This window comes from Aeromonas sp. (assembly GCF_050252055.1).
Classification (GTDB): Bacteria; Pseudomonadota; Gammaproteobacteria; order Enterobacterales; family Aeromonadaceae; genus Aeromonas; species Aeromonas caviae.
This window is the reverse complement of sequence record NZ_JBFWLQ010000001.1, coordinates 57,263-114,257: the sequence shown is the minus strand read 5'-3', so window position 1 is coordinate 114,257 and position 56,995 is coordinate 57,263. Positions and strand designations below refer to the sequence as shown.

The 56,995-nt window shown below is 62.4% G+C and carries 51 protein-coding genes and 1 riboswitch (2 of these 52 cut by a window edge); of the genes, 22 read left to right on the top strand and 29 right to left on the bottom strand.

Translation table 11 applies throughout. The features are described from left to right. Both AB7E19_RS00500 and AB7E19_RS00495 read right to left on the bottom strand, forming a co-directional pair. Positions 1-90: the beginning of a hypothetical protein gene (locus AB7E19_RS00500; RefSeq protein ID WP_010673239.1), read on the bottom strand. It extends 210 nt beyond the left edge of the window; the window shows 90 of its 300 coding nt (coding positions 1-90); its start codon is at positions 88-90; the stop codon falls past the left edge of the window. A 48-nt stretch (positions 91-138) separates the two neighbouring features. Continuing rightward, complete coding sequence (locus AB7E19_RS00495) at positions 139-543, bottom strand: OsmC family protein (RefSeq protein ID WP_010673238.1); 405 nt, start codon at positions 541-543, stop codon at positions 139-141. 374 nt (positions 544-917) lie between these two features. Here AB7E19_RS00495 and crp point away from each other — a divergent pair, with 374 nt between their 5' ends. Both crp and AB7E19_RS00485 read left to right on the top strand, forming a co-directional pair. Beyond that, positions 918-1,556: a cAMP-activated global transcriptional regulator CRP gene (gene crp / locus AB7E19_RS00490; RefSeq protein WP_010673237.1), complete on the top strand. Its 639-nt coding sequence runs from the start codon at positions 918-920 to the stop codon at positions 1,554-1,556. A 127-nt stretch (positions 1,557-1,683) separates the two neighbouring features. Beyond that, positions 1,684-2,484, top strand: a complete 801-nt coding sequence (locus tag AB7E19_RS00485; RefSeq protein ID WP_069651817.1) for a putative RNA methyltransferase — start codon at positions 1,684-1,686, stop codon at positions 2,482-2,484. Between the two features lie 141 nt (positions 2,485-2,625). On the opposite strand, the gene AB7E19_RS00480 is transcribed toward AB7E19_RS00485, so the two are convergent. The 4 genes from AB7E19_RS00480 to AB7E19_RS00465 form a co-directional block, all read right to left on the bottom strand. Beyond that, positions 2,626-5,223, bottom strand: coding sequence for a glycosyl hydrolase family 18 protein (locus AB7E19_RS00480; protein ID WP_322131512.1), 2,598 nt, complete (start codon positions 5,221-5,223; stop codon positions 2,626-2,628). A gap of 111 nt (positions 5,224-5,334) precedes the next feature. After that, a riboswitch (cyclic di-GMP riboswitch) is annotated at positions 5,335-5,421 on the bottom strand. Between the two features lie 201 nt (positions 5,422-5,622). Further along, positions 5,623-9,084: a hybrid sensor histidine kinase/response regulator gene (locus tag AB7E19_RS00475; protein ID WP_427934432.1), complete on the bottom strand. Its 3,462-nt coding sequence runs from the start codon at positions 9,082-9,084 to the stop codon at positions 5,623-5,625. A 63-nt stretch (positions 9,085-9,147) separates the two neighbouring features. After that, positions 9,148-10,290 (bottom strand): 3-phenylpropionate MFS transporter, encoded by a 1,143-nt coding sequence (locus AB7E19_RS00470; RefSeq protein ID WP_010673233.1) that lies wholly within the window; start codon positions 10,288-10,290, stop codon positions 9,148-9,150. A gap of 261 nt (positions 10,291-10,551) precedes the next feature. Next, positions 10,552-12,645, bottom strand: a complete 2,094-nt coding sequence (locus AB7E19_RS00465; RefSeq protein WP_427934429.1) for a TonB-dependent hemoglobin/transferrin/lactoferrin family receptor — start codon at positions 12,643-12,645, stop codon at positions 10,552-10,554. A gap of 195 nt (positions 12,646-12,840) precedes the next feature. On the opposite strand from AB7E19_RS00465, the gene AB7E19_RS00460 reads away from it, so the two are divergent. The 3 genes from AB7E19_RS00460 to AB7E19_RS00450 are packed head-to-tail and all read left to right on the top strand — an operon-like array spanning position 12,841 to position 14,822. Beyond that, complete coding sequence (locus tag AB7E19_RS00460) at positions 12,841-13,809, top strand: ChaN family lipoprotein (RefSeq protein ID WP_322131509.1); 969 nt, start codon at positions 12,841-12,843, stop codon at positions 13,807-13,809. 14 nt (positions 13,810-13,823) lie between these two features. Further along, positions 13,824-14,357 carry a cysteine hydrolase family protein gene (locus AB7E19_RS00455; protein ID WP_322131508.1) on the top strand — a complete coding sequence of 178 codons (534 nt, stop codon included), beginning with the start codon at positions 13,824-13,826 and terminating at the stop codon, positions 14,355-14,357. 57 nt (positions 14,358-14,414) lie between these two features. Next, entirely contained in the window at positions 14,415-14,822 is a 408-nt protein-coding gene (locus AB7E19_RS00450; RefSeq protein WP_316286719.1) for a hypothetical protein, read from the top strand. Between the two features lie 64 nt (positions 14,823-14,886). On the opposite strand, the gene hutZ is transcribed toward AB7E19_RS00450, so the two are convergent. After that, a complete protein-coding gene (gene hutZ, locus AB7E19_RS00445) occupies positions 14,887-15,444 on the bottom strand; it encodes a heme utilization protein HutZ (protein WP_010673228.1) in 558 nt (185 codons plus the stop codon). Next, positions 15,441-15,953, bottom strand: a complete 513-nt coding sequence (gene hutX, locus AB7E19_RS00440; protein ID WP_322131507.1) for a heme utilization cystosolic carrier protein HutX — start codon at positions 15,951-15,953, stop codon at positions 15,441-15,443. The genes hutZ and hutX overlap by 4 nt, the downstream gene beginning before the upstream one ends. A gap of 167 nt (positions 15,954-16,120) precedes the next feature. Between hutX and AB7E19_RS00435 the strand changes: the two genes are divergently transcribed. Genes AB7E19_RS00435 through AB7E19_RS00425 form a run of 3 tightly spaced genes read left to right on the top strand, consistent with a single transcriptional unit; the run spans position 16,121 to position 18,801 of the window. Beyond that, complete coding sequence (locus tag AB7E19_RS00435; protein ID WP_322131506.1) at positions 16,121-16,966, top strand: heme/hemin ABC transporter substrate-binding protein; 846 nt, start codon at positions 16,121-16,123, stop codon at positions 16,964-16,966. Continuing rightward, on the top strand, positions 16,963-17,994 hold the full coding sequence (locus AB7E19_RS00430) for a FecCD family ABC transporter permease (protein ID WP_039040072.1): 1,032 nt from the start codon (positions 16,963-16,965) through the stop codon (positions 17,992-17,994). The genes AB7E19_RS00435 and AB7E19_RS00430 overlap by 4 nt, the downstream gene beginning before the upstream one ends. A gap of 15 nt (positions 17,995-18,009) precedes the next feature. After that, entirely contained in the window at positions 18,010-18,801 is a 792-nt protein-coding gene (locus AB7E19_RS00425) for a heme ABC transporter ATP-binding protein (protein ID WP_427934425.1), read from the top strand. A 97-nt stretch (positions 18,802-18,898) separates the two neighbouring features. Here AB7E19_RS00425 and AB7E19_RS00420 read toward each other — a convergent pair whose 3' ends face one another. Beyond that, complete coding sequence (locus AB7E19_RS00420; protein WP_039040037.1) at positions 18,899-19,507, bottom strand: YitT family protein; 609 nt, start codon at positions 19,505-19,507, stop codon at positions 18,899-18,901. A gap of 292 nt (positions 19,508-19,799) precedes the next feature. On the opposite strand from AB7E19_RS00420, the gene AB7E19_RS00415 reads away from it, so the two are divergent. Beyond that, positions 19,800-21,149: a UDP-glucose/GDP-mannose dehydrogenase family protein gene (locus AB7E19_RS00415; RefSeq protein ID WP_322131505.1), complete on the top strand. Its 1,350-nt coding sequence runs from the start codon at positions 19,800-19,802 to the stop codon at positions 21,147-21,149. Then, positions 21,146-22,144, top strand: coding sequence for an NAD-dependent epimerase (locus AB7E19_RS00410; protein WP_322131504.1), 999 nt, complete (start codon positions 21,146-21,148; stop codon positions 22,142-22,144). The genes AB7E19_RS00415 and AB7E19_RS00410 overlap by 4 nt, the downstream gene beginning before the upstream one ends. Positions 22,145-22,185: 41 nt before the next feature. On the opposite strand, the gene AB7E19_RS00405 is transcribed toward AB7E19_RS00410, so the two are convergent. The 3 genes from AB7E19_RS00405 to AB7E19_RS00395 are packed head-to-tail and all read right to left on the bottom strand — an operon-like array spanning position 22,186 to position 24,963. Continuing rightward, positions 22,186-23,874 carry an ArnT family glycosyltransferase gene (locus tag AB7E19_RS00405; protein WP_322130974.1) on the bottom strand — a complete coding sequence of 563 codons (1,689 nt, stop codon included), beginning with the start codon at positions 23,872-23,874 and terminating at the stop codon, positions 22,186-22,188. Then, complete coding sequence (locus AB7E19_RS00400; protein ID WP_322131028.1) at positions 23,864-24,223, bottom strand: lipid-A-disaccharide synthase N-terminal domain-containing protein; 360 nt, start codon at positions 24,221-24,223, stop codon at positions 23,864-23,866. Before AB7E19_RS00400 ends, AB7E19_RS00405 begins: the two co-directional genes overlap by 11 nt. Next, a complete protein-coding gene (locus AB7E19_RS00395) occupies positions 24,223-24,963 on the bottom strand; it encodes a glycosyltransferase family 2 protein (protein WP_045523762.1) in 741 nt (246 codons plus the stop codon). The genes AB7E19_RS00400 and AB7E19_RS00395 overlap by 1 nt, the downstream gene beginning before the upstream one ends. 311 nt (positions 24,964-25,274) lie before the next feature. Between AB7E19_RS00395 and AB7E19_RS00390 the strand changes: the two genes are divergently transcribed. The 4 genes from AB7E19_RS00390 (at position 25,275) to AB7E19_RS00375 (ending at position 30,035) form a co-directional block, all read left to right on the top strand. Further along, positions 25,275-26,117 (top strand): lytic transglycosylase domain-containing protein, encoded by an 843-nt coding sequence (locus AB7E19_RS00390; RefSeq protein ID WP_322130975.1) that lies wholly within the window; start codon positions 25,275-25,277, stop codon positions 26,115-26,117. A 198-nt stretch (positions 26,118-26,315) separates the two neighbouring features. Next, complete coding sequence (gene ettA / locus AB7E19_RS00385) at positions 26,316-27,983, top strand: energy-dependent translational throttle protein EttA (RefSeq protein WP_010673216.1); 1,668 nt, start codon at positions 26,316-26,318, stop codon at positions 27,981-27,983. A gap of 111 nt (positions 27,984-28,094) precedes the next feature. Next, entirely contained in the window at positions 28,095-28,424 is a 330-nt protein-coding gene (locus AB7E19_RS00380; RefSeq protein WP_045523765.1) for a hypothetical protein, read from the top strand. Between the two features lie 255 nt (positions 28,425-28,679). Continuing rightward, positions 28,680-30,035, top strand: a complete 1,356-nt coding sequence (locus tag AB7E19_RS00375) for an NCS2 family permease (protein ID WP_045523766.1) — start codon at positions 28,680-28,682, stop codon at positions 30,033-30,035. A gap of 84 nt (positions 30,036-30,119) precedes the next feature. Here the strand turns inward: AB7E19_RS00375 and djlA are convergent, their stop codons facing one another. From djlA to AB7E19_RS00360, 3 genes are read right to left on the bottom strand one after another with little or no spacing between them, the layout of a single operon-like run. Then, complete coding sequence (gene djlA / locus AB7E19_RS00370; protein WP_102948878.1) at positions 30,120-30,944, bottom strand: co-chaperone DjlA; 825 nt, start codon at positions 30,942-30,944, stop codon at positions 30,120-30,122. Positions 30,945-30,963: 19 nt separating this feature from the next. Continuing rightward, positions 30,964-31,632 (bottom strand): N-acetylmuramate alpha-1-phosphate uridylyltransferase MurU, encoded by a 669-nt coding sequence (gene murU / locus AB7E19_RS00365; protein ID WP_052816414.1) that lies wholly within the window; start codon positions 31,630-31,632, stop codon positions 30,964-30,966. Beyond that, on the bottom strand, positions 31,629-32,639 hold the full coding sequence (locus AB7E19_RS00360) for an aminoglycoside phosphotransferase family protein (RefSeq protein ID WP_322131014.1): 1,011 nt from the start codon (positions 32,637-32,639) through the stop codon (positions 31,629-31,631). The genes murU and AB7E19_RS00360 overlap by 4 nt, the downstream gene beginning before the upstream one ends. A gap of 174 nt (positions 32,640-32,813) precedes the next feature. Here AB7E19_RS00360 and lptD point away from each other — a divergent pair, with 174 nt between their 5' ends. Genes lptD through AB7E19_RS00330 form a run of 6 tightly spaced genes read left to right on the top strand, consistent with a single transcriptional unit; the run spans position 32,814 to position 39,612 of the window. After that, positions 32,814-35,246, top strand: coding sequence for an LPS assembly protein LptD (gene lptD, locus AB7E19_RS00355; protein WP_045523771.1), 2,433 nt, complete (start codon positions 32,814-32,816; stop codon positions 35,244-35,246). 30 nt (positions 35,247-35,276) lie between these two features. Continuing rightward, positions 35,277-36,569: a peptidylprolyl isomerase SurA gene (surA, locus tag AB7E19_RS00350; RefSeq protein ID WP_134997931.1), complete on the top strand. Its 1,293-nt coding sequence runs from the start codon at positions 35,277-35,279 to the stop codon at positions 36,567-36,569. Between the two features lie 50 nt (positions 36,570-36,619). Continuing rightward, positions 36,620-37,615, top strand: coding sequence for a 4-hydroxythreonine-4-phosphate dehydrogenase PdxA (gene pdxA, locus AB7E19_RS00345; protein WP_322131030.1), 996 nt, complete (start codon positions 36,620-36,622; stop codon positions 37,613-37,615). Next, positions 37,605-38,417, top strand: coding sequence for a 16S rRNA (adenine(1518)-N(6)/adenine(1519)-N(6))-dimethyltransferase RsmA (gene rsmA, locus AB7E19_RS00340; RefSeq protein WP_322131015.1), 813 nt, complete (start codon positions 37,605-37,607; stop codon positions 38,415-38,417). Before pdxA ends, rsmA begins: the two co-directional genes overlap by 11 nt. Positions 38,418-38,421: 4 nt before the next feature. Then, positions 38,422-38,784 carry a Co2+/Mg2+ efflux protein ApaG gene (apaG, locus tag AB7E19_RS00335; protein ID WP_010673206.1) on the top strand — a complete coding sequence of 121 codons (363 nt, stop codon included), beginning with the start codon at positions 38,422-38,424 and terminating at the stop codon, positions 38,782-38,784. A gap of 6 nt (positions 38,785-38,790) precedes the next feature. Then, the gene (locus AB7E19_RS00330; RefSeq protein WP_039040022.1) at positions 38,791-39,612 is read left to right on the top strand and encodes a symmetrical bis(5'-nucleosyl)-tetraphosphatase; all 822 of its coding nucleotides are present in this window, start codon (positions 38,791-38,793) and stop codon (positions 39,610-39,612) included. A 126-nt stretch (positions 39,613-39,738) separates the two neighbouring features. Here the strand turns inward: AB7E19_RS00330 and AB7E19_RS00325 are convergent, their stop codons facing one another. Both AB7E19_RS00325 and AB7E19_RS00320 read right to left on the bottom strand, forming a co-directional pair. Beyond that, positions 39,739-40,224 carry a 2TM domain-containing protein gene (locus tag AB7E19_RS00325; protein ID WP_045523772.1) on the bottom strand — a complete coding sequence of 162 codons (486 nt, stop codon included), beginning with the start codon at positions 40,222-40,224 and terminating at the stop codon, positions 39,739-39,741. 182 nt (positions 40,225-40,406) lie between these two features. Further along, entirely contained in the window at positions 40,407-41,396 is a 990-nt protein-coding gene (locus AB7E19_RS00320; RefSeq protein ID WP_010673203.1) for a luciferase-like monooxygenase, read from the bottom strand. A gap of 217 nt (positions 41,397-41,613) precedes the next feature. Here AB7E19_RS00320 and AB7E19_RS00315 point away from each other — a divergent pair, with 217 nt between their 5' ends. Continuing rightward, positions 41,614-44,499 carry an HD domain-containing phosphohydrolase gene (locus AB7E19_RS00315; protein WP_427934415.1) on the top strand — a complete coding sequence of 962 codons (2,886 nt, stop codon included), beginning with the start codon at positions 41,614-41,616 and terminating at the stop codon, positions 44,497-44,499. 70 nt (positions 44,500-44,569) lie between these two features. Here the strand turns inward: AB7E19_RS00315 and AB7E19_RS00310 are convergent, their stop codons facing one another. The 4 genes from AB7E19_RS00310 to rplU form a co-directional block, all read right to left on the bottom strand. Continuing rightward, positions 44,570-45,940, bottom strand: coding sequence for a YjiH family protein (locus AB7E19_RS00310; RefSeq protein WP_010673201.1), 1,371 nt, complete (start codon positions 45,938-45,940; stop codon positions 44,570-44,572). Positions 45,941-46,306: 366 nt separating this feature from the next. Further along, positions 46,307-47,509 (bottom strand): Obg family GTPase CgtA, encoded by a 1,203-nt coding sequence (gene cgtA / locus AB7E19_RS00305; protein WP_010673200.1) that lies wholly within the window; start codon positions 47,507-47,509, stop codon positions 46,307-46,309. A 189-nt stretch (positions 47,510-47,698) separates the two neighbouring features. After that, positions 47,699-47,956, bottom strand: a complete 258-nt coding sequence (gene rpmA, locus AB7E19_RS00300; protein ID WP_010673199.1) for a 50S ribosomal protein L27 — start codon at positions 47,954-47,956, stop codon at positions 47,699-47,701. A gap of 17 nt (positions 47,957-47,973) precedes the next feature. Then, positions 47,974-48,285, bottom strand: a complete 312-nt coding sequence (rplU, locus tag AB7E19_RS00295; RefSeq protein ID WP_005304210.1) for a 50S ribosomal protein L21 — start codon at positions 48,283-48,285, stop codon at positions 47,974-47,976. Between the two features lie 242 nt (positions 48,286-48,527). Here rplU and ispB point away from each other — a divergent pair, with 242 nt between their 5' ends. After that, positions 48,528-49,499 (top strand): octaprenyl diphosphate synthase, encoded by a 972-nt coding sequence (ispB, locus tag AB7E19_RS00290; protein WP_010673198.1) that lies wholly within the window; start codon positions 48,528-48,530, stop codon positions 49,497-49,499. Positions 49,500-49,587: 88 nt separating this feature from the next. On the opposite strand, the gene AB7E19_RS00285 is transcribed toward ispB, so the two are convergent. The 8 genes from AB7E19_RS00285 to AB7E19_RS00250 all read right to left on the bottom strand — a co-directional run. Further along, positions 49,588-49,776, bottom strand: coding sequence for a DUF2065 domain-containing protein (locus AB7E19_RS00285; RefSeq protein ID WP_427934411.1), 189 nt, complete (start codon positions 49,774-49,776; stop codon positions 49,588-49,590). 84 nt (positions 49,777-49,860) lie between these two features. Beyond that, complete coding sequence (gene hflC / locus AB7E19_RS00280; RefSeq protein WP_010673196.1) at positions 49,861-50,745, bottom strand: protease modulator HflC; 885 nt, start codon at positions 50,743-50,745, stop codon at positions 49,861-49,863. Positions 50,746-50,748: 3 nt separating this feature from the next. Beyond that, positions 50,749-51,900: an FtsH protease activity modulator HflK gene (gene hflK, locus AB7E19_RS00275; RefSeq protein ID WP_010673195.1), complete on the bottom strand. Its 1,152-nt coding sequence runs from the start codon at positions 51,898-51,900 to the stop codon at positions 50,749-50,751. A gap of 93 nt (positions 51,901-51,993) precedes the next feature. Beyond that, on the bottom strand, positions 51,994-53,280 hold the full coding sequence (hflX, locus tag AB7E19_RS00270; protein WP_010673194.1) for a ribosome rescue GTPase HflX: 1,287 nt from the start codon (positions 53,278-53,280) through the stop codon (positions 51,994-51,996). A 63-nt stretch (positions 53,281-53,343) separates the two neighbouring features. After that, positions 53,344-53,607, bottom strand: coding sequence for an RNA chaperone Hfq (gene hfq, locus AB7E19_RS00265; protein ID WP_011704864.1), 264 nt, complete (start codon positions 53,605-53,607; stop codon positions 53,344-53,346). A 72-nt stretch (positions 53,608-53,679) separates the two neighbouring features. Beyond that, entirely contained in the window at positions 53,680-54,597 is a 918-nt protein-coding gene (miaA, locus tag AB7E19_RS00260; RefSeq protein ID WP_080770083.1) for a tRNA (adenosine(37)-N6)-dimethylallyltransferase MiaA, read from the bottom strand. A 92-nt stretch (positions 54,598-54,689) separates the two neighbouring features. Continuing rightward, positions 54,690-56,573: a DNA mismatch repair endonuclease MutL gene (mutL, locus tag AB7E19_RS00255; RefSeq protein ID WP_322131016.1), complete on the bottom strand. Its 1,884-nt coding sequence runs from the start codon at positions 56,571-56,573 to the stop codon at positions 54,690-54,692. Positions 56,574-56,679: 106 nt separating this feature from the next. Further along, positions 56,680-56,995: the final stretch of an N-acetylmuramoyl-L-alanine amidase gene (locus AB7E19_RS00250; protein WP_322131017.1), read on the bottom strand. 1,235 nt of this gene lie beyond the right edge of the window; 316 of the gene's 1,551 nt are visible here — the last part of the coding sequence; its start codon lies off the right edge, out of view; its stop codon occupies positions 56,680-56,682.

The window sequence follows — 56,995 nt, the reverse complement described above, 5'->3', positions numbered from 1 at the left end:
CTGATACTGGCTGTATTGATACTGGGTCGGCTGCGGCATGCTGCAGGCGGCCAGACCGAACAGGGGAAGCAACATCATCATTTTTTTCATCGCACTTTCCTTATGTCATGGCGTTATCGACGGGACAAACTATAGCGGTCAACCCTCAAGAATTTGATAACTATGGGTAATTTCTACCGCTTTTTCCAACATCAGGGAAACTGAACAATATTTTTCCATGGACAGATCCACCGCACGGGCGACCTGCTTCTCCGCCAGCCCCTTGCCGGTCACCACGAACTTGAGGTGGATCTGCTCAAATACCCGGGGAACGGTATCGGCGCGGGTCCCTTCCAGTTCTACATGGCAGGCGGTCACTGACTGACGGGCCTTCTCCAGGATGGAGACCACATCGATGGAGCTGCAACCGCCGACAGCCAGCAGGATCATCTCCATCGGGCTGGCACCTTCACCCGGGTTGGCGCCATCCAGGGTCACCTGATGACCGGACTCGCTCTCCCCCACAAACTTCATGCCTTCCACCCAGCTGACCTTGGCTTTCATCTCTCATTTTCCTCTCAATGACGACGGTTCTAACGCCCATAGCATACCTCAAGCCGGGGTCGAGTGGCACATGCGCCAGGATCTTGCCCGTTCCCGACGATAAAGCCCCGTTTGTGGCGACAGCAGCCTCTCCTGCGAAACGGACGACGACCCAAAGGGAAATAGATCGAAATCAACATCCGACCTCCTCTTCTTGCCTAGAATGCCCCGGACGACGCAGCAGATGGCGGCTCACCGGTGGACGGCAAAACCCCAAAGCCTTGTCAGCACAGGCAAAGGCTCTTATTCTACTGCGACCAAAGAGTAAGGAATGGCAAGCTTGGCAACTTGCCTGGACGCACAGTCCATAAAAATGACACTACAGAGGAAGTCTCATGATCATTGGCAAACCGCAAAGCGATCCCACCCTTGAGTGGTTCTTGTCGCATTGCCACATTCATAAGTATCCCGCCAAGAGCACCCTGATCCACGCCGGTGAAAAAGCGGAAACCCTCTACTACATCGTCAAGGGCACCGTCGCCGTCCTGATCAAGGATGACGAAGGCAAGGAGATGATCCTCTCCTACCTGAATCAGGGGGATTTCCTGGGCGAGATGGGGATGTTCGAAGAGAACGAGAATCCGGAGCGTTCCGCCTGGGTACGTGCCAAAGGCGCCTGTGAAGTCGCCGAGATCTCCTACAAGAAGTTCCGCCAGCTGATCCAGGTCAACCCGGACATCCTGATGCGTCTATCCGGTCAAATGGCCAAGCGCCTGCAGCACACCAGCCAGAAGGTCGGCAACCTCGCCTTCCTGGACGTGACCGGCCGCATTGCCCAGACCCTGCTCAACCTGGCCAAACAGCCGGATGCCATGACCCACCCGGATGGCATGCAGATCAAGATCACCCGCCAGGAGATCGGCCAGATCGTCGGCTGCTCCCGTGAAACCGTCGGCCGCATCCTCAAGATGCTGGAAGAGCAGGAGCTCATCTCCGCCCACGGCAAGACCATAGTGGTGTTTGGTACCCGCTGACCGGGTTCCGCCGACGGCGCCCGCACAGCGCCGTTGGATAAAAAGGCTGCCCATGGCAGCCTTTTCCGATCCTCTCCCCTATAATCCCGAACGCCCCGCCGTCATGGCCTTCGCCAAGAGAACTCCTATGCACCTTCAATGCCCCCTTTGCCGCAGCCCCCTGCACCTTCATGCCGCCTCCCGCGGGGTCTATTGCGACAACAAGCACCACTTCGATCCCGCACCGGAAGGCTATCTGGACCTCATCCCCGGCAAGAAGAACCCCAAGGACAGCGACAGCCGGGCCCTGCTGCGCGCCAAGCGCCGCTTCCTGGAACAAGGCCACCAACTGCCTCTGGTGGACGCCATGGCGAACCTGCTCGCTCCTCTTGGCGAGCGCGAGCTTGTCCACCTCGGCTGTGGCGAGGGGTACTACTGCCGTGCCCTGGCTGAGCGGCTGCCCGGCTGGCAGGTCGGCGGTTTCGATCTGGCCAAGAATGCCATCTTCGCCGCCAACAAGGCGCAACCGGAAGGCCAGTTCGTCATCGCCGACCCGGCGCGCGCCCCGCTGCTGCCTGGCACGGCCCAGGTGCTGCTGGTCAACGACCTCAAGGTCAAGACGGAACTCCTGGTCAGCTGGCTGGCGCCGGGCGGCTATCTGCTCCACGTGCAACCCGGCCCTCGCCATCAGTGGCAATTGCGCGTCAGCCTCAATCCGGTGAGCATGGAACATCCCCTGAGCTGGCCTGCCTTCACCGGGCTCGTCAGTGTTGCCCAGCAACGCGCCCAGTTCAGTACGGCGCTGGATCAGGGCCTTCGCGAGCACATTCTGGAGACCAGTCGCCTCGGCTGGCGTGCCAGCGGCGAGCAGCGCCACGCCTTCACCCACCAGGGGCCCGACGCCCTCGAGCAGGATCTGCTGCTCAGCCTGTGGCAAAAACCGCTGTGAACCGGTGACATACCATGAAAAAAAGCCCTGACGGGCCTTTTTGACAAAGCGAGTGCGCCTTTCCCCTGACAGGGAAGAGACACCCGACCACGCAGCAAGACAAAAAATGGGGCCCTCGGCCCCATTTTTCATCACGGCAGATCAGTTGCAGCTCGCCGCGCCCTGATCGACCCAGACGGCGGCCTTGCCGGGCTCATCGCCCTTGGTCCAGTACTGGGCCTTCCACTTGCGGCCGTTGTGGCTGGTGACATCACCGCCGTTGTAGACCACTCCGGCATCCCAACTCAGTTGCACCTGGCTCACCAGTTTCCACTGATCGGCGGTGCGGCTCGGCTCGTTGCCCTGGGTCCAATACTTGGCCTGCCACACCAGTTGCTTGTGGCTCACCTTGTCATTGGTGTTGTAGACGGTACCAGCACTCCAGGCCGGATGGTTGGCCGCATCCGGATCGCTGGCCTCGCAGCCACCACCTGTACTGGCCGGCTTGACGGTCAGGCGGGTAACGGCTGTGGCATCCAGCGCCCCATCGGTGACCACCAGGGTCAGATCGTAGGCCGTATCACTGGTCACGTTCGAGCCCGTTACTACCAGGGTCGCGCTGTCCAGACCGGTGGCGCTGAGCCCGGCCGGCACTGTCCACTGATAGCTCAAGGCATCACCATTGGGGTCGGAAGCGGTGGCCTTGATGCTCACCTGCTTGCCGGCCTCGACGGTCGCACTGGCCGGTACGCTGACCACGGGGGGCAGGTTCGGCTGCGGCGCCTTGTTGGTGACCACCACCTGATCCTTGGCCGAGAGCCCCTGATCGTCGGTCACGGTCAGCTCGAACACCAGATTGATGTCGCTGCTGACGGCATCCAGTACCGCACGGGCTTTGGCCTGGGTGGCATCCAGCAGGCTGGCCTGGGGTCCGGAGACCTGTTTCCAGCTGTAGGTCAGCGCCCCGTTTTCCGGATCGTGGGAGGCGCTGCCGTTGAGGGTCACCTCGGCCGGGCCGGTGGCACTCAGATCGCTACCGGCATTGGCAACCGGCGGCTTGTTGACCGGCGGCAGCGTACCCTCGCCGTGGCCCAGCCCCTCGTGCATGGCGTTGAGGATGTCGCCGTTGTCCGCATCAATTTCCCAGGCGAACAGACCGCCGAGCTGGTTCGCCAGCACGTACTGCCCCTTGGCCTTGACCGAGCGGTCGTTGTCAAAGGTGATGAGGTCGCCACTGCTGGCCTTGAAGACATAGGGGGCCTCGGCCGACTCGTCATAGCCCTGCTCCCAGCCTGCGCCCATGCGGTTGTTGACGATGTCGCGGTAATCCACTACGCCATTTTCCCAGGTACCGCTCACCGGTCCGGTAGCGGTGCCGGTGAAGGGGTTGCCGGCCTGGTAGTTCTTCACTCCGGTCCAGCCACGGCCATACATGGCCGCCCCCACCACAATCTTGCCCGGTGTCACCCCCTGACCCAGCAGCGCCTTGACGCCCTTGTCGGTGGTGTACTTGGTGGCCGGATCCCAGCTGGAGGCAAAGAGGTTGGTCTGGTGGGCCAGATTCGTCAAGTCGAAGGCGCCGCTGAAGTCGTAGCTCATCAGGAAGATGTGGTCCATGTACTGCTGGGCCGCCTGATAATCCACCTTGGCAATCTTGTCACCGCCGGCGCTGATGGCCGAGGTCAGCTCATACTGGCGGCCGGTCTCGGCTTCCAGTTCATCGAGCATGGCTCGCAACTCCTTCATCAGCACCACATAGGTGGCGCCGTCATTCGGGCCGCCCAGGCTGGGGTTGGCCCCCTGTCCGCCCGGGAACTCCCAGTCGATGTCCACGCCGTCGAAGAATTTCCAGGTCTGCAGGAACTCTTTGACCGAGGCGACGAAGGTATCGCGCTTGGTCTTGTCACCCAGGAAATAGAAGGGATCGGAGAGGGTCCATCCGCCGACAGACGGCAGGATCTTGAGGTCCGGGTGGGCCTGTTTGAGGGCCATCAGGTTGCCGAAGTTGCCCTTGTAGGGCTCATCCCAGGCGCTGAGGTTGCCTTGGGACATCTGGATCGCCGCCCAGGGATCATGGATGGAGACCTTGAAGTCTTCGCGGCCCGCACAGGAGCGCTGCAACGCCTCGAAGCTGCCGGAGATCTCTTTGAGGCTGTCGTTGATGCCGTTGCCACCGCAGATGGGGGTGAAGCCGTAGAGAATATGGGTCAGGTTCTGGGCCGGGATCTTGTCCACGGTGAACTTGCGACCATAGACACCCCACTCCACGTAGTAGGCCCCCACCACCTTGCCGGACTTGTTGGCGTAGGGCTTGTTGTTCTCCTTGAGGGGCGCATTGAGCGGCGCCAGGTGGCTGCCGTCGGTATCGGCGACCATCAGCTCCTTCTTGTCGGAGAGGGTGCAGCCGTCGGCGTTGCACAGGGCCACCTGCATCTGGTAACGCCCCCCCTTGGTGACCTTGAAGTTGGCGGTACCCGCGGCGGAGGCCGGGCCTGACCACACCTCCTTGCCATCCAGCAGTACCTTGGCGGTCTGTCCGACGTCACCGGACCAGAGGTTCCAGGTCACGCTGACGGGAGCGCCATCCTTGTGGACGGTCACCAGCTGGTTGTAGGCCGAAGCGGCCTGATTGACTTCAACGATGGCAAACTTGGTGGGGCCGGAGCCAATGGTGGGTTTGCCCGGGGCAGCGGCGAAGGCGGAGGTAGTGCAAAGCCCCCCGACCAGAAGCGCCAGCAGGGAAAGTTTTGGACTTAACATATTTGAACTTCCTTATTTCGTTATTGGAATTAACAACGAAAAAGGCAACGCAACCTGCCAGGTAACGCAGACAACATCGCAACCATGGCTTGGCCCATGGACGATACAACCTGTGGTGGCCCCGCTATCCTAGGTACGCAGACCCTTAGACCGGAAGCTTTGCGTCCCGGACTTTCATCCGGTTTGCCTTTTTGCACAACTTGATTTGCGACAAAAATAATCGCCGAATGACTATAGAGGAGAGTCGCTCGGGTGCCACCTGCCAAAAGTGACACCCAAAGGGACTCAACTTTCACCAAAACCTGAAAATAACAACGAAAGAGACGCCATCATCGGCGATCATGACGCCTGGATGGCATCCAGAAAATGTTCAGCCAATGCTCGATTCTGTGAGACCAGTCACTGAACCGGCATCAGCAGGCTGTTCATCAGTGCGCGCAGCTTGAGAGGTTTGACCGGTTTGCTCACGTAGCCGAAGCCGTGCTCACGGATCTGTGCCTGCAACTCGCTCTTGCGATCCGCACTGATGATGATGCCGCCGATACCGTTGCCGTGGGCCAGCCTGATCATGTGCAGCGCCTGCAACCCGGTCTTGCCGTCATCCAGGTGATAATCCGACAGCACCAGCGCAGGCAGGAAGCCGCCGCCGATGATCTCTTCCGCCTGCTCCAGGCTCTGGGCACAGCGCACCTCGCAGCCCCAGCGTCCCAGCAGCGAGGCCATGGCGATGAGGATATCCTCCTCGTTGTCGATGCAGAGGATCCTGACCCCTTCCAGCTGGCTGTCTCGCAGGGCCGGGGTCGTCACCTGGCTGGGGATGACGGGCCGGGTCGCGAGGTTCAGGGTGATGGCAAAGACGGACCCCGCTCCGGGCCAGCTGCGCAGGGAGAGCTGATGACCCAGCACCAGCGAAATGCCGCGGGCGATGGCGAGCCCGAGGCCAAGCCCCTGCTCCCTGGCGGTGCGGGAGTGATCGAGGCGGGAAAACTCGTCGAAGATCGCCTCCTGCTTGCCCTCCGGGATGCCGGGGCCGTTGTCCCACACCTCGATGCGCACCTTATCCCCCATACGGCGACAGCCGAGCAGCACCCGACCGCCGGGGTTGTAGCGAAATGCGTTGGTGAGGAAGTTCTGCAACACCCGCCGCAGCAAGCGCACATCGCTGTAGACCGCAAGGCGGCTCTCCACCACGGAGAACTGGATCCCACCGGCCTGGGCCAGCACGCCGAATTCCGCCTTGAGATTGTCCAGCACATCGCTCAGGGCGAAATCGAGTTTCTTCGCCTTGAACTTGCCCGCCTCGAGGCGCGAGATGTCCAGCAGATCCGTGATGAGATCCTCGGTCGCCCCCAGGGCGTCGTCGATGTGGTGAGCGATGCGGGCCGGTTCGTCCTCCGGGGGCAGCATCTCCAGCAAGGAGGAGGTAAAGAGCTTGGCCGCGTTCAGCGGCTGGGTCAGGTCGTGGCTCACCGCCGCAAGGAACCGGCTCTTGGACTGGTTGGCCCGCTCCACCTGCTGGTTTACCAGCAGCAGTTGGCGGTTGAGTTCGGAGAGCTCGTGGGTGCGCTCGGCCACCCGCGCCTCCAGGTGCTCGTTCGCTTCCCGCAGCACCCGCTCCGCCGCCCTGAACGGGGTGATATCGGTGAAGGTCATGACAAAGCCCCCCGCAGGCATGGGGTTGCCCTGCATCTCGATGACCCGGCCATCGGGACGCTCCCGCGCCGAGACATGGGGGCTGCCACGCTTCATGAAGGCAACCCGCCGCGCCACCTGGGCTTCGATGTCTCCCTGACCGCACAACCCCTGTCCGGAGTTGTAGCGGATGATCTCCTCGATGGAACGGCCCACCTGAATGAGACCGGGGGGATAGGAGAACAGCTCGATGTAGCGTCGGTTCCAGGCCACCAGCCTGAGCTCCCTGTCCACCACGGAGATCCCCTGCCCCATGTGTTCGATTGCCCCCTGCAACAGGCCGCGGTTGAAGCGGAACATGTCGGAGGCCTCGTCCACTATGGTGGCGATCTCCTCGAGCTGCATGTTGCGTCCCTGCAGGGCGGAGGCCAGCACCAGGCGGGCGGACGAGGTACCGAACACCCCGGCCAGCAGTCGCTCCGTGTGAGCGATGAGCTCGGCGGAGGCCTGCATCTGGGGCGCCAGAGTGCCTCCCCGTTCGCCCGCGAAGCGGCCGAAGGCCCGCTTGACGCGGCTGGAACCGACGAAGCGGGCCGCCAGCATCTCCAGCTCCTTCACCGAGACCCGCGCATGATAGAGCGCCGAGGTGTCCCGGCTCGTCTTGCCGACGAAGTTGGCGGCCTGCAGCCGCTCGCTCACCGCCGCCCGAGACAGCAGAGAGCCCGCCACATAGCCGACCAGGTTGAGCAGAAGACTCAGGAAGAGGCACCAGGCCCCCAGGCTCAGATCCCGCACCGCCGGCCAGTCTGGGGGCGCCAGCAGGGCTTCGAGAGGGGAGCCAGCCAGCAGTCCGCTCTCCGCCAGCAGGGTCACGAACCAGAGGCTGACCCCGAGGGCGAGCCCGAGATAGACCCCCTTGCGATTGCCATGACGCCAGTACAGGCCGAGCAGCAGGGCTGGCGCGAACTGGGCCACGGCCCCGAACGAAAGATAACCGATGCGCGACAGACTGGTGAGATCCCCGAGCCAGAGATAGAGCGCCCAGGCCGCCAGCAAAATCAGCAAGATGGCGCCCCGACGCACCTGCAGCAGCAAGCGCATCAGGCGCTCGTCCCGCCCCTGTTGCCAGACCCGGCGCAGCAGGACCGGCAACACCAGATCGTTGCTCACCATGATGGCCAGGGCGATGGTGCAGACGATCACCATGCCGGTGGCCGCCGAGGTACCGCCGAGAAATGCCAGCATCGCCATGCCGTCGAACCCGAGGGACATGGGGAGGCTGATCACATAGGTGTCCGAGGCCATGTCTGCCCCGACCCACTGCTTGCCTGCCAGCGCCAGCGGCCAGATGAAGAGCCCCATCAGGAAGAGATAGAGGGGGAAGATCCAGCGGGCCCAGTGCAGATCCTGCCCCTGGTTGTTCTCCACCACGGTCACGTGAAACTGGCGCGGCAGGCAGATGACGGCGCACATGGCGATCAGGGTGTAGATGGCGAGCTCCAGCAGGCCGCCCGGCGTCACCGCCACCACCGCATCGAGGAAGTCGCCCGCCACCAGGGTACGCGCCTCGCTCGGTCTGGCGATGATGAGCCAGAGCGCAAAGCCCCCCACCGCCATGAAGGCGAGCAGCTTGACCACGGACTCGAAGGCGATGGCCACCACCATGCCCCTGTGGTGCTCGGTGGCATCCAGGTTGCGGGTGCCGAACAGAATGCTGAACAGGGCCAGCAGCAGGGTGACCCCCAGCGCCAGCTCCGCCATGTTGCTGGTGGGGCTGACCCCCGTGCTGTTGGCCATCAGCAGATCGAGCCCGGTGACGATCGCCTTGAGCTGCAGCACCAGGTAGGGAAGTATCCCCATGACGGCGATGAGGCTGATCACCATGGCCAGGCGCTGGGACTTGCCATAACGGGCGGCGATGAAATCGGCGATGGAGGTGATGTGCTCGCGCTTGGCCACCAGGATGAGGCGGGCCAGCAAGCGCCAGCCAAACAGGAACACCAGCATGGGGCCCAGGTAGATGGGCACCGGCGACCAGGGGGATTCGCTGGCCTGGCCCACGGTGCCGAAGAAGGTCCAGGAGGTGCAATAGACCGCCAGCGACAGGCTGTAGAGCAGAGGCTGCCCCTTGGGGCGACGGCGCTTGTTCTTGTCCGCCACATAGGCGATGAGGAACAGCAAGCCCAGATAGGCGAGCGACAACCCGATCAGCAGCCATCCTTGGTGCATCTCTCTACTTCCCTTTTCCAGATAAGTCGGAGGCCTGCCGCGCCAGAGACCGGCAGACCTGTGTCATCGGCCCTGTTCAGGGCTCTCTTCACGCAGCCGCAACACGAAGACCGGCAGCACTACCAGCACCATGATAAAGAAGATGCCGCCTCCCAGCGGCTCGAACAGCACGCCGCAGATCGCCATCAGGGCCGCCACCGTCATGCCGAGGCCGAGCGCCGCATAGAGAGCCTGGGTGGGGATCTGCTGCTCCGCGGGCAACTGGCGGGTCATGAAGCGGATGGCGCCGAGGTGACTGACGCAGAAGGTGACCCCATGCAGCAGCTGGCCGAGCACCAGCACCGCCAGGTCGGTAGAACTGCCGAGCAGCACCCAGCGCACCACGCAGCCAAGGGCCCCCACCAGAAACAGGGTCTGGGCGCCGAAGCGCTGGAGGAAGCGCTTGTCCGCGGCGAACATGGCGATCTCCGCCACCACTCCCAGAGCCCAGAGATACCCGATCAGGGTGCCGCTGTAGCCGGCGCTCTTCCAGTAGATGGCGCTGAAACCGTAGTAGGCCGCATGGCTCCCCTGCAGCAGGGCGGTGATGAGCAGGAAGCGGCGCACCGGTGCCGACCTGAGCGTGACGAGCAACGAGGCCTTGGCCCGCTCCCCTTGCAGCTCCCGGGGGGCGGGTCGCAGCGGCAGCAGACTGAGCCCCAGCATGATCAGCAGCCCGGCCACCATGGTGTGCAGCACCCAGTCGCTGCCAAAGTTGCCCACCAGGGCCCCCACCAGGGTGGAGGCGACGATAAAGGCAAAGGAGCCGCACAGCCGCACCTTGCCGTAGTCGAGGTGAGTCTGAACCACCATGCGGGTGGCAAGCGCCTCTCCCATGGGCATCAGGGTCGGGTAGATGAAGTTGGCCGCCAGGGTCAGCACCACCAGCCACCAGAGGCTGTGGCCCAGATAGAAACCGAGGAAGGCCAGCAGACTCAGCAGACAGAGCAGCCGGGTGACGGGCAGCAACTGGCCGGCCCCCTTGACTCGCCCCATCACCATCAGGTTGCCGGCAAAGCGGATGGCCATGCCCACCCCCAGCAACAGCCCTATCTGTTCAGTACTCACCCCGATGCCTTCCAGCCAGAGCGACCAGAACGGCAGGTAGGCGCCATAAACGAAGTAGAAGGCGCCAAAAAACAGGGCTAACCAGGAGAACGCGGGCATAGGGGCTCGGGCTGCATGACAAGGGGCACAAATGATAACCGATTTCGGGACGGGGATCCCCAGGCGGCATGACAGATAAAAACCATAAATATCAATAAAGTTGAACCTTTGTCACATCCCCCTGTCTATTGGGTAACACCGCTTCCTGATGAGTGTTGCAATCCTTCCACCCGCCCCTGGCGGGTTTCTTTTTTGCAGACGCCGACCTTCATGACAAAAGGGGCCCGAGGGCCCCTTTTCCTGCATGCTGGTCCACGACCATCAGAACACGTACTTGACCCGTGCACTGAGGTTGCGGCCAGGCTCGGTCTGCTTGCTGGTATCCGCGGTGGCGGCAAGGCCGGTGATGCTCTCGTAGCTCACGTACTCCTTGTCAAACAGGTTGAATACCCCCACGTTGAGCTGCAGGTCCTGCACCGGCTTGAACTGGGCATAGAGATCCACCACGCCCCAGCCTGCGCTCTTGATGTTGTCGTTGCCTCGCGCATCCTTGCCCACCTTGTCCATGTCGTCGGCAAAGCGCAATGCGGTGTTGATGTTCCAGTTCGGCTGCTCCAGACGCACCCCGACGCTGCCGTTCAGGGGGCTCAGGCTGTTGATGTAGTTGCCCTCGCCATCCTTGCCCTCGATGTAGGCCAGGTTGCCCCAGACGTTGACCAGCTCGTTCAACCAGTAGTCCGCCTTGGCCTCGGCCCCCTTGGTGGTCGCCTTGTCCAGGTTCTGGTACTGATAGAGGGCGGTGCGGCCTTCGGTGCCCACGGCCGTCAGCTCGATGAAGTCGTCGAACTTGTTGTAGAAGGTGGCCACTTCATAGCTGAACCCGCCACGGCTGCCGCGCACCCCCAGATCGATGCCGTCGCTGCTCTCTGGCTTGAGGTTCGGGTTGGGCTCGATGCGATAGCCATACGCCTGGTGGTTCAGGGTGGAGAAGGCGTTGTCATACATGGGCGCCTTGAAGCCGTGGCTGTACTGGGCGAACAGGTTCGCCGCCTCGTGCGCCTTGAACACCAGCCCCAGCTTGGGAGAGAACTCCCCTTCGGAGATCTTCTTCATGTTCTCGCCCGTGTAGGCGGGATCCTCGTCCGGGGTCATCTTGTAGTAGTCGTAACGCACGCCCGGGGTCAGCACCCAGCGCTCGCCGAACTTGATCTCGTCAAAGGCCCAGAGCGCACTGCGCTCGCTGGTGGTGGAGGGGAAGCTCAGCTCGTTGTAGCCGACGAAGTCACCCGGAACGGTCGGCCCCTTCAAGCGGGTGCGCTCGTTGTCGGTGTGCTCGTATTCCAGGCCCCAGGCCAGACGCTGGCTGGCGAGCGCCTTGTTGAACTTCACCTGGGCGCCCAGGCTCTCCTGCTCGAAACCGTTGTGATCCAGGGAGTTCTTGGTCACATAGGGGTTGCCCGGCATGACCGGATACTTGGACGAAGCGTACTGATCCAGGGTCTGCTTGGCGCGGCTGTAGTAGATCTTGCTGTCCACGCGATCCGCCCAGGGGGCGTTCAGGGCGAGGCCATGATCCAGTACCAGGGAGAGGTTGTCGGTCTCCTTGTCGGTAATGGGCTGGTTGAAGACGGAGCCCGCCTTGGTCAGATCGATGGCATCCGGATCCTGCCCCTCGGTGAAGTAATCCACCGTCAGTTTCAGGAACTGATCATCGGAGAGATTCCACTTGCTCTTGAACAGCACGGCCTGGCTGACGATGTCGAACTCGTTCTTGTCGCCGTCATAATTCTGGGTGACACCGCCATCGCGCCAGGTGTAGCGCAGCAGGTTCTCGAACTCGCCGGTGCGCAGCGCCCCCGTGATGCCGGCCATTCTCTGGTGGCTGCTGGAGGCATAACCCGTGGTCGCATCCAGATAGCTGTCGCGGCCCTTGAGGAAGTCGCCAGCATCCTTGGTGGTGATGGCAATGACGCCTCCCAGAGCATCGGAACCGTAAGCGGCGGAGGCCGGCCCTTTGGCCACTTCCACCTGCTTGATCATGTCGGTGTCGAAGTAGGTCTGACCCACGCCGCCATTCTTGTAGGCATCGTTCTGGCGCACACCGTCCTGCACCACCTTGACCCGGTTTTCGCTCATGCCGCGAATGGTGAAGGTCTGGGCATCTCCTGCGCCTCCCTGCACGCTCACCCCGGGCTCATAGCGGAACAGATCGGCGACGTTGCTGACGACCTGCTCTTCAATCTGCTCCGAGGTAATGACGGCGATGGGACCGGAAACATCTTCCAGCTTCTGTTCCATCCGGGAGCCGCTGACAACCATGACTTCATCGGCTTTCTTGTCTGCGGCGAAAGCGGGGGAGATCAGCCCTGCCGCCACGGCGAGGGCTATCAGGGAGGGGGTGTTGTTGTGCGCCACTGCAAAGTCCTTATTGAGAATAATTATCAATCGGAAGGCATATTACCCCGCCAGAAACAAAGATCAATAATAAAGTGAATCATTCTCATTTCAATTTGTCGTCATTCCCCCTTACACTGGCGCCACTTTTTGCTCGCCATGCCGCCATCCCATGGTGCAGCCTTTTCCCATCCCCTGTTTCTTGAGTGAGTAACCATGATCCGACGACTCCCCCTGCTCGCCCTGCCCCTGCTGCTGGCCGCCTGCACCACCACGCCGCAGAACACACCACCCGAGACCCTCTATCACGCACGGCTCGATACGGCCCAGGGGCAGGCGCTGACCTTCGAGCAGGCGGTGGCGCGGGTGGCGGATGCCGACATCGTGCTGGTGGGGGAGCTTCACACTCACCCGGCCATTCATCTGTTGCAGGCCCGTCTGCTGGCGGGGCTTGACGAGATGTCGCAAGCCGATGGCCGGGCCCTGGTACTCTCCATGGAGCAGTTCAGCCGCGCCGATCAGCCGGTGCTGGATGCCTACCTGGCCGGACGCATCGGCGAATCGGCCCTCATTCGAGATGGCCATGCCTGGCCCAACTACCAGAGTGATTACCGCCCTCTGGTGGAGTTCGCCAAGGCGCAGCACCTGCCAGTGATTGCCGCCAATGCCCCCAAACCTCTGGTGAGCTGCGTCGGTCAGGAGGGAGCGGCCTGGCTCGACAAACTGCCGGTCAATCGCCGCAGCCAGCTTGCCCGCGAGCTAACTCTGGGGGATGACGGCTACCGCCAGAAGTTCATGGCCTCCATGCACCATGGGGATGCGGACGGCAACGCCCGTCGCTTCGCCGCCCAGACCAGCTGGGACGACACCATGGCCGAAAGCATGGTGGATTATCTGGGCAAGCATCCCGGCAGGCGCATCATGCATATCGCAGGCAACTTCCACGTGGAGGGGGGACTCGGGATCGCCAGTCGCATCGCCAGCCGCAATCCGGCACTCAAGGTGGCACTCATCGTGCCGCAAACCGGTGACGAGACAGCCCCCGGGAGAGACGCCGATGTCAGGGTCCGCATCGCTCCCCTGCCGGAACGCTGGCTAAATGCAAAGGAAATGAAGCAAGATATGGGCGCACTGCATCAATCCCGAAGCCGTGACTGCAGCCAATGGTTGCAACCCTCAAAATAGCCCAAGGATTTCATATGGATGTGTTACTCGTCATCGACATGCAACAGGGGTTGTTCGATAACCCCCGCCATCAGGATGCCCAGGTCATCGCCAACATCAATCGTCTGGCCGATCGCGTGCGGGGCCAACACGGACGGGTCATCTATGTGCAACACGACGAACCGGGTTCCGAACTGGAACCTGGCAGTGCGGGCTGGCAACTGCACGCCGATCTGGCCCCGTCTCCCCACGACAGCCGGGTGCGCAAGACCGCCTGTGACAGCTTCCTCGACACCGAGCTCGGCTTCCTGCTGGCAGAGCAGTCGGTAGACAGACTGCTTATCTGCGGCTGTGCCACCGACTTTTGCGTCGATACCACGTTGCGCAGCGCCGCCGCCAGGGGCTTTGACGCCTTTGCGGTGACCGACGCCCATACCACGGCGGACAGGCCGCACCTGAGTGCGGAGCAGATCATCCAGCACCACCACTTCATGTGGCAGCATATGAGCCTGCCTCAAGGCAGAAGCGTGACCCTGCTCACGACGGATGAGCTGCTGGCCACCATCTAACCCGAGCGGGCGTGTTAAGCTGCCCGTCCTGATGTGAACACCCGATTGGAGTCTTGTGTGCGTCTACTCTCTGCCGTTGCCCTCACGCTGCTGTTACCGGCGCTCACCGCCTGCTCCGGATTGCCGGGGGCAGCCCCCGATGGCCCGGCCCCCCTGTTCCACACCCATATCAGCGACGACGGGAGCAAGCGCTTCACCTTCGAGGCCGCCCCTCTCGACGTCCTGCCCACCCGGTTGCAGGAGGGAGATGACAACCGGCTGAGCCGCCGCGACAAGAGCCTGCTGGAACGCCGGGAAGCCCTGCAGGACGAGCAGCTCACCCAGATGCTGGCCACGCGCAAGTATTGCCGAAGCGGCTATATCGTCCTCAGCCAGACCTCCTGGAAGATCCGCGGGGAATGCAACGAAAGCGCCAGCCAGGCCGATCGCGATACCTTCCCCAACCTGGCAGGCTGGCAGGAGTAACCCGGGACATAACAACAAAACGGGCAGCCCAGGCTGCCCGTTTCTCATCTCGCTGATTGTCCCCTCAAACGGGTTCATCCGCCGGGCTGGTCAGCTCGGCGCCGTTGTCGATGCGTTTGTGCCCTTCCACCAGGTGAACGAAGTCCACCAGCTCGTCGCCGGAGACACGGAACGCCTGACCGAATCCCTTGACGAACAGCCCCTGCTCGGGCTTGAGCCGAAACAGCACGAAGTCCTTGAGGTTGGAGAGCCCTTTGACTATCTCGCCGAAGCGCCCTTCCAGCGCCGCAACGGCCTTCTCCCAGCGTGCGTCGTCGCGCGCCACCACCTCCGCGACCGCATCGAAGGTCAGACGCTTGCGGGCAAACAGCTCGCGGGCACCGGTTTCGTCCTCGATCAGCATCAGCGATACCTTGGGCACCTGTTGCAGATTGCGGGCGTGGCGAGCTATCTCGGAGATGAGCACGTAGTATCCATCTTCCTGCAGCACGAAGGGGGCATAGCTGGCATTGGGGTTGCCTTCGCCATCCACAGTGGCGAGCTGCAGGGTACGGCAACCGTCGCGGAACTCGCGGATCTCCGGTTGCAGGCGGTTTTGCAGGCGCTCCTGACGTTCACTCATGCTTTCACTTCCTCTTGATACTGACGGCGCAGGGCCATGAAACGCTCCACCTGCTCAGGCAGCAGTTGACGCTGCTCGTCCCGGCCCAGGTAGATCTTGAAAATGCAGCGGCCACTGTGGCCGAAGAACTGGAAGGAGTGCCCCTCCTTGCCCATGAAGAGCTTGCTGATCAGGGCGATGCCCGCCACGTTGTCGAGCTTGAGGTGGCCGTGCAGTTCGCCGTCCCGCCCCATCAGGTTGTAGTAGCCGCGCGCGTTCTTGCCCTTGGGGAAGGGAGCCTTCACCTCGAAGATGGAGCCATCGGATTCGACGATGGTGGTAACCTTACCCCAGCTGGCCAGGTCCGCCAGCAAGGCTTCGGCCTCCCCGGCCGGCACTTGCGTCATCAGGGCGGCAGGCAGATTGCGTACCACCTCCCACTCGCTGACGGCCAGCTCGGTGGCGAGGGTGGACGGGTGGGCGCTGGGGTCTTGCTCCAGCAGCGCGTGAATGCGTTGTGCAATGCTCATCGGTTCTCCCTGGATGATCTGGCGATGGTGCTCGGTGTCGCGGCGGATACTGTAATAAAGCGCCCCAAGTAACGCAATTGATAATCGCTTTCATTCTCAGTGCATTTTGATGGACGACTTGATATTCTCGGCGGCAACCCTATTTCATTCACCCTTCGGAGGTTCGCATGGGCCGTCGTATTGCCCTCGCATTCAGCCTGCTCGGCTGTGCCCTTTCCCTCTCTTCCCCATCCGTCATGGCGGGGGAGCGTATCGTCAGCATAGGCCCGGCCACCACGGAACTCATCCTGGCGCTGGGGGGCGAGCAGAGCCTGGTCGCCACCGATGTCAGCAGTCCGGAGCCCAGAGGCGTGCCCAAGGTCGGCTATCACCGCGCCCTCGCCGCCGAAGGGATCCTGAGCCTCTCTCCGACCCTGGTGGTCGGCAGCGACGAGATGGGCCCGAACAGCACGCTTGATCAGTTGCGCCGTGCCAACGTCAAGGTCGAGGTCATGGCCACAGCCCCTACGCTGGCCAACCTCAACGAGCGTATCGATACCCTGGCCCATCTCCTGGGTGACCAGGCGGCAGGGAGCAAGCTCAAGGAGGAAATTGCCGCCCAAAGCGACACCCTGGCGGCCCAGGCGAAGCAGAACAAGCCCCTCAAGGTCGCCTTCCTGCTGCTGCACAAGGGTCAGCCCACCAGCATCGCTGGCGGCAACACCACCGCCAGCGCCCTCGTCACCCTGGCGGGCGGCGTCAATCCGGTGGCTGGGCTCCACGACTACAAGCCCGTTTCCACCGAATCCCTCATCGAGCTGCAACCTGATCTGGTGCTGGTGAGCGGCCGCGACTGGCAACAGTATCAGGATCCCGACGCCGTCCTGAGCCAAGTGCCCGCCCTGTCAGCCACCCCGGCAGGCAAGAACAAGGCCATCCACGCCATCGACGGACATGCCCTGCAAGGGGGCCTCAGCCTTCGTTCCCTGCAACAGGCGAGCCAGATCGCCCAGTGGATCAAGCAGGGTTCCTGATGCGCCTGCCTCTGCCCTGGCTGCTCGCCCTGACCGGCTGCGCGCTGGCGTTGCTGCTGGTCGGGTCCCTCGCGACCGGCCCCATGTCCCTCTCCCTTGGCGAGAGCCTGCGCGCCCTGTTTGCCGGACCACAGAGCGGGATTGAGGCTCACAAATTATTGATCGTGCAGGAGATCCGTCTGCCACGAACCCTGCTCTGCATCGCCGTGGGGGGCATTCTCGGCCTCTGCGGCGCCGTGATGCAGGGACTGTTTCGCAACCCCCTGGCAGACCCCGGCATCATAGGGGTGTCGGGGGGGGCGGCACTCGGCGCGGCCCTGGCCATCGTGTTGCTCGCCCCGTTGGGCTCGCACCTGCAGAGCCTGCTCGGCCTGGGGTTGCTGCCCCTGCTCGCCTTTCTCGGCGGAGCCCTCACCACCACCCTCGTCTATCTGCTGGGTACCCGGGAAGGGGGCACCTCGGTCACCGTGATGCTGCTGGCCGGGGTGGCCATCACGGCGCTCTCCGGAGCCGTCATCGGACTGCTCACCTATCTCGCGGACGATCAGATGCTGCGCAACCTGAGCCTGTGGCAGATGGGCTCCCTGGCGGCAGGCAAGCCGGTCGATGTGACGCTGGCGCTGCTGACCCTGGCCGCCCTGCTGCTGTTGTTCATGCGCGATGCCAATCCCCTCAACGCCCTGCTGCTGGGAGAGGGAGAGGCCCGGCATCTGGGGGTGAACGTGCAGACGCTGAAGCGTCGCCTCATCCTGCTCACCGCTGCCGGTGTCGGCGTGGCGGTGGCCGTGGCGGGCATGATCGGCTTTGTCGGCCTGGTGGTTCCCCATCTGGTACGGCTGCTGGCCGGTCCCAACCATGTCCGCCTGTTGCCGCTGTCTGCCCTGTTGGGGGCTGGCCTGCTGCTGGGGGCCGACATGCTGGCACGCACCCTGCTCGCTCCGGCCGAGCTGCCCGTCGGCATCATCACCGCCCTGCTGGGGGCCCCCTTCTTCATCTGGCTCTTGGTCAAGAGCCGCCGAACCCTGTAACAGGAGATCGTCACCTTGCCCGGATCCCCCTCCCCCCTGCTCAGTTGCCGGGGCCTTCGCCTCAGTCGTGGCAACCGGCTTATCCTGGACAGCCTGGATCTCGACCTGCATGCCGGCAGCCTGACCGCCCTGCTCGGCCCCAACGGGGCGGGCAAAAGCTCACTGCTCAAGTGCCTGACCGGCGAGCTGGAACATGAAGGGGAGATCCACCTGTTCGGCCAGACCCGCAGGGGGTGGGCCGGCAACGATCTGGCCCACCGGGTCGGTGTGCTGCCGCAAAGCTCCTCCTTGAGCTTCCCCTTCCTGTGCGAAGAGGTGGTGGCCATGGGCCGGCTGCCCCACAGCGAGCCTGCCAGCCGGCGCGACGAGATAGTCCGCGCCGCCATGACCCACGCCGGGGTCGACCATCTGGCGAACCGCCTCTATCCCGGTCTCTCCGGCGGGGAGCGTCAACGGGTGCAGTTCGCCCGGGTGCTGGCCCAGATCTGGCAGGCACCGGAGGAACCGCAGCAAGCGCGGCTGCTGCTGCTGGACGAGCCCACCTCGGCGCTGGATCTCAAATACCAGCACCAGTTGCTCGCCATGGCCCAGGCGCTGGCCGGTCGCAACACCGCCGTGCTGGTGGTGTTGCACGATCTCAATCTGGCAGCCCGCTACGCCGATAGGCTGGTGATGCTGGAGCAGGGCAGGCTGATGGCTGACGGCAGCGCAGGCGAGGTACTGACCCCGGCGCTCATCGCGCGCCTCTACGACTACCCCGCACAGGTGATCCACCACCCCGAGAGCGGCGTCCCCATGGTGGTGTGACACCCGGGGACAGATAGCAACAGAGCGCCATCAGGCGCTCTGTTTTTTTGCGATATCCAGCCCTGGGCTGACCAGCAGGGCAATCCCCACGGGCACATCAGGCTATCTGGTAGCGCCCCGGCTTGTGATTGAGTGTCAACACCAGGTTACAGATGATGGCTGCCACCACGGAAAGCGCCAGCAGCCAGGGGGAGACCACGAAGAAAGAGGCGACGACGATGGCGCAATCCAGCCCCATTTGCAGCTTGCCTGCCCGCACACCCCATCTGTCCTGAATGAAGAGCGCCAGAATGTTGAAGCCCCCCAGGCTCGCCTTGTGGCGGAACATGATGAGCAGCCCCATGCCGATCAGGGTGCCGCCGATCAGCGCCGCATAGACGGGTTCGATCTTGCCGATTTGCAGCACGGCGTTGAGGTGATCCGTCATGAAGGAGACGGTGGCCACGGCGGCAAAGGTATTGAGGGTGAAGCGCGGCCCCATTCTGAGCCAGGCCAGGGCATAGAAAGGCAGGTTCATGGCGAAGAACAGCAGGCCGAAGCTGATGCCGGTCACCTGTTGCAGCAGCAGCGCCAGGCCGGCGGTGCCACCGGTGAGCAGGCCGACCTGATGGAACAGGAAGATGCCGAGGGAAACGAAGCCTGCTGCGGTCAGCAAGGCGAGCACATCCTCATACAGTGGATGCGCAGAGCGTGAAGTGTTGTCCATAACCAGGTATCCAGTCGCGAAGTAAGAGAGTGTTGGCCGCCCGTCGGGCGGAGCGAGCCCCGTGAACCGGGGCTTCGTTATGCCGACAGTCTCCATTTTGAGTGAGATGGATCACAAGTCCCGTCCTTCACGCGCCAAAATGGTGCGCGTCATCCAGGCGTTACAATCCTTGCACCAAAATGTCCCACGCTCACCGCCGGCATGATGCTGAAAAACCTGAAACGGGGCGCTGCCCCCGCACCCGAATCGTTCTAGAATGAGTCGCTTGTCACTGCCAGCGGAACAACAGCGGATGAGAGTCACCGTATTCGGAATAGGTTATGTCGGGTTGGTTCAGGCCGCCGTACTGGCGGAGATGGGTCACAAGGTGATCTGTGTGGATGTGGATGCCGACAAGGTCGCGGCCCTGAAAGCGGGACACATTCCCCTCTTCGAGCCCGGCCTCGCCCCTCTGGTGCTGCGCAATCATCAGGCCGGCCGCCTGATCTTCACCACAGACCCGGCACGGGCGGTGGAGTTTGCCGAGCTTATCTTCATCGCGGTCGGAACGCCGCCGGACGAGGACGGATCCGCCGACCTCCATCAGGTGATGACGGTGGCGGACACCATAGGCCGCCTGATGCAAGGGGGCAAGGTGGTGGTCAACAAGAGCACTGTCCCTGTCGGCACCGCCAGCCGGGTACGGCGACACATTGCGGAGCGCCTCGCCGACCGTGGTCTCGATCTTCCGCTCGACGTGGTCTCCAACCCCGAATTTCTCAAGGAGGGCGCCGCCGTCGCCGACTGCCTGCGGCCGGATCGCATCATCATCGGCACCGACTCCGATCATGCCTTCTCCCTGCTGGAGGAGCTCTACGCCCCCTTCAACCGCAAGCGAGACCGCATCCTGCGGATGGATGCACGCAGCGCCGAACTGACCAAGTACGCCGCCAACGCCATGCTGGCGACCCGCATCTCCTTCATGAACGAGATGGCCACCCTGGCCGAAGCCCTGGGCGCCGACATCGAGGAAGTGCGCAAGGGCATTGGTGCCGATCCGCGCATCGGCCACCACTTCATCTACCCGGGCTGCGGTTATGGCGGATCCTGCTTCCCCAAGGATGTCAGGGCGCTGATCCACACCGCGAAGGAGGCGGGGTGCGAGACCCCCCTGCTGCGCTCGGTGGAGAAGGTCAACGAGGTGCAGAAGCACAGGCTCATGACCCGGCTGCACCACCATTTTGGTGCCAGTCTGTCGGGGCGCACCTTCGCGTTATGGGGACTCGCCTTCAAACCCAATACCGACGACATGCGCGAAGCCCCGAGCAGGGTGCTGATGGAGGCGATCTGGGCGGCAGGAGGCCAGGTGCAGGCGTTCGACCCCGAGGCCATGACCGAGGCCGCCCGCCTCTATGGCCAGCGGGCAGATTTGATCCTGTGCGACACCCAGGAAGCCGCCCTTCAGGGGGCCGATGCCCTGCTCGTCTGCACAGAGTGGCAACAGTTCCGCGCACCGGATTTCGACCTGCTTCGCCAGACCCTGAAGCAGGCCATCATCTTCGACGGCCGCAACCTCTATGACCCGGCCCGTCTGCGCCAGCGCGGTTTCACCTACTATGCCATCGGCCGTGGCGACAGCCTGACCCATCAGGAGGAGCGATGAAGTACCTCGTCACCGGCGCCGCCGGGTTTATCGGATTTCATGTGGCGCGCAGGCTCTGTGGCGACGGCCATCAGGTGGTGGGGATAGACAACCTCAACGACTACTACGCGGTGAGTCTCAAGGAGGCGCGCCTCGCCCTGCTCACGCCTCTGCCCGGCTTTCGCTTCAAGCGCACCGATCTCGCGGACCGCGCGGCCATGGCTTCGCTCTTTGCCCGCGAGCAGTTTGACCGGGTGATCCATCTGGGGGCCCAGGCCGGGGTGCGCTACTCCCTGGACAACCCCTTCGCCTATGCCGACAGCAACCTCACCGGCCACCTCACCGTGCTGGAGGGGTGTCGCCAGACCCGGGTGCAGCATCTGGTCTATGCCTCCTCCAGCTCGGTCTACGGGCTGAACGAACAGATGCCGTTCAAGCCGTCCCATGGGGCGGATCATCCCGTCTCCCTCTATGCGGCGAGCAAGAAGGCGGGGGAGCTGATGGCCCACTCCTACTCCCATCTCTACGGCCTGCCCACCACCGGGCTGCGCTTTTTCACCGTCTACGGCCCCTGGGGTCGGCCCGACATGGCCCTGTTCAAGTTCGTGCACGCCATCCTGAACGGCGACCCCATCGACCTCTACAACCAGGGCCAGCTCTGCCGGGATTTCACCCATGTCGACGACATCGTCGAGGGGATAGTGCGCATCTCAGACATCCCCCCTGCGGGCGATGCCCACTGGCAGGGGGCCCCGGACGCCAGCCCGGCCCCCTATCGCCTCTTCAACATCGGCAACGGCAGCCCGGTCAGGCTGCTGGACTTCGTGGATGCCATCGAGGCGGCCCTCGGCAAACGGGCCATCCGCAACATGCTACCCATGCAGCCCGGCGACGTGCTCGCCACCTGGGCCGACACCCGCTCGTTGTTTGACGCCACGGGCTATCGCCCCCGTGTCGGGCTCAAGGAAGGGGTTGACGGCTTTGTCCGCTGGTATCGGGACTACTACCGGGTCTGAGCCAGGCGAGGTGGCAGGGTCGCCTGGCTCAGACCCTGCGCTCAGGATGAAGGGGTATAGCTGAAGGGCACCATGGTGGGGGAGAGCCCACGACAGGCGGGTTTGAGTGCTTGCGGGCCTGCCAGCAGCCAGTCGGTACGGTGACGGTTGCCGAGGTTTTCCATCTTCGCGGGGTCAAAACACCTCACCATCAGGTCGGCGCTCCCCAGTACCCAGCGCCCGGGGGCAGCCTCTATCCAGGCGGCAGCTTCCCGGGCCTGCTCCCCGTCTCCCATCAGATAAGGGTAATGTTTCACTGGTTGCAGGCTAAACAGCAGATGCTGCTCCTTGAAGCCCGCCAGCAGCAGTTCATCCCCCGCGGGCACCCTCTGCGCCGCCAATGCCATGACTGCCTGAGGGGTTCGCACCTCGTTGAGGCGCACGCTTATCCAGCAGGAGTAGATCAGCCACCCCACCGCCAGGGAGCAGAGAATGGCGGTCAGTGGCGCCCGGCGAAGCCAGGCATTGATCAGCAGCAAGGATCCCCCCAGCACCAGCAGGGGAAGCCAGGGATCCGGCCCCAGTTCCCCCAGACGGCTGACCACTCTGTCGCTAAATGCCAGCACCAGAGCCCCCACCAGCCCTACCCCTCCCAGCAACCAGCCGAGCCCGGCCAGTAGCCGCCCCGGCCAGACCCTGGCCAGCAGGGTGCCGATGAAGGGTGCGGTCAGGAGCGCCAGGGCGGGCGTACCGGGCGTGATGTAGACGCCCCGCTTGCCTGGCGAGCAGGAGAAAAACAGCACCACCAGCATCAGATAACCCAGCAGCAGCAGGATACGCCTGTCCTGCGCCCGAATGGCGCGCCGCCAGGTCACCACCAGCCAGGGCAGCAGCAGAGAGAGTGGCAGCCAGAACAGCGGGATCACCGAGGTGAGGTAGTACCAGAAGGGTTTGACGTGGTGCCAGGCGCTGGTATAGCGAGTCACCGTCTGGCGCAGCAGTATGTTGTCTCTGTAGGCCAGCAGGAGGGGATCCCCGCTTCGGGTCACGGCCTCCAGCATGGGGACCAGCCAGAGGCTCATCGCCAGGGCCATGGCCAGCGACCCGAGCAGGGCCTTCAGCCAGGCTGACAAAGGCGCGGCGCGGATTTGCGACCTGTGGGTCCAGAGCGCGGGAAGCAGCACCAGCAGGGCCAGTACTCCCACCCCCTTGGTGATGACGCCAAGCCCCGCGGCAAACCAGCCGAGCCAGTACCAGCGCCACCCTCCCTCGCAGAGCAGGAAGCGCAGAAAACCATAGAGACCGAGGGTGATGAAGGCCGTCGCCAGGGCATCGATCTGCGCCGTCTTGGCCTGCAGGGTGAACTGGACGGTGAACAGCAGCAACAGCCCGGCCATAAAGCCGACCGCTGGGTTCCATAACCGACGCCCCAGGTCCCACACAAGCAAGATGGTCAGCAACCCCGCCAGCAGGGAAGGCAGCAGAAAGGCCACCTTGATGGAACCAGTCAACACATAACCGATCGCGATCCCCCACATAAACAGCGGCGGCTTGTCCGGATAGAGCTCCCCGCCGCGCATGGGGAAGAGCCACTGGCCACTCTCCACCATCTCCTTGGCGATCAGGGCAAAGCGCGGCTCGTCCGCCGGCCAGGGGTCCCGCAGACCCAGCCCGGCCCCCAGCACCACCAGCGCGATCAGCAGCAACCAGCCAAGGGACGTCTGATTGAGCAGGGTGCGATCACTCACCATGACGAGCCTCCCCGGTCACTCCCTTGTCACGCCGCCAGCCCCGATGCTGAATATCGAGATAGAGGCTGTAGAGCGCGGTGAAGGTGGGGAAGAGGTTTTGCAGCACGCCGACGGAGTCCTGCTTGGGAGAGAAGGTGAAGTAGCTGAGCGTCATCAGGCTGCCGAGCACGCTCATGTACCAGAACAGGCGCGGGATGACGGGTCGCCCCGCCCGCCTGGACGCCAGAAACTGCACCAGCCAGCGTCCGCCGAACATCAGCGCCCCCGTGTAGCCGATCAGCTTCCAGCCGGTGACGTGCATCCCGGTCCAGTCCAGCCAGTCGATGGGGGCAGACAGCCAGGCGTCCATCACTCCAGCATCTCCCGGATTTCAACCACCTTGGAGCGGCGCTGCAACCACCAGACCCCGACCACGTCCACCAGCCCGACCCAGAGCCGGTTCCAGACCCCGTATTTGGAGATGCCCGCCTGGCGTGGCCTGTGGTTGACCGGCCAGGGCGCCATGCGCCCCCCTTGAGCCTGGATCAGCGCGGGGATGTAGCGGTGCATGTGATTGAAGGCAGGCAGTTTCAGATACCAGTCGCGACGCACGACCTTGAGCCCGCAGCCGGTATCCGGAATGCCGTCGCGCAGCAGCAGGTCGCGAAAGCCGTTGGCCAGCGTTGAAGAGAGACGCTTGACCCAGTCGTCGCGGCGGTTGACCCGGTGGCCGATGAGGCCCACCTGGTATGGATCGCTCTGGTAGCGGCGCATCGCCTCCTCCAGCATGGCGGGAATGTCGGCGGGATCGTTCTGACCATCGCCGTCGAGTACCACCAGCCAGTCGCCACGCCCGTGGCGCACCCCGCTCAGCACCGCCATGCTCTGGCCCACGGCATGGACATGGCATAGCACCTTCAGCCTGGTGAAACGCGTCTGCAAATCGCGCAGCACCACATGACTTCCGTCCACGCTGCCATCGTCCACATAGATAAGTTCGTACTCGAACCTGCCCCCAAGGGCGGCATCTATTTCGCCGACGAGCGGGGCCAGATTGTCCCGTTCATCCTTGGCGGGTACCACGACAGAAATATCGACCGATTCGACCATATGCATATCCTGCCCTCATCCGAGGCGCTATCGATTCACCCGGCCGACCCGACGACATTGCATCGTGGCCTGGCTGACATCATGCAAATACAAGGCGTTAGAAAACAACTGTGTCAGCATATTGAACCTCAATTAACAAATCTGTCAAAGCAGTCACTGACCCGGGAGCCATACCGCCTCTCCCCTGCACCAAAAGTTCCATACCGTTTTCATCTCTGTTGCTCACCCACATAACCAGATGTTCCATCTGCTGGCTGGCGTCCCTCCCCGGATCGGGCCTATATGTTGCGGATACCAAAGACGAGGTTTCCATGAAAAAACGACTCTGGGGCTGGGGACTCCTGATACTGCTGGCCACCACTTCCCACGCAGATCCCTTTCGTCAGGCCCCCAAGGCCATGAGCGCACTGCGCCAGGGCGCCGCCATGGAACAGGGCAATCTGAGGCAGGCCATCGCCCACTACTGCACCGCCGCCAACCTTGGCAACCCGGAAGCCTATTACCGCATCGGCCGCCTGCTGGCCCGCGGCCCCCAGGGGATCCGCAATGCCCGCAGCGCCAACGCCTACCTGGCCATGGCCATGCGCCTTGGCAACCAGCAGGCCGCCCGTTACTACAACGAGCGGGTCGGCAATGCCCCCCTGGGTACCTGCGGCATCGGAGGCGGTGGCGGAGCCCCCTGGGTGCGCCCCAGTACTCCCTTCGATCAGGAGCGCTACCTGGCCAGACAGTCACAGGCCAAGCAAAAGCTGGCCGTCATGATCCGCCAGGCCGCCCAGCGTCACAAAGTGGACCCCCAGCTCGCCCTGGCCATCGCCATCGCCGAATCCAATCTGAACAGCACCGCCGTCTCCCCCAAGCAGGCACAGGGCGTCATGCAGCTCATTCCCGAAACCCAGGCTCGCTTCGGCGTGACCCGGCCGTTCGATGCCCAGCAGAACATCCGTGGTGCCATGATCTACCTGAAGTGGCTGGAGAAGCAGTTCGGTCCGGACTGGGTGAGGATCAGCGCCGCCTACAACGCCGGGGAACAGGCCGTGCTGCGCCATGGCGGTGTGCCGCCCTATCAGGAAACCCAGGAGTATGTGCAGCGGGTGCTCTACTACTCGGGGCAGGATCCTGACAAACCGGCCCGCCGCAGCTCACCGCGCTGAGCTTGCCCGGTTGCCCCTCTTCCCTCGCGCCTGTCGGCCGTCCCGGCCTGCGGCGCCCGGCTTTGCCGCCCCTCTCCCATTGGTTTACAATCGACGGGTTTTTTGGAACCGGGTTGACGGCCCGTCGACCCGGCCCCACCACGACATCAGTTTGTTAATGCCAAGACATTAAACTGCTGAAAGGAAGAGAATTAGCCAATGGCTCAATTTATTTACACCATGAACAGGGTTGGCAAGGTCGTGCCGCCCAAGCGTCATATTCTCAAGAACATCTCCCTCTCCTTCTTCCCGGGGGCCAAGATAGGCGTGCTGGGTCTGAACGGCGCCGGGAAATCGACCCTGCTGCGCATCATGGCGGGCATCGACACCGAGATCGAAGGGGAAGCCCGTCCGCAGCCCGGCATCAAGATCGGCTACCTGCCCCAGGAGCCGAAGCTGGATCCGGAGCAGACCGTACGCGAAGCGGTCGAAGAGGCGGTCGGCGACGTCAAACGCGCCATGGCGCGCCTCGACGAGGTCTATGCAGCCTACGCCGACCCGGATGCGGATTTTGACAAGCTGGCCCGCGAACAGGGCGAGCTGGAAGCCATCATCGCCGCCCAGGGCGGTCACAACATGGAAAACCAGCTGGAGCGCGCGGCCGATGCCCTGCGCCTGCCGGCCTGGGATGCCCAGATCAAGCACCTCTCCGGTGGTGAGCGCCGCCGCGTGGCCCTGTGCCGCCTGCTGCTGGAAAAGCCGGACATGCTGCTGCTGGACGAACCGACCAACCACCTGGATGCGGAATCCGTGGCCTGGCTGGAGCGCTTCCTGCACGACTACGAAGGCACCGTCGTGGCCATCACCCACGACCGCTACTTCCTCGACAACGTGGCGGGCTGGATCCTGGAGCTGGACCGCGGCGAAGGCATCCCCTGGGAGGGCAACTACTCCTCCTGGCTGGAGCAAAAAGATGCCCGTCTGGCCCAGGAAGCGAGTTCCGAAGCCGCCCGTCGCAAGTCCATCGAGAAGGAACTGGAGTGGGTTCGTCAGAACCCGAAAGGCCGTCAGGCCAAATCCAAGGCTCGTATGGCTCGCTTCGAAGAGCTCAACACCAACGACTACCAGAAGCGCAACGAGACCAACGAGCTGTTCATTCCGCCCGGACCGCGCCTGGGCGACAAGGTGGTGGAGGTGGCCAACCTCTGCAAGTCCTATGGCGACCGCCAGCTGATCGATGATCTCTCCTTCTCCATTCCGAAGGGTGCCATCGTCGGCATCATCGGTCCGAACGGTGCCGGTAAATCGACCCTGTTCCGCATGATGTCGGGTCAGGAGCAACCGGATTCCGGTTCCATCACCCTGGGTGACACCGTGGTGCTGGCCTCCGTGGATCAGTTCCGCGACAGCATGAACGACAAGAAGACGGTGTTCGAGGAAGTCGCCGACGGCCAGGACATCCTGCGCATCGGCAACTACGAGTTCCCGAGCCGCGCCTACATCGGCCGCTTCAACTTCAAGGGTTCCGACCAGCAGAAGCGGGTCGGCGAGCTCTCCGGTGGTGAACGTGGCCGTCTGCACCTGGCCAAGCTGCTGCAGACCGGCGGCAACGTGCTGCTGCTGGATGAACCGACCAACGATCTGGACATCGAAACCCTGCGCGCCCTCGAGAACGCCCTGCTGGAGTTCCCGGGTTGCGCCATGGTCATCTCCCACGACCGCTGGTTCCTCGACCGCATCGCCACCCACATTCTGGACTACCAGGACGAGGGCAAGATCGAGTTCTTTGAAGGCAACTTCACCGAATACGAAGAGTGGAAGAAGAAGACCTACGGTGCCGAGGCTATCCAGCCGCGCCGCGCCAAGTACAAGCGCATTGCCAAGTAAGGCGAGGCAACAGCTGCGCCGCCAGGTATGACGTCACAAGGGGAGCCGGGGCTCCCCTTTTTTGCCTCTTCTGACTTACAATCTCCACCTATTCCCCAGCGATAGCGACCCATGACCCAAGCCTCCACCACCAGACTCACCATCCAGATCCGGCTCGAACCCGGCTGCCTGGGGCCGGATGGCAAGCAGCACATCGATACCTTCTGCGCGGCCGCCAACCGGATCCTCGCCGCCATCGAACCCCGACGGGTGCACTGGGTGCTGCTGCCCCGCCATGACAAGCAACTTGCCGAGCAGGCCTACTTCCTTGATGGCCGCCCCTTGAGCGAAACCCAGGCCACCCTGCTGCTGCAACGCATGGGGTTGACCCTCGATCCCTTGCTGGAGCAGAGCGATGCCGTGCTGAGCCAGCTTATCGAACGCTACCAGAAAAACCGTTGATCCCGATGTGGAAACGGGGCTCTATTGGTCCCCTTTCTCCTGCCTCCGGGAGAAAACGTTTGAATTTTTACTCTATTCATTGATCCGCCTCGCACATCCGGGGTTTGTAAACCTGGCCGCCTGTGTGAAAATGTGCGCGCTGTCACGGTATCAGGACGAGTCTGGTCACTTCACCGCCAGAATCAGGGTCCGTCGCCCCGCATGGATGGGCCGGGCCCCCTGCTGCCTATTTCACGTCACCCATTGGAATCCAACATGAATCAACCACATCACGCTACCGGGCAGACCGCCAGCCCGGCTGCCGGGCAGGGATTGCTCGAGCGCCTGTTTGCCCTGCGCGGTCATGGCACCACGGCCCGCACCGAGGTGATCGCCGGCATCACCACCTTCCTGACCATGGTCTACATCGTCTTCGTCAACCCGCAGATCCTCTCTGCGGCAGGCATGGACACCCAGGCCGTGTTCGTTACCACCTGCCTCATCGCCGGCATCGGCAGCATCCTGATGGGTCTGCTGGCGAACCTGCCCATCGCCCTGGCTCCCGCCATGGGCCTCAACGCCTTCTTCGCCTTCGTGGTGGTGGCTGGCATGGGCTACTCCTGGCAGGTCGGCATGGGCACCATCTTCTGGGGTGCGCTGGGCCTGCTGATCCTGACCCTGCTGCGGGTACGCTACTGGCTCATCGCCAACATTCCCCTGACACTTCGGGTCGGCATCACCGCCGGCATCGGTCTGCTCATCGCCCTGCTCGGCCTGCACAATGCCGGCATCGTGGTCGCGAGCCCCGCCACCATGGTGACCGTGGGCAACCTCACCTCCCTGCCCTGCCTGCTGGGGCTGCTCGGCTTCTTCCTCATCTGCATCTTCTCCGCCCGCGGCGTCCACTCAGCCGTGCTCATCGCCATCGTGGTGACCACCACCCTCGGCTGGCTGTTCGGCGACGTCACCTTCAAGGGCTTCGTCTCCGTGCCGCCGAGCATTGCACCGGTCTTCGGCCAGCTGGACCTGATGGGATCGCTGGACATCAGCCTCGCCGGGATCATCTTCTCCTTCATGCTGGTCAACCTGTTCGACTCTTCCGGCACCCTGATCGGCGTGACCAACCGCGCCAAGCTGGCCGATGACAAGGGGCACTTCCCGCGCATGAAGCAGGCCCTGGTGGTGGACAGCGTCAGCTCCGTCGGCGGCGCCTTCATGGGGACCTCGTCCGTGACGGCCTACATCGAGAGCAGCTCCGGCGTCGCCGTCGGCGGTCGCACCGGCCTGACCGCCATCGTGGTGGGCATCCTGTTCCTGCTGGCCATCTTCTTCTCTCCGGTCGCCGCCATGGTACCGGCGTATGCCGCAGCGGGGGCTCTCATCTACGTGGGCGTGCTGATGTGCTCCGAGCTGACCCGGGTAAAGTGGGAAGACCTGACCGAAGCGGTGCCGGCCTTCATGACCGCGGTGATGATGCCGTTCAGCTTCTCCATCACCGAGGGGATCGCCGTGGGCTTCATCTCCTACTGCGTGATGAAGGCGGGCACCGGCCGCTGGCGCGAGATCAACCCCTGCGTGCTGGTGGTAGCCCTGCTCTTCGTCCTCAAGTTTGTCTGGGTCGATGCCCACTGATTTTTCTTCCATGAAAAGAAAACCAGACTCTGAAAACAAAAATGCCCGTCATCGACGGGCATTTTTTTATGGCGGGCTCAGGGCTCAGCGAATACCGCGGGCCTCACGGATCCACTCCCAGGCCTGCTGGATCTCCTGGGTCTTCTCCTTGGCCATCTCCATCATCTCGGGGGGCAATCCCTTGGCGGCCAGCTTGTCAGGGTGATGCTTGCTCATCTCCTTGCGATAGGCACGCTTGATCTCCTGATCGCTGTCGCTCTCGTTTACCCCAAGCAACTGATAGGCATCCTTGAGGCGATCCCGGGAGGGGGGCTCCTGGCGGTATTGCTGCCCCTGGCCACCGCCCTGCTGTTGCTGACGGTGGAAGAAGTTCATCTGGGCCTCGGCCATGGCCAGAATGCGGGCCAGCTCGATGCGACTGAACCCCAGCTCGTCGGCGATGGTTTGCAGGATGGCCCGCTCGTTCGCCTCTACCTGACCGTCGGCGAAGGCGGCCTGCAGCTGGACCTCGAGGAAGAAGCGCAGGATGTCGCGCTGTCCCAGGCTCGCCTGGCGAAACTCTGCCAGGGTCTCGCGCAGGGGGAAGTCCGCCTCCTTGCCAAGGCGAAACGACTCCTGAGCCCGTACCCGCTGCTCTCCGGCCAGACGCATCCTGTCCATCAGGTTGGACGCGACCCGTATTTCGTGCTCGGTGACCTGGCCGCTCGCCTTGGCGATGTGGCCCATGACGGCGAAGGTGGCATGGAAAAAGACGGCCTGTTGCTGCTGGCTGGGTGCCCGCTGGAAGGCCCCGCGGATCCCCATGCCCCGATCGAAGCGATGGCCGATCCACAGGCCCAGCAGGGCACCGAAGATGTTGCCGAGCAGAAAACCGAAGAAGGTGCCAAGCACCTTGCCCCAAATACGCATGGTTCAAGACCTCGTGATGTTAATGGGTGCCGGCGAGCAGTTTCTCGTCCAGCTCGCGCAGCCGATCCACTGTGCCGATGTCGCGCCACTCGCCTGCCAGCAGGCTGCCACCCACCCGTCCCTGCGCCATCCAGTCGCGCAGCAGGGGGGCCAGCTTGCGCGCCCCGCAGGGCAAGCCAGCAAAGGCAGCGGGGTGATAGAGACCGACGCCGCTGAAGGTGAGGGCCGGGGTGTCCAGCACCCGACCCGCTTGCAGGGAGAAGTCCCCTTGCGGATGCTGGGGAGGATTGGGCACCAGCCAGAGGTGGGCGAGATCCTCCCCAAGCGGCTGGCTCACCAGAGCGCGATAATCCAGGTCGAGCCAGGTATCGCCGTTGATCACCAGAAAGGGTTCGCTGCCCAGCAAGGGCAGCGCCTGCACGATGCCGCCGGCGGTCTCGAGCGCGCTCTCTTCGGCCGACCAGTGGATGGATACCCCGAGCGCACTGCCATCGCCGAGGGCCGCCACCAGCTTGTGTCCGAGCCAGGCGTGGTTGATCACAAGCTGGGTCACCCCGGCAGCAGCCAGCTTCTCGATGTGGTGCACGATGAGCGGCTTGCCCCCCGCCGCCAGCAGCGGCTTGGGCAGCAGATCGGTGAGCGGACGCATCCGCTCGCCGCGCCCGGCGGCCAGGATCATCGCCTTCATGGTGTCACCCCGGTGCGCGCCAATCCGGGCAGCACCACCTGCTCCAGCCACTGGCCGAAGCGGGCCAGCACCGGATAGGCGGCGCCATGGCTGCGACAGACATCGACCACGTAGCCCAGGGTACGGGGAATGTCCTTGAGGTAGCCGGCCTTGCCATCGCGGTGATAGAGGCGAGTGAAGAGACCTGCCGCCTTGAGATGGCGCTGCATGCCGGTGAGATCGGCTGCGCGACGAAACGCGGCATAGTCCAGATTGCCAAGCAGGCCGGCCCCTTGCAGGGTGTCGAAGCCAAGTCGCATGCCCTGCTCGATCACCGCGTCCGGCCAGCGCACGTAGCAGTCTTTCAGCAGGGAGACCAGGTCATAGCTCAGCGGCCCGATGACCATGTCCTGGAAGTCGATAAGGGCGAGGTCGCTCTCCTTCGGGTTCATCCCGCCGCACACCATCAGGTTGCGGCTGTGGAAGTCCCGGTGCATCACTCCTTGTGGCTGGGCCTGGTTGCTCGCCGTGAGGCAGGCGAAGGTCTCCGCCAGCAACTGCTGCTCTTCATCGCTCAGGGTCAGTTGCAGGTGATGCCCCAGCAACCACTCGGGGAAGATGGCATTTTCACGGGCCATGAAGGCCTCATCGAAGGGCTCGAGCTCGAGCGCCACGGCGCCGAGCCCTGGCAGCAGGGCGATGGCCTTGCCATACCAGGCCAGTACGCTCTCTTCGTTCAGGCAGCCGATAAGCTGGGTATCCCCCAGATCCGTCACCGCCAGCAATCCCTGCTCGTAGTCGACCCCCTTTACCTCGGGGGCCAGCAGCCCCGCATCGTGCAGGGCGGTGGCATTGCGAACGAATTCATGATTTTTTTCGGTTTTCGGATTAGCATCCACCCACACCAGACCGCCGCCCCGGAAGTAGCGGCGGAAACTGGCGTCACCGGAAATAAGCGTCAACGAGAGGTTGGCGTCACCGGAAATCCGGCGAGCCCATTGCAAAAGCAGGGAAGCGCGATCGTGCATGAGTCGGGAACCAAATTGGAAAGCAGCACTTGGCTGTTAGCCCTGGCCGCAATAATGCTTTATCATTGCCGGCTAACATAAAGCAATGACATGCAATGTCAACTCGATGGATCCTGACATAAAATGCATGCCCTGAATCCACCGTTTTTACTACGGATTGCGCGAGCCTTTCACATGACAAAATGGACACTGGGATACTCCTGTCCCATCGCCCTGACCATCAGCCTTGTTCCTGCCCTGAGCCCGCTCATGGCCCAGGCAGCGCCACTCAATGCGCCACCCGCTACCGGGATCCTCGACAGCCTCTGCTATGACTATGTCCCCAAGATAGAGAAGCCCAGTGCGGGCCAGGACGCCAATGCCCAGCCCGTCGAGGTGGATGCCGATCGCCTGGAGGCCAAGCAGGGCGGTACCGCCGTCTACGAGGGTGACGTCAAGGTGCGCCAGGGCGTGCGCAAGTTCGACTCCGACTATGCCCAGCTCGACCAGAAGAGCCGGGATGTCATCGCCATCGGCAACATCTATTACAACGATGGTCAGATCACGGTCACCAGCGACAAGACCCTCAAGTCCAACCTGGACACCAAGAACTCCGAGCTGGAAGAGGGCAAGTATCAAGTCCATGGCTCACCGGTGCGCGGCTTCGCCGAAAAGGTGACCATGACCAACAACAACCAGAACATCACCCTGGAAGGGGCCCAGTACACCACCTGCCCACCGGGCCAGGAGGCCTGGACCCTGAAGGCCGGCAGCATCGACATCGATCAATCCGAGGTATTCGGGGAAGCCTGGAACGCCAGCCTCTGGCTCTATGACTATCCGGTCTTCTACTTCCCCTATATCAACTTCCCCATCAAGGATGAGCGCAAGACCGGTCTGCTCTACCCGGGCTATACCCAAAGCTCCAAGAACGGCATGGACATCACCCAGCCGTTCTACTGGAACATCGCCCCCAACTACGATGCCACCATCACCTCCCGCTTCATGGACAGACGGGGCCTGATGGAACAGGTCGAGTTCCGCTACATGCCGGACCCGGCCCACGTGGGGAGCCTCTACTTCGAGAACCTGGCGGACGACAAGCAGTACGACGAGACGGCCAGCCTCAATCAGCATCTCTCTGACGGTCACCGTTACCTGCTGAGTGCCCGCCACACCTCCATGTTCATGGACAACGCCATGCGGGTGTCGGTGGACTACACCAAGGTACGGGACCAGGACTACAACTACTTCAACGACTTCACCCCCAAGGTGGGGACCCAGGTCGACAACCAGTTGCAGCAATCCCTGAAGGCAGGTTACTACCAGCAGAACTGGAACCTCGATGCCGAGGTACGGACCTATCAGATCCTGCTGGCCAGCGCCCAGCAGCCCCACGAGCTGATGCCGCGCATCAACCACAACTACTACCAGCAGGGCAGCTGGTACGATCTGGCCTGGAATACCGAGCTGACCAACTTCGGCTACAACAACGATCAGGCCATCGAGCAGAACAAGGGGGAAGCCTATACCGGCACCCGGGTCTACACGGCCCCCACCCTGACCATCCCCCTCGTTGACGAGGCGGGTTACTTCCTCGACAGCCAATACAAGCTGATGTACACCCGTTACGACCAGACGGTGCCTGACCAGATGAGCAGCACCTTCACCAATCGTTTCACCCCGAGAGAGGGCGGCGACGTCACCCTGGAAGAGGGGACCATCACCCGGGTACTGCCCTCGTTCCGTCTCAAGGGCGGCATGACCTTCGAGCGGGATCAGCAGTGGTTTGGCGAGGGAGCCAACCAGACCCTGGAGCCTGAATTCCAGTACCTCTATGTGCCCTACAAAGATCAGGACAACATCGGTGTCTATGACTCCACCACCATGCGCCAGGACTACTACAGCCTGTTCAGCGATCGCCGCTTCGCCGGTCTGGACCGCATCAGTGACTCCAACCGGCTCTCCTTGGGGGTCACCACCCGCATTTATGATCCGGCCGGGGATGAACGAATCCGGTTGGCCGTTGCCCAAGCCTTCGACTTCGTTGCGCCCAGGGTCAAGCTTTACAGCAGCGATGAGCTGAGTACCAATACCCGCTCCCCGCTGTCGTTCGAGGGTGACGCCAAGATCAACGAGCAGTGGTATGCCCATGCGGGGGCACAATATGATATGGAACAGCGCCAGATAAGCTCTGCCAACAGCGCCCTGGAATACCGTCACGAAAAGTTGATCAGCCAGTTGAACCACCGCTTCGTGCGGGATGCCAACTACGACCTCGACCACAAGGGCCAGGTGACGGATCTCAACCAGATCGGCCTGCTGCTGACCACCCCGCTGGACGATCGCTGGCACCTTTATGGCGGCTACTATCAGGAGCTCAACCAGAACGTCAAAGTGGACCGCAAGGTGGGTCTGAAATACGACTCCTGCTGCTGGAGCATCAACTTCAACCTGGAATGGGTCAACACGCCAGACAACGTGAACCTGACCCCGACGTCCGAGCGCAGCCTCGGCATTCAATTTGAAATGAAAGGATTGGGTAGCGTGGGTACCGGCTCCAAGGGCACTTCCCTGGACACCGAAGCACTGCCTTACATTCGTCCGTTTAACCTGCGAGACCAGTAATCGGTCTGGCAAACGCCTTGAGAGATGGATATGAAGAAGACGTTGATTTCCCTGCTGACCGCAGGCCTGTTCGGAGTCATGAGCCAGGGTGCCCTCGCCGCCCCCGAGCTGATGGACAAGGTGCTGGCCGTGGTCAACAAGGATGTGGTGCTGGCCAGTCAGCAGGAGGCCCTCGTGCAAAAGGTCAAGGCCTCCGCCCAGGAGAGCGGCCAGTCCCTGCCCGATGACGTCACCCTGCGCAAGCAGGCGCTGGATCGCCTGATCCAGGAGAGCCTGCAACTGCAACTGGCGGAGCGCCAGGGGCTCAAGATCAGTGACACCCAGCTGGAACAGGCCATTCAGAGCATCGCCGCCGACAACAAGATGAACCTGGAGCAACTGCGCGCCCAACTGGAGCGGGAAGGCCTGACCTATGCCCAGTACCGTGAGGAGGTGCGCCGCGAGATCCTGATGAACGAGGTGCGCCGCAGCCAGGTCCGCCGTCGCATCAACATCTCCGATCAGGAGGTCAAACAGGTGGTCGAGGCCCTCAGCAAACAGGGCCAGCAGCAGACGTCATATCATATCGGCCATATCCAGGTCGCGCTGCCGGACAACCCGAATGCCGAGCAGCTCAACGCTGCCAAGGCCAAGATCGAGCGCATTCTGACGTCCCTGAAAGAGGGGGCAGACTTCCGCAAGCTGGCCATTGCCGAGAGTAACGGTCCCAAGGCGCTGGAAGGGGGTGACTGGGGCTGGTTGAGCCCGCAGGAGATGCCCACCCTGATGGCGGAAGCCGTGCAAGGGGCCGGCAAGGGTGACATCGTCGGCCCGCTGCGCTCCGGCGCCGGTCTGCACATCATCAAGATCTTCGACACCAAGGGTCAGCAACAGGTCATGCAGACCGAGGTCAAGGCGCGCCACATCCTGATCAAGCCCTCCATCATCCTGAGCGAGGAGAAGGCCAAGGGCACCCTGGACGGCATCCTGCACGACATCAAGAGCGGCAAGGCCAGCTTTGCCAGCATGGCAGAGAAATACTCCGAGGATCCGGGCTCTGCGGTGCAGGGTGGCGAGCTGGGCTGGTCTGATCCCAACGTCTATGTACCGGAATTCCGCGACATGCTGGGTCGCCTGCAACCGGGCCAGATCAGCGAACCCTTCCGCACCAGCCACGGCTGGCACATCGTGCAGCTCGAGGATCGCCGCAGCCAGGACGCCACCGGCAAGGCCCAGGAGCAACGCGCCTACCAGCTCATCTTCAACCGCCGCTTCGCCGAAGAGTCCCAGGCCTGGCTGGATGAGCTGCGCGACGAAGCCTACATCCAGATCGAACCCAATTGATGGGCGACAAGCAGATGAACAAGGCGCATCCAGGGCATGCCGAGGCACAGCTGAGCTGCCACCGGCTTGCCATCACCCCGGGTGAACCGGCTGGCATAGGCCCGGATCTGGTACTGCAGATTGCCCAGCAGGATTGGCCCCATCAGCTGGTGGTGATCGCCGATCCCGCCCTGTTGCGCGAACGGGCCGCCCTGCTGGGGCTGTCCGTCGAGCTTGAACCCTATGACGAAAGCGCCCCCACCCGTCCGCAGCGGGCGGGGACTCTGACCGTCTGCCCCGTGCCGCTCGGCGCCCCCGTGGTGCCAGGCAAGCTGGATGAGGGCAACGGCGCCTATGTGCTGGCCACCTTGCAGCGCGCCTGCGACGGCAACCTGAGCGGCGAATTTGCCGCCGTGGTGACCGGGCCGGTGCACAAGGGGATCATCAACCAGGCGGGCGTCTCGTTCAGCGGTCACACCGAGTTCTTCGCCCAGCAGTCCGACACCGCCGATGTGGTGATGCTGCTGGCCACCGAAGGGCTGAGAGTGGCCCTCGCGACCACCCATATTCCCCTTGCCTATGTGGCCAAGGCCATCACCGAGGATCGCCTTGGCAAGGTGATCCGCATCCTGGATGCGGATCTCAAGCGCAAGTTCGGCATCGAACAGCCCCGGATCTATGTCTGCGGCCTCAATCCCCATGCCGGGGAAGGGGGTCATCTGGGCCGTGAAGAGATCGATGTCATCGAACCCGCCCTGGCCGCCCTGCGCCAGGAAGGGATCGATCTGGTCGGCCCGCTGCCGGCCGATACCCTGTTCCAGGACAAATACCTCAAGGATGCGGATGCGGTACTCGCCATGTACCACGATCAGGGGCTGCCCGTGCTCAAGTACAAGGGCTTTGGCAACTCGGTCAACATCACCCTCGGACTTCCCTTCATCCGTACCTCGGTGGACCACGGCACCGCGCTGGATCTGGCAGGCAAGAACCTGGCAGACCCCGGCAGCCTCACCACCGCGATCAACCACGCCATCCAGATGGTAGAGAAAAAAAGATATGAGCAGTAAGGTGCACATGGGCCACACGGCCCGTAAGCGTTTCGGTCAGAACTTCTTGCACGACCGGTATGTGATCGACCAGATAGTGGCCGCCATCAACCCGCAACCGGGTCAGAATCTGGTGGAGATCGGCCCGGGTCTGGCTGCGCTCACCGAGCCGGTCGCCGCCCAGATGGACAAGATGACCGTGGTCGAGCTGGACCGGGATCTTGCCGCACGTCTGCGCGAACACCCGACCCTGAAAGAGAAGCTGACCGTCATCGAAGCCGATGCCATGCGCTTTGACTTCAGCACCCTGATGGGGGAAAGCAAGGGGCCGCTGCGCATCTTCGGTAACCTGCCCTACAACATCTCCACCCCGCTCATCTTCCACCTGTGCGAATTTGCCGACCGGGTGGAGGACATGCACTTCATGCTGCAAAAGGAAGTGGTGCTGCGTCTGGCCGCCGGCCCGGGCAGCAAGGCCTATGGCCGTCTGAGCGTGATGACCCAGTACTACTGTCAGGTAGTGCCGGTGCTGGAAGTGGGCCCGGGCGCCTTCAAGCCGGCGCCGAAGGTGGATTCCGCCGTGGTGCGTCTGATCCCGCACAAGAACCCGACTATCGTCGCGAAAGACATTCGTTGCCTGAACCGGGTCTGCACCGAAGGCTTCGGCCAGCGTCGCAAGACCATTCGCAACAGCTTCTCCAACTTCATCACCGACGCCCAGCTGACCGAGCTTGGCATCGATGGCAACCTGCGCCCGGAGAATCTCTCCCTCGAGCAGTTCGTCACGATCGCCAACTGGCTGGCCGACCAGCAACAGGCCTGATCCCATGACCCAAGCCCGGATAGTGGTCCGCCCCCACCCAAGCTATGTGGCGGGAACCGCAGATCCCTACCATTTTCTCTATCGCATCGAGATTGAGAACCTGGGTCCGGGCACGGTGCAACTGCTGCATCGACGCTGGCTCATTACGGATGCCAATGGCAAGATGCTGGAAGTGGAAGGTCCCGGCGTGGTCGGTGAACAACCCCTGATCGCCCCCGGCGAGACCTTTTCCTACCAGAGTGGCGTTCCCCTCGCCACACCGCTTGGCGTGATGGAAGGCAGCTACATCCTGCAGGATGAATCGGGGCAACAATTCGAAGCCCCCATCGCCCCCTTCACGCTGGCCGTCCCCAACATAATCAACTGAGGTTTCATGGCGAACTGTTTCGTCGGTGATATCCAGGGCTGCTACGACGATTTGCGCCGTCTGCTGGATCTTGCCGAGTTCGACTTCGATAACGACACGCTCTGGCTGTGTGGCGATCTCGTCGCCCGGGGGCCGGACTCCCTCAACACCCTGCGTTTCGTCAAATCACTGGGGCAGCAGGCCGTCACCGTGCTCGGCAACCACGACCTGCACCTGCTGGCGGTGGCCCACGGGGTCGCCCCGCTCAAGAAGAAAGACAAGCTGCAGGCGCTGATGGAGGCGCCGGATCGGGACGAGCTGCTGGAGTGGCTGCGTCACCGTCCCCTGCTGGCAGAACACCCCGACCTGCCCATCATGATGGTGCATGCGGGCCTCTCCCCCGCCTGGGACGCCCACACCGCCCGCAGTTGTGCCCGGGAGGTGGAGAGCCTGCTGCGCGGGGATCAGTACAGCTGGCTGCTGCACAACATGTATGGCGATCAGCCCGACAGCTGGAACGACAACCTGCTGGGCATAGAGCGTTACCGCTACATCATCAACAGCTTCACCCGGATGCGCTTTTGCTACTTCGACGGGCGCCTCGACTTCAAATGCAAGAAGGGCCCCACCGAATCGACCCCGGGCCTGCGCCCCTGGTTCGAGCAGCGCGAGCACCATGTGGATGACCCCATCCTGGTCTTCGGCCACTGGGCGGCCCTGATGGGCAACACCGGCAAATCCGATATCAAGGGACTCGACACCGGGTGCGTCTGGGGCAACAGCCTCACCCTGTGGCGCTACGAGGACGACGCCCTGATCGCCACCCCCTGCCCGGCCTATGCCAAGTAGAGCGGCTCTTTGCGGAACAAGGGAATGATCCGCCGTTGAGAGGACAGCAATGCCCTCTCCTGCGAAATGGAGCTGAAAACAGAACGGGCCCGGCAATGCCGGGCCCGTTTTTTCATGATGAGCGGATCAGAGCCTGCGCCCCAGCCGTTTCTCGACCTGGCGCCGCTCCCATTCCGGGCCAAACAGCTTGAAGGGCTGGAACAGGTTGATGGCGTGAGAAGCCAATCCCAACCCCCAGCCCAGCATGGGCCACCAGGCCCAGATATAATCCGGGTTGCTCAGGTAGTTGATGATGAACAGCCCCCCTATCACCAGCACATAGCTCATGAGGTGGCCGTAGAAGCCCCTGAGCCCCTCCACGAACTTCATCGCCTCCCGCTCATCCCGCGCCACCTGCACGCGTCCCCGATCTTCGCCCTCATTCCCTTTCATCTCGCTCTCCTGCAGTTGGGTCACATCGAGCTCGAAGACGGCGGCCAGGGCCTTGAGGGATTCCAGTCCGGGTTGTTGTCCCTGCTCTATTCGCTGAATGGTGCGAACGCTCAGGCCAGTGAGGGTCGCCAGCTGTTCCTGGGACCATCCCCGTTGCAATCTCAACTTCCTGACGATCATCTTGCGCTCCTTGTGGTGATTGACAGGGCCAGCATAGGGAAAGGGCATGAGAGGCGACACGACAGATGGCCGACACTCACCTGACTTCCTTTAAAAATCATAAACTTACTACCACGCAATCGTGGCTCTTTCGCCCGAGCAGCCAGGCTTGGCGTGCCGCTGGCGGCCAGGCGTCGCGGGGGTTACAACCCCTGCATCAGCTCGGCACCAATCTCGAAGGAGCGCAGGCGCGCCTGATGATCGACGATGGGGCCGTTGAACATCAGCTCGTCCGCTCCGGTCTCTGCCAGCAGAGCCTTGAGGCCGTGGCGTACCCGATCCGGCTCCCCCACCAGGGAGCGAGCCAGGGTCTGCTCCATCGCCATCAATTCGCGGGGAGACCACTCATCCCCCAGCGTCTGCACCGGCAGTGGCAGCTTGCCGGCATCCCCCCGGTAGAGACGCAGGAACTGCTGCTGCAGGGTGGTGAACAGGAAGCGGGCCTCACGGTCGGTGTCGGCGGCGATCAGATTCACGCACACCACCGCATGGGGTTTGGGCCAGCGGGCAGAGGGGCGGTATTGGGTACGGTAGATCTCCAGCGCCTGCAGCAACATGGCGGGAGCGAAGTGGGAAGCAAAGCCGAACGGCAACCCCATGGCCGCAGCCAGTTGGGCACTGTAGAGGCTGGAGCCCAGCAGCCAGATGGGCACATGGAGTCCCTGACCCGGCACCGCCTGCACGGCACCGACCTCGTCGCCGAAATAACTCATCAGTTCGCGTACATCCGCCGGGAAGTCATCCACCTCGCCGCTGCGCTGGCGGCGAAGCGCCTGCATGGTGCGCTGATCGCTGCCAGGGGCGCGGCCCAGGCCGAGATCGATGCGATCCGGATAGAGGGAACTCAGCGTGCCGAACTGCTCCGCAATGACCAGGGGGGAGTGGTTCGGCAACATGATGCCGCCAGCTCCGAGCCGCAACGTCGTGGTGCCCCCGGCCAGGTGGCCAATCAGCACCGCTGTGGCGGCGCTGGCAATGCCCGGCATGTTGTGGTGCTCCGCCAGCCAGTAGCGATGGTAACCCCAGCGCTCCGCATGGCGAGCCAGATCCAGCGAGTGGCGAAACGACTCGGCCGGCAGACCACCTTCGGGAACGGGCACCAGATCCAGCACGGAATAGGGGACGACAGACATGGGACACTCCATTGGTTCACAGGGCGTTTATCAGGGGAGCAATGTAGCACGAGATATCTGAACGAATCATCTCACCACAGGGGCAAGGACGCAGCGCGAAGGCCGGCTGTTGATTTGGGGCTGAAGAGCGCAAGATCGAGTCCTAGGCTTTTTGTCATCCAGCAAGCACACTGTTAGGTGACCAATACGGCGATCGCCAGGGGACAAGGATCCGTCCATGACAAACGCAAGTCTCAGTCGCAGACCCTTTTACGTACACATTGCCACCCTTTTCATCCTGCTCTTCTCCTTGCTGGGGGGCGCCCTCATCGTGCTGCAGTTCCAGCAGGGCATGCAGCAGGGGCTGGAGCACGAACGTCAGAGCTTCCAGCAATACCGGGAGCAGCTTGCCCTCGCCATCAAGCTGAACCAGCGACCGGCCCGCATGTCCCTGAATCTGCTGCGCAGCGGCCAGCTGTCCGCCATGACAGGGCTGGAGACGCGGCTAGCCTTCCTGCCCCAGCTGGCGGAAGTGCTGGCCAACAGCACCAGTTACGGTGCCATCTATGCCGGTTACGAGGACGGCGATTTCTTTCTGGTACGCAAGCTGACCGAACGGGCGAGAGGGGCGCTGGAGGCGCCTCCGCCCGAGAGCCGCCTGCTGGTCCAGAGCCTGCATCAGGGACAGGGAGAGTTCCTCTATTTCGACCAGCGGCTGCGGCTGCTGGAGCGGCGCCCCATGCCGGATTACCGTTTCGATCCGCGAGATCGGGGCTGGTACAAGGAGGCGCGCTGGAGCACGGGCATCATAGTGACCCACCCTTACCTCTTCTTCACTACCCGGGAGCCAGGCATGACACTGGCGGTGGAGAGCGATGATCGCCGGGCGGTGATCGGGCTCGATGCGGGCGTGGAGGGACTCTCTTCCCTCATCGGCGAGTTGCCCCTGCCCGGTCACAGCCAGCTGGTGCTGTTTGACGAGGTCGGGACCCTGCTGGCCACGGATCCCGAGCGCCTTCCAAGCTTCGAGCAACTGAGCCGCCTGCCCATGCTGTCGGCCCTCAATCACCCCATTCTCACCAGGCTGCAACAGGAGATGGCTGCTCGGCCTGCTCTGCTGCATCACCCCGCCGAGCTGACCCTGGCAACGGTTCAGGGTCAGGAGTGGCTGGTCAACCTCTCCTCCCTCGGGGAAGAGTCTCCGTTTTATCTCGCCCTCCTGGTGCCCACCGAGGTGCTCACCGCCCCGGCGCGCCAGGATGCGCTGCACAATCTCGCCTGGGCCCTTGCCGGTCTGCTGCTCCTGCTGCCCGTCATCTGGCTGGCTGCCCGGCGCACTGCCGCCCCCTTGCTGGTATTGACCGGGGAGGCTGAGCGGATCCAGCACTTCGACTTTGGCGAAAGCCCGGGGCCGGATTCGGCGATCCGCGAAATTGACGACCTCGCCCGCGCCATGTCCAGCATGCGCCTGACCCTCGGCAATTTCATGAACATGGGCCGGGCGCTGGCGGCAGAGCATCGCTTCGATTCGTTGCTCAGCCGCATCCTGCACGAGACGGTGGCGGCAGCCCAGGCCGAGGGCGGCTGCCTCTTCCTGGCCCAGGAGAGCGAGATGCAGGCCGTTCATGCCATCTGGCAGGGGCAGCCGCTGGCGTGCGAACAGGTACAGTGGCAGGCTGCGCTGCTCGGCGGTCTCTACCACACGGAGCGCCTCTGCCTGCCCCTCGACGAGGCACAGTGGGCCCGCTACCTCACCGACTGGGGCCCCTTCCCCGGTGCCTGCCAACTGCTGGTCGAGCCCCTTCACAACCACCGTCAGGAGCTGATCGGCTGCCTGCTGCTGATCCTGCCAGACTGCTCGGCCCGCGAACTGGCCTCGCGCATCAGCCTCATCGAGGCACTGGCGGGCACCTCCTCCTCCGCCATCGAAAACCAGCGCCTGCTGGAGGAGCAGAAGCAACTGCTGGAAGCCTTCATCGAGCTCATCGCCGGTGCCATCGATGCCAAGAGCCCCTACACCGGCGGCCACTGCCAGCGGGTGCCGGAACTGGCCAGGATGCTGACCCAGGCTGCCTGCTCACAGCAGACGGGGCCCTTTGCCGATTTCCGGCTCAACGAAGAGGAGTGGGAGGCCATCCATATCGCGAGCTGGCTGCACGACTGCGGCAAGGTCACCACCCCGGAGTTCGTGGTGGACAAGGCGACCAAGCTCGAGACCATCTACGACAGGATCCACGAGATCCGCACCCGCTTCGAGGTGCTCAAGCGGGATGCCCACATCGAGGCGCTCTGTGGCCTGCTGCCCCCATCCGGACAGCAGGCCGCCCTCAAGGCTGTAACCCCCCTCTGGCACACCCTGGATCAGGAGTTCGCCTTCGTGGCCGAGTGCAATCTGGGGGGCGAGTGGATGGCGCCGGAGAAACTCGCCAGGCTGGATGCCATTGCCAGCCGCACCTGGTTGCGCACTCTGGACGATCGGCTCGGTATCAGTCAGGAGGAACGCAAGCGCCACCAGGAGGCACCCTCTCCCCTCCCCTGCCGAGAGTCGCTGCTCGCCGACAAGGCGGTCCATCTCGTCCCTCGCCCCGAGCACGACAATCTCGCACGACACAACCCATGGGGCTTCAAGGTGCGGGTGCCCACCCACCTCTACAACCGGGGGGAACGCTACAACCTCGCCATCGGCCGTGGCACCCTCACCGAAGAGGAGCGCTACAAGATCAACGATCACATCATCCAGACCATACGCATGCTGGAGAAGCTTCCCTTCCCCCGCCATTTGCGCAAGGTGCCGGAGATTGCGGGGGGCCATCACGAGCGGATGGACGGCACGGGCTATCCGCGCCAGTTGCAAGGGGGGCAGATGAGCATTCCAGCCCGCATCATGGCCATTGCAGACATCTTCGAGGCGCTGACGGCGAGCGATCGCCCCTACAAGTCTGGCAAAACGGTCTCCCAGTCCCTGGCCATCATGGTGAAGATGGTGCAGGAACAGCACATAGACCCGGCCCTGTTTGCCCTCTTCATCGAGAGCGGCATCTGGCGGGACTACGCCAGACGCTTCCTCGCCCCCGAGCAGCTGGACGAGGTCGAATGCCAGGCCTTGCTGGCAGGATCACACTGACCTTCCGCTGGCTCTCGCCCATAAAAAAACGGTCAACCCAGGTTGACCGTTTTTCGTTCCACTGCGCCCCTTAGAACAGCAGGTGCGCCACACCGGCAATCACCGGCAGGGTGACCAGGGTGCGCAGCAGGAAGATGACGAACAGCTCCCACAACTTGACCGGGATCTTGCTGCCCAGCAACAGAGCGCCCACTTCCGACATGTAGATGAGCTGGGTGACCGACATGGCGGCGATCACGAAGCGGGTGATGTCGCTCTCGATGGTGGAGGCCAGCACCGCCGGGATGAACATGTCGGCGAAGCCCACCATGATGGTCTTGGAAGCGGCTTCCGCCTCCGGCAGTTGCAGCAGCTCGAGCAAAGGCACGAAGGGCGCCCCCAGCCAGTTAAACACCGGGGTGTGCTCCGCCAGCATCAGGGCACAGGTCCCGACGGCCATCACCACCGGCAGCACGCCAAATACCATGTCCAGGGCGTTTTTCACCCCTTCACGCGCCACGGCGCCGAGATCCGTCATGCTGTCGGCTTTGGTCAGGGCACGATGGTAGCCGTAGCTCAGCACGCTGTGCTGATGGGGGATGGCCTCCTGCTTGCGGCACAGGGGAGTACCGTCGCTGTAGACATCCTTCTTCCAGGAGAGCGGCGGCAGGCGCGGTACCACGATGGCGGCCACCACACCGGCCAGGCAGACGGTCAGGTAGAAGGGGACGAACATGTGCTCCAGCTTCACCTGGGAGATCACCACCAGACAGAAGGTGATGGAGACGGCGGAGAAGGTGGTACCGATGACGGCCGCTTCCCGCTGGGTGTAGAACTTGCCTTCATACTGCTTGCTGGTCAGCAGGATCCCGACGCTGCCATCACCGAGCCAGGAGGCGAAGCAGTCCACCGCAGAACGACCCGGCAGACGGAACACCGGACGCATGATGCGGGTCATCATGGTACCGACAAACTCCAGCAGACCAAAATCCAGCAGCAAGGGCAGCAGCAGGCCCGCAAAGATGAAGACGGAGAACAGTACCGGCAGCAGATCATGCAGCACCAGGCCGCCGGTCGCCCCTGAGCGCAGCACCTCGGGACCGGCTTCAAAGAAGGTCAACAGCACGAAGACCCCGCCCAGCACCCGCACGCACGCCCAGAAGGGGGAGACGTTGAACAGGCTGTTGAGGAAGGGGCGTTTTACCAGGATCGCCGGTTTAAACAGCCAGGCGATCAGGGTCATCAGCATGGTGGTGGTGATGATGGCGCTGACCATGGCCACCAGATGATCGGCAAACACCGTTTGAACCAGCTTCGCCAGCACGGCGACGGGAATGGTGACATTGCCGTCATAGATGACCGGGGTCATGAACAGCAGGATCCCGATCAGTGACGGGATCAAAAACATCAGCACGTTGCGGCGAGTACGGATTGCCGGTGCTTCCAGGGTCTTTTCCAACATATAAACAGCCTTAAATGTGACTTTTCCTTCAGCCGGGCCGCCTGCATACTCATGCCCTCGCCCGGAAAACGGGCGCAAGAATAACCCAAAAAACTGCACAAACAAGCCGTTAATTGATCATTTCAAGCATAAATATTTTATCAGGCGAACCATCCATAAGAACAAACCAAAACAGTCATGCATATCGATTCAATTTGAATGGTTAGCATAATGTTTCATACAGGTTACATTCAGGTGCGCAGTATAATCCGCAGCCACTGTCAGGCAATAAGAGACATGAAAAATATATCTATAGGGTGATCCCGTCGATCCTCCCATAAAAAAACCGGAGCCTGTCTGGCTCCGGTCTTGTCACGAACATGATGCTCAATCGCGAACGTAAATGACTTCGACGCCGTCGTCGTCCTCATCGTCCCAGTCGTCATCGTCCAGACCATCATCGAAGGCCTTGGACGCCGCCAGGGCATCGGCTTCCGCCTTGGCCAGCTGGTTCTTGTGATAGTCGTCCCACTTGAACTCCACCTTCTCGATGGCGTCTCTGGCATCTTCCGCCAGCTGACGGGGCATGGTGTCCAGCAGATCCAGGATGTCGTAGCACACCTTCTTGGTGCCTTCCTTGCTGATGGCGGTGATGGCGTAGACCGGACCTTCATGGTTGAGGGCTGCCTTGACTCTGTCCATCACTTCCTGAGCCTCTTCTTCCAGGATCAGGTCCATCTTGTTGAACACCAGCCAGCGCGGCTTGCCCGCAAGCTCGGGGCTGTATTTTTCCAGCTCCCGGACGATGGTCACGGCGTTCTCGGCCGGGTCGGAGCCATCCACCGGGCAGATATCCACCAGGTGGATCAGGACGCGGCAACGCTCCAGGTGCTTGAGGAAGCGGATACCCAGGCCTGCACCCTCGGCAGCCCCTTCGATGAGGCCGGGAATGTCGGCAATGACGAAGGAGCGGGAGTTCTCGCCACGTACCACACCCAGGTTCGGTACCAGGGTGGTGAAGGGGTAGTCTGCCACTTTCGGACGGGCCGCAGAAACGGCGCGAATGAAGGTGGACTTGCCTGCGTTGGGCAGACCGAGCATGCCGACATCCGCCAGCAGCAGCAGCTCCAGCCTCAGGGTACGCACTTCACCCGGGGTGCCGTTGCTCTTCTGGCGCGGCGCCCGGTTGACCGAGCTCTTGAAGCGGGTGTTGCCAAGGCCGTGGAAGCCGCCCTTGGCAACCAGCAGCTTCTGATCGTGACTGGTCAAATCCCCCAGCAGTTCGCCGGTGTCTTCATCGGTGGCACGGGTTCCCACCGGCACGCGCAGGATCTTGTCCTTGCCGCGACGACCGGTACAGTTGGCACTCTGACCGTTCTCGCCACGCTCGGCGGCGTGGAAGCGCTCGAAACGGTAGTCGATCAGGGTGTTCAGGTTTTCATCGGCCACCAGATACACGTCGCCACCATCACCGCCGTCACCGCCGTCCGGGCCGCCGTTCGGGATGTACTTCTCGCGGCGGAAGCTCACACAACCGTTACCACCGTCACCGGCATCGACTCGAATCTGGACTTCATCAACAAACTTCATAGGTAACCGTCACCTTAATTCGAAAAACCGATACGCAATTATAGTGATACGGGCCCCTTCGGGCGAGGCGCATCTGGCCGATGAGGGCTGTCTGCGCCGGCTCATCCGCGTGCCGTTTTTTCGTCAAACTCATCAGAAAAACAAAAGCCCCGCCAGGTTGGCGGGGCTTCGGATCCTTGCGGTCCGTAATTACTCAGCAACGATGCTGACGTACTTACGATTCTGCGGACCTTTAACTTCGAACTGCACTTTACCGTTCGCGGTAGCGAACAGAGTGTGGTCCTTGCCCAGACCAACGTTCTCACCAGCGTGGAACTTGGTGCCGCGCTGACGAACGATGATGCTGCCAGCCAGAACTGTTTCGCCGCCGAAACGCTTCACGCCCAGGCGTTTAGCTTCAGAATCGCGACCGTTGCGGGATGAACCGCCAGCTTTTTTGTGTGCCATCTATCGGACTCCTCTAATTAAGCGCTGATGCCAGTGATTTTGACTTCAGTGAACCACTGACGGTGGCCCGCTTGCTTACGGTGGTGCTTACGACGACGGAACTTGACGATAGTCACTTTCTCGCCACGGCCGTGAGCCACAACTTCAGCCACAACCTTGCCACCTTCAACGAAAGGAGCACCTACTTTGAAAGTGTCGCCTGCAGCAACCATCAGCACTTCGTTGAAGTCGATGGTAGCGCCAGTCTCAACGTTCAGCTTTTCCAGACGAACGATTTGACCTTCGGCCACACGGTGTTGTTTTCCGCCGCTTTGGAATACCGCGTACATTTGATTAACTCCGTAAAGGCGTGTCTTTTGCTCAAGGCTAGACACGCACAAAAACCTATAACAATGGGCGGGCATTCTACGCAGAACGATTTGCCGAGGCAAGGCCAATTTAGCAAAAAGTTTATTTTGTGCGCATATCTGCCCCCGTGAATAAACGCCTAACTGTAACCCATTGTGAAATCGTGTAGAATCCCCGCCATTGCTAAAAACGCAGTAAATGCTGCCGTCACGTTACGAGACTTATGGACCAACAGACTATCCGTGCGCTCTGTGCCGCCGACATGACGGCGGTCAATGAACTGATCCTGGCGAGACTCCAGTCCGATGTCAGCCTGATCAACCAGCTGGGTTTCTATATTGTCAGTGCAGGCGGAAAACGGATGCGCCCCATGCTGACCGTGATGGCCGCACGCGCACTGGGCTATGAGGGTGAAGATCACCTGAAACTGGCCGCCATCATCGAGTTCATTCACACCTCCACCCTGCTGCACGACGACGTGGTCGACGAATCCGACCTGCGCCGCGGCCGGGAAACCGCCAACGCCCTGTTTGGCAACGCCGCCAGCGTCCTGGTGGGTGACTACCTCTACAGCCGCTCCTTCCAGATGATGAGCGAACTCTCCAACCTGAAGGTGATGGAGATCCTCTCCGATGCCACCAACACCATCGCCGAAGGAGAAGTGCTGCAGCTGATGAACTGCAACGATCCGGATACCACGGAAGAGAGCTACATGACGGTCATCTACTGCAAGACCGCCAAGCTGTTTGAAGCCGCGACCCGACTCGCCGCCGTGCTGACCCATCAGCCCGAGCCCGTCGAGCAGGCCATGACCGACTACGGCAAGTACCTGGGTACCGCGTTCCAGATCATCGACGACGTGATGGACTACTGCTCCCAGAGCGAGGAGATGGGCAAGAACGTGGGTGACGATCTGGCCGAAGGCAAGCCGACCCTGCCGCTGTTGCGCGCCATGGAAGTGGGTACCCCGGAAGAGCGTCAACTGGTGCGCGATGCCATCGAGCACCGCAACGGTATGGATCACCTGGAGCGTATTCTGGGCATCCTGGATCGCACCGGAGCTCTCGAATACTCCCGCCAGCGAGCTCGGGAAGAGGCTGACAAGGCCATCGCCGCCCTCGCCATCCTGCCTGACTCCCGGCACAAGCAAGCGCTGGAGACCCTGGCCCACATGGCGGTGCAGCGCAGCGCCTGATGCCAGCCGGCGGACAATAAAAAAGAGGCCCTCTGGCCTCTTTTTTATTGTCCGAATTCCCCGTGCCACTGTCGTATCAACACAGGCTCTAACGGGCCAACGCCCACAAGATGACACCACCTGCCACCACCAGACAGCCGCCGATGCGGCGCAGCTGTTCCGACGGCAACTCCCCGAGCAGGCGCAGCATCTGCTGCCATGCCCTGGGAGCGAGCAAGGGCCCCAATCCTTCGAAGAGCAGCAGCAACCCCAGCCCCATCAACATGGATGTCAGCATCACCTCTCCTTATCCCCTGCCGGTCTGTGGCTGGCAAACAAAAGGGCCTGAATCATCAGGCCCTTGGGTCATATCAACACGTGTTTACTGCTTGTTGCCGTGCGGCGACTTGAGGTAGCGGAAGAACTCGCTGTCCGGTTTCAGGACCATGAGGTCGTTGCCACCGGCGAAGCTCTTGCGATAGGCCTCCATGCTGCGCACGAAACTGAAGAACTCCGGGTCCTTCTTGTAGCTGTCGGCATAGATCCTGGCGGCTTCGGCATCCCCTTCACCACGCAGTTGACGGGCATTACTCTCGGCGTCGGCGATCATCACGGTCACCTTGCGGTCGATGTCGGCACGCAGGATCTCGGCCTGCTCGCGGCCCTGTGAACGGTGTTCACGGGCAACCGCGGTCCGCTCGGCACGCATCCGCTGATAGATGGAGCTGGAAACTTCCACCGGCAGGTTGATCTGCTTGATGCGCACATCCACCACCTTGATGCCGAGCTCGGAGGAGCGCGCCATCTTCATCAGGGCATCTTCCATCACGGTACTGCGCTCGCCGGAGACGATGTCCTTGATGGTGCGGTTACCGATCTCGGAACGCAGGCCGTTGTTGATCTTGCGCTTGAGCAGGTCTTCAGCCTGGATCTTGTTGCCACCACCGGTCGCCAGGTAGTACTTGGAGAAGTCCTCGATCTTCCACTTCACGTAGGAGTCGATGATGAGGTCCTTCTTCTCGGACGTAACGAAGCGATCCGCCTGGCCTTCCAGGGTCTGGATGCGGGCATCCATCTTGCGTACCTGGTCGATGAGCGGCACCTTGAAGTGCAGGCCCGGCTCGTACAGGCGTGGTTCACCGGAGTCGACCCGTTTCACCTTGCCAAACTGCACCACGATCCCCTTCTGTCCCTCATCGACGATGAAGATGGAAGAGAAACAGACCATGGCGGCCACAGCGATGACACCAATAGCTAGCTTTTTCATCTATCAGTTTCTCCCTGTGCTGAAACGATCACCGCCACGCAGCGGGGTCGGAGTGGAGTTGGCCCCTTCGTTGGACGGCTGGGCCGCCTCGACTGCCGGGGTGCCCGCAGGACGTGCCGGTTGCACGGCATTCGCCTTGCCAGAGAGCTTGTCGAGCGGCAGGTAGATCATGCTGTTGTTGCCAGCCGGCATGTCGACCACCACCTTGTTGGCCTGCTGATAGAGCTCTTCCATGGTTTCCAGGTAGATACGATCACGGGTCAGCTCGGGCGCGGCCTGATACTGGGGCAGCAGCTCGTTGAAGCGAGCGACTTCACCCTTGGCCTTCAACACGATCTGGGACTTGTAGGCTTCGGCCTCCTGCTCCAGACGTTTGACCTGGCCACGAGCCTTGGGCTCCACTTCACGGGCATAGGCTTCCGCTTCACGGATGAAACGCTGCTCATCTTCCTGGGCGGAGATGGCGTCATCAAACGCATCCTTCACCTCTTCCGGCGGACGCGCCGGCAGGAAGTTGACGTCCACGATCTGCAGACCCATCTGATAGGGCTCGATGATGCTGTCGATCACCTGCCAGGTTTCCTGACGCACCTTCTCACGACCCGTGGTCAGCACATCGTCCATCCGGGTGTGACCCACCACGTAGCGCAGGGCGCTGTCGGTGGCCTGGCTCAGGCTCTCGTCGGCGTTGGTCACGCTGAACAGGTACTGCTCGGGATCGACCACGCGATACTGCACGTCCATCTCGACCCGTACCACGTTCTCATCCTGGGTCAGCATGAAACCGGACGCCGGCAGGGAACGGACAGACTCCACGTCCACCGGGATCACCCGGTCGATGAAGGTCGGTTTCCAGCGCAGGCCGGGATCCACGTTGTGGGAGTATTCGCCAAAGCGCAGCACCACGCCCCGCTCGGCTTCGCGAATGGTGTAGAAGCCGCTGACGACCCACACCACCACGGCCACCACCAAGGCGATGGAGAGGCCGAACTTGCCGACGTCACCACCACCGGATTTGCCACCACCGAGCAGACCGCCAAAACGACGGCTCACCTTGCGAAGCATCTCGTCCAGATCAGGGGGGCCCTGATTCTTGCCGTTGTTCCCCCAGGGGTCACGGTCTTTGCCATTGTTACCAGGCTCATTCCAAGCCATCAGCGTCTCCATTAATACATGCGGATGGATATCATCTCTATCGGGCCACAGAGGAGCGATGAAATCAGCAAACCATTTATGTTCATCGACTCATCAATGCCTGATAAAGCGTTGTAAACTCTCACCTTCTTGTTTCATGAGGCGGTTCCAGTCAGCCAGTTGCAGGCGAACTTCCAGCACAAAGTCCCCCTCCTCGCTGAAACCTTCCTGCTCGATACCTTTCAGCCGATAGAGCGCACTGCGCAGTCTGGCGGCGGAAGGGGGCAGTTGCAGGGTGTGATGCACCATGGAGCCGGCCAGCAGTTCGGTCAGTGCCTGGAACAGGTATTCACTGCCCTCGCCAGTCTGGGCCGACAACCAGACTCGCACCGGTCGCCCAGCCTCATCCCGTTCAAGACCAGCCGGACGATCCCCCAGCTTGTCGATCTTGTTGCAGATCATCAGTTGGGGACGGTCATCCGCCTCGATCTCGGCCAGCACACGCTGGACCGACTCGATATTCTCCTGCATCTGTTCATCGGCGCAGTCCACCACATGCAGCAGCAGGTCCGCTTCGCGAGTCTCCTGCAGGGTCGCCTTGAAGGCCGCGACCAGATCATGGGGCAAGTGCCGAATAAATCCAACTGTATCCGCCAGGATCACATCACCCACATCCTGGATCACCAATTTGCGCAGGGTGGGGTCCAGGGTTGCGAACAATTGGTCGGCAGCATACACGCTGGCATCTGTAAGTTGGTTGAACAAAGTGGATTTTCCGGCGTTGGTATACCCCACCAGAGAAACGGTCGGCACTTCGTTGCGGTTGCGGGCACGGCGCCCCTGCTCCCGCTGCTTGGCCACCTTGTCGAGGCGGCGCAAAATGGCCTTGATGCGCTCACGCAGCAGGCGTCGGTCGGTTTCAAGCTGGGTTTCACCCGGGCCGCGCAGACCGATCCCCCCCTTTTGTCGCTCAAGGTGGGTCCAGCCTCGCACCAGACGAGTGGAAAGATGGCGCAACTGGGCCAGTTCGACCTGCAACTTGCCTTCGTGAGTGCGGGCGCGCTGGGCGAAGATATCGAGGATAAGACCAGTCCTGTCCACGACCCGGCACTGGAACAGACGCTCCAGGTTGCGCTCCTGGGCAGGGGTCAGGGCATGGTTGAAGATGACCACGTCGGCGTCCAGCATCTGGACCTGGGACGCGATCTCTTCCGCCTTGCCGCTGCCGACAAAAAATTTGGCGCTGGGTGCGCTGCGACTGGTGGTGATCACCCCCAGTGCATTGACCCCGGCCGAGCTCACCAGCATCTTGAGCTCGTCCAGATCCTCCCGCTCGCCCTCATCGCTGAAGTTGACATGTACCAGAACGGCCTGTTCACCAGCTTCGTAACGGTCAAACAAGCGCTTGCTCCTTGACAGGTATCATGATGGATCTGAGTTGGCGAGTGAACTCGCCGCAGGATATCACGCCTCGGCTTCACCCTGCTCTTCACCGGCGGCGCCCGGGGCGTGCTGGTGATGGTTGACGGCACGGGCCGGCACCACGGTGGAAATGGCGTGCTTGTAGACCATCTGGCTCACGGTGTTCTTCAGCAGAATGACAAACTGGTCAAACGATTCGATCTGACCCTGCAGTTTGATGCCGTTCACCAAATAGATAGAAACAGGAATACGCTCACGGCGCAGCGCATTCAAAAACGGGTCTTGGAGAGATTGCCCCTTAGCCATCTTTCTTTTCCTTATAGTTTGTTGTTTTTAAACACCGGATATTCAATATAACAACCTGATTATACAGGAGTGTCAAGCCGGACCAGCTTGGGCGACGACCCTGGCCAGATTGCCAGACTCACCAGATTCCAACCAGGTCACATCAGGCCAACCGCGCAACCAGGTCATCTGACGCTTGGCCAACTGGCGGGTGGCAACAATGCCGCGATAACGCATCTCATCATACTCCACTTCCCCCGCCAGGTAGTCCCACATTTGGCGGTATCCCACGCAGCGAATGGAGGGAAGATCCGGGGTGAGATCCCCCCGCTCGTAAAGCGCCCTGACCTCCTGCTCGAAGCCGCTGCCCAGCATCTTGTCAAACCGCTGTTCGATGCGCTGGTGCAGCACGGCCCGATCCCTCGGCGCGATGGCAAACTGCAGCGCCCGGTAGGGCAGCCCCTCTCCCTGTACCTGGGTCAGCTCGGTGAGGGTCTTGCCGCTGATGCGGTAAACCTCGAGCGCCCGGCACAGGCGCTGGGGATCGTTGGGGTGGATGCGGGCACCGGCCACCGGGTCGATGCGCACCAGTTCGTCATGGAGCGCCTGCCAGCCGAGGCGGGCAGCCTCTTCCTCGATGCCGGCCCGAATGGCGGGATCGGCGGAAGGCAGCGGAGAAAGCCCCTCCAGCAGCGCCTTGAAATAGAGCATGGTGCCGCCCACCAGCAGCGGAATGCGGCCACGGTCGGCGATCTCTTTCATCTCCCGCAGGGCATCCTTGCAAAAATCCGCCGCCGAATAGCTCATGGCGGGATCCAGGATGTCGATCAGCCGATGCGGGGCCTGCGCCAGCTCGGCTGGCGTCGGCTTGGCTGTGCCTATGTCCATGCCGCGATAGATGAGCGCGGAGTCCACGCTGATGATGTCGCAGGGCAGGGCCTGGCACAGTTCAATGGCGAGATCCGTCTTGCCGGAGGCCGTCGGCCCCATCAGAAAAATTGCAGTCGGCAAGTCAGCCACGTTTAACACTCCCTTCGGCCGCCCCTTCACGGGCGAGCCGGCATAAAACTGGTCATATGGATGCAGCAGACGACGAGACGCCGTCAGTTGCCATCGGCAAACTCGGCCAGCACGTTCGCCAGCGGCAACGGACGCACCATGCGAACGTCTGCCAGTTGGTCACTGAAATCGGCAACAAGTTCCGTCAACAACCGGGTGGCAGTGGCAAAATCGTATATTTTTTCGGCACTTATGCCTTGTTCCACCAACCACTGGCATAGTACCCCAGCCTGCGCATCGGCATCACTGTCAGATCCGCTCTCGACCAGCTGCAACAATTCGGGTAAGAGGCGGGCCAGATCGGTCTGGCGCAGCAGGGCGGGCACCCGAGTCAGGATCATGGTGTCGCGTCCCCCGCTTTTCAACTCCAGCCCCATGCGTTTGAGCAGACGTTCCCGCTCCTCCACCAGGGCGACCAGGTTTTTCGGCAGCTTGAAGGAGACCGGCAGCAACAAAGGCTGGGCCGCCAACCCCTGGCCCCAGGCATCCAGCAGCCAGTGGCGCAACAACAGACGCTCGGCGCGCACCAGGGAGAGCAGCGCCAGCTGCCCCTGACGCTCCATCAGCAGATAGGCCTGCTCGACCAGGCTCAGGGCGCGCCACTCCCCCGTTCGGGCTGGCGTCTCGACGGCACCGCTCTCGGCTACGGGCCGGGATGCCGGCATCGCCACCTCGGGCAGGGTGGTGAGCAAGGCGCCCATGCCTCGCATGGCGGCCCGGCTCGGGGGTTCGGGAGGCTGGTAGTGTCCTCCCCTGCCACCACCGCCTTCCCGCACGCCGTCGCCATCTCGCGCAGGGGCAGGAGCTCGATAGCCGTGTTCGGCACCGTACCACTCGGTGCGCGGCGCCTGACCCGGATAGGTGATCTCCGGGCTGCCCGGCAGCTCGACCTGGGTCTCGGCCAGGGGTGCATCGGTGGCGCTCCCTGCCCCGTCCTGGCGCAGGGCGGTAAACAGCGCCTGGAAGATGAAATCGTGGATGAGACGCGCCTGATGGAAACGCACTTCGTGCTTGGCCGGATGGACGTTGACATCCACCTGGCGGGGATCCAGCTCGATATAGAGCACATAGGCCGCGAAGCGATCGGCGGGCAGCAGCTCGTCATAGGCTTGGCGAATGGCGTGATTGATGAGCTTGTCCCGCATCATGCGGCCATTGACATAGCTGTATTGCAGGTCGTTCTGCGGCCTGGCTCCTGCCGGGGTGGCCAGCCAGCCCCACAACCGCACGTCGCTGTGTTCGCTCGATACCGCCAGGGCATGGTGCATGAAGGGGGAACCGCAGACGGCGGCGAGGCGGCGCTCCTGCTCCGCCACCGTGTTGGCCGCCTTGTACTGGCGCACCACCTTGCCGTTGTGGCGCAGGATCAGGGTAGCGTCGAAGCGGGAGAGCGCGATGCGGCGCACCAGTTCGTCGATGTGGGCAAATTCGGTCTTTTCGCTGCGCATGAACTTGCGCCGCGCCGGGGTGTTGAAGAAGAGATCCACCACCTCCACCGTGGTGCCCACCGGGTGGGCCGCCGGCTTGACGGTGACGCTCATCTCACGCCCTTCCGCCTGTGCCTGCCAGGCCTCGCTCTGCTCCGCCGTACGGGAGGTGAAGGTGAGACGGGAGACCGAACTGATGGAGGCGAGCGCCTCGCCGCGAAAGCCCAGGCTGTTGATCCCTTCCAGATCGTCGAGAGTCGCCACCTTGGAGGTGGCGTGGCGCGACAGCGCCAGCACCAGCTCATCCTTGGCGACGCCACCGCCATTGTCGCGAATGCGGATAAGCTTGGCACCGCCCTTGTCGATGTCGATCTCGACCCGGTCGGCCCCCGCATCCAGGCTGTTTTCCACCAGTTCCTTCACCACGGAGGAGGGCCGCTCCACGACCTCACCGGCAGCAATCTGGTTGGCCAGAATCGGCGGCAATATACGGATTGGCATCGCTTGCTCCTGCAGATGAAAAAGGGGAAGAGGTGGACCTGGCGCCATCAACGCTCACCGCCCCTCCCTGCCATCGGCAGAGAAGGGCGGCGTTCTTCAGCCCGCGCTATTTTCGCGGAATATAGAGCACCTGCCCTATCTGGATGTCCCGTGACTTGAGCTTGTTGATCTCCACCAGTCGGGCCTGACTCACCCCATGTTTCTCGGCGAGACGGGAGAGGCTCTGGCCACGGGTGACCACGTGGCGGATCATGTTGGACTTGTCGTTGCTCTGCACGCTGGCAACCGGCGCACTCGGCTCCTGGGCTGCGACCTTGTAAGGTTTGATCACGCCGGCACCGGAGGCGCTGCCGACACTGCTGACCGGGGCGCCGCCATCACCGACGCGATAGGGCTCGCTCGCCGGCATCCGGTTGGTCACG

Bases quoted from the DNA above. Each gene is read 5' to 3' on its own strand.
- AB7E19_RS00495 (WP_010673238.1), bottom strand. From the start codon at position 543: ATGAAAGCCAAGGTCAGCTGGGTGGAAGGCATGAAGTTTGTGGGGGAG.
- crp (WP_010673237.1), top strand. From the start codon at position 918: ATGATCATTGGCAAACCGCAAAGCGATCCCACCCTTGAGTGGTTCTTG.
- AB7E19_RS00485 (WP_069651817.1), top strand. From the start codon at position 1,684: ATGCACCTTCAATGCCCCCTTTGCCGCAGCCCCCTGCACCTTCATGCC.
- AB7E19_RS00480 (WP_322131512.1), bottom strand. From the start codon at position 5,223: ATGTTAAGTCCAAAACTTTCCCTGCTGGCGCTTCTGGTCGGGGGGCTT.
- AB7E19_RS00475 (WP_427934432.1), bottom strand. From the start codon at position 9,084: ATGCACCAAGGATGGCTGCTGATCGGGTTGTCGCTCGCCTATCTGGGC.
- AB7E19_RS00470 (WP_010673233.1), bottom strand. From the start codon at position 10,290: ATGCCCGCGTTCTCCTGGTTAGCCCTGTTTTTTGGCGCCTTCTACTTC.
- AB7E19_RS00460 (WP_322131509.1), top strand. From the start codon at position 12,841: ATGATCCGACGACTCCCCCTGCTCGCCCTGCCCCTGCTGCTGGCCGCC.
- AB7E19_RS00455 (WP_322131508.1), top strand. From the start codon at position 13,824: ATGGATGTGTTACTCGTCATCGACATGCAACAGGGGTTGTTCGATAAC.
- hutZ (WP_010673228.1), bottom strand. From the start codon at position 15,444: ATGAGTGAACGTCAGGAGCGCCTGCAAAACCGCCTGCAACCGGAGATC.
- hutX (WP_322131507.1), bottom strand. From the start codon at position 15,953: ATGAGCATTGCACAACGCATTCACGCGCTGCTGGAGCAAGACCCCAGC.
- AB7E19_RS00435 (WP_322131506.1), top strand. From the start codon at position 16,121: ATGGGCCGTCGTATTGCCCTCGCATTCAGCCTGCTCGGCTGTGCCCTT.
- AB7E19_RS00420 (WP_039040037.1), bottom strand. From the start codon at position 19,507: ATGGACAACACTTCACGCTCTGCGCATCCACTGTATGAGGATGTGCTC.
- AB7E19_RS00415 (WP_322131505.1), top strand. From the start codon at position 19,800: ATGAGAGTCACCGTATTCGGAATAGGTTATGTCGGGTTGGTTCAGGCC.
- AB7E19_RS00410 (WP_322131504.1), top strand. From the start codon at position 21,146: ATGAAGTACCTCGTCACCGGCGCCGCCGGGTTTATCGGATTTCATGTG.
- AB7E19_RS00405 (WP_322130974.1), bottom strand. From the start codon at position 23,874: ATGGTGAGTGATCGCACCCTGCTCAATCAGACGTCCCTTGGCTGGTTG.
- AB7E19_RS00400 (WP_322131028.1), bottom strand. From the start codon at position 24,223: ATGGACGCCTGGCTGTCTGCCCCCATCGACTGGCTGGACTGGACCGGG.
- AB7E19_RS00395 (WP_045523762.1), bottom strand. From the start codon at position 24,963: ATGGTCGAATCGGTCGATATTTCTGTCGTGGTACCCGCCAAGGATGAA.
- AB7E19_RS00390 (WP_322130975.1), top strand. From the start codon at position 25,275: ATGAAAAAACGACTCTGGGGCTGGGGACTCCTGATACTGCTGGCCACC.
- ettA (WP_010673216.1), top strand. From the start codon at position 26,316: ATGGCTCAATTTATTTACACCATGAACAGGGTTGGCAAGGTCGTGCCG.
- AB7E19_RS00380 (WP_045523765.1), top strand. From the start codon at position 28,095: ATGACCCAAGCCTCCACCACCAGACTCACCATCCAGATCCGGCTCGAA.
- AB7E19_RS00375 (WP_045523766.1), top strand. From the start codon at position 28,680: ATGAATCAACCACATCACGCTACCGGGCAGACCGCCAGCCCGGCTGCC.
- djlA (WP_102948878.1), bottom strand. From the start codon at position 30,944: ATGCGTATTTGGGGCAAGGTGCTTGGCACCTTCTTCGGTTTTCTGCTC.
- murU (WP_052816414.1), bottom strand. From the start codon at position 31,632: ATGAAGGCGATGATCCTGGCCGCCGGGCGCGGCGAGCGGATGCGTCCG.
- AB7E19_RS00360 (WP_322131014.1), bottom strand. From the start codon at position 32,639: ATGCACGATCGCGCTTCCCTGCTTTTGCAATGGGCTCGCCGGATTTCC.
- lptD (WP_045523771.1), top strand. From the start codon at position 32,814: ATGACAAAATGGACACTGGGATACTCCTGTCCCATCGCCCTGACCATC.
- surA (WP_134997931.1), top strand. From the start codon at position 35,277: ATGAAGAAGACGTTGATTTCCCTGCTGACCGCAGGCCTGTTCGGAGTC.
- rsmA (WP_322131015.1), top strand. From the start codon at position 37,605: ATGAGCAGTAAGGTGCACATGGGCCACACGGCCCGTAAGCGTTTCGGT.
- apaG (WP_010673206.1), top strand. From the start codon at position 38,422: ATGACCCAAGCCCGGATAGTGGTCCGCCCCCACCCAAGCTATGTGGCG.
- AB7E19_RS00330 (WP_039040022.1), top strand. From the start codon at position 38,791: ATGGCGAACTGTTTCGTCGGTGATATCCAGGGCTGCTACGACGATTTG.
- AB7E19_RS00325 (WP_045523772.1), bottom strand. From the start codon at position 40,224: ATGATCGTCAGGAAGTTGAGATTGCAACGGGGATGGTCCCAGGAACAG.
- AB7E19_RS00320 (WP_010673203.1), bottom strand. From the start codon at position 41,396: ATGTCTGTCGTCCCCTATTCCGTGCTGGATCTGGTGCCCGTTCCCGAA.
- AB7E19_RS00315 (WP_427934415.1), top strand. From the start codon at position 41,614: ATGACAAACGCAAGTCTCAGTCGCAGACCCTTTTACGTACACATTGCC.
- AB7E19_RS00310 (WP_010673201.1), bottom strand. From the start codon at position 45,940: ATGTTGGAAAAGACCCTGGAAGCACCGGCAATCCGTACTCGCCGCAAC.
- cgtA (WP_010673200.1), bottom strand. From the start codon at position 47,509: ATGAAGTTTGTTGATGAAGTCCAGATTCGAGTCGATGCCGGTGACGGT.
- rpmA (WP_010673199.1), bottom strand. From the start codon at position 47,956: ATGGCACACAAAAAAGCTGGCGGTTCATCCCGCAACGGTCGCGATTCT.
- rplU (WP_005304210.1), bottom strand. From the start codon at position 48,285: ATGTACGCGGTATTCCAAAGCGGCGGAAAACAACACCGTGTGGCCGAA.
- ispB (WP_010673198.1), top strand. From the start codon at position 48,528: ATGGACCAACAGACTATCCGTGCGCTCTGTGCCGCCGACATGACGGCG.
- AB7E19_RS00285 (WP_427934411.1), bottom strand. From the start codon at position 49,776: ATGCTGACATCCATGTTGATGGGGCTGGGGTTGCTGCTGCTCTTCGAA.
- hflC (WP_010673196.1), bottom strand. From the start codon at position 50,745: ATGAAAAAGCTAGCTATTGGTGTCATCGCTGTGGCCGCCATGGTCTGT.
- hflK (WP_010673195.1), bottom strand. From the start codon at position 51,900: ATGGCTTGGAATGAGCCTGGTAACAATGGCAAAGACCGTGACCCCTGG.
- hfq (WP_011704864.1), bottom strand. From the start codon at position 53,607: ATGGCTAAGGGGCAATCTCTCCAAGACCCGTTTTTGAATGCGCTGCGC.
- mutL (WP_322131016.1), bottom strand. From the start codon at position 56,573: ATGCCAATCCGTATATTGCCGCCGATTCTGGCCAACCAGATTGCTGCC.